This window comes from Cryobacterium sp. AP27 (assembly GCF_056680495.1).
The window spans coordinates 2625863-2683533 of record NZ_CM155285.1 but is presented as its reverse complement, the minus strand read 5'-3'; the positions used below and the strand labels follow the sequence as shown (position 1 = coordinate 2683533).

General features: G+C 67.7%; 52 protein-coding genes and 2 tRNA genes (2 of these 54 running past the window's edge). 38 read left to right on the top strand and 16 right to left on the bottom strand.

Features of this window, described 5'->3' with window-relative positions; genetic code table 11:
- The 3 genes in view from AC1MB9_RS12655 to AC1MB9_RS12645 are tightly spaced (each overlapping or abutting the next) and all read left to right on the top strand, a layout consistent with a single transcriptional unit that may run on beyond the window.
- Nucleotides 1-361, top strand: the 3' end of a protein-coding gene (locus AC1MB9_RS12655; protein WP_479962300.1) for an O-antigen ligase family protein. Its footprint begins 1085 nt before the window's first position; the window shows 361 of its 1446 coding nt (coding positions 1086-1446); its start codon lies beyond the left edge, outside the window; its stop codon occupies nt 359-361.
- A complete protein-coding gene (locus AC1MB9_RS12650; RefSeq protein WP_479962299.1) occupies nt 358-1512 on the top strand; it encodes an acyltransferase family protein in 1155 nt (384 codons plus the stop codon). The genes AC1MB9_RS12655 and AC1MB9_RS12650 overlap by 4 nt, the downstream gene beginning before the upstream one ends.
- A complete protein-coding gene (locus AC1MB9_RS12645) occupies nt 1505-2809 on the top strand; it encodes a right-handed parallel beta-helix repeat-containing protein (RefSeq protein ID WP_479962298.1) in 1305 nt (434 codons plus the stop codon). Before AC1MB9_RS12650 ends, AC1MB9_RS12645 begins: the two co-directional genes overlap by 8 nt.
- Here the strand turns inward: AC1MB9_RS12645 and AC1MB9_RS12640 are convergent.
- From AC1MB9_RS12640 to AC1MB9_RS12630, 3 genes are read right to left on the bottom strand one after another with little or no spacing between them, the layout of a single operon-like run.
- A complete protein-coding gene (locus AC1MB9_RS12640; RefSeq protein WP_479962297.1) occupies nt 2806-4263 on the bottom strand; it encodes an O-antigen ligase family protein in 1458 nt (485 codons plus the stop codon). The two genes, AC1MB9_RS12645 and AC1MB9_RS12640, sit on opposite strands and share 4 nt — an antisense overlap.
- Nucleotides 4256-6769, bottom strand: coding sequence for an ABC transporter permease (locus AC1MB9_RS12635; RefSeq protein ID WP_479962296.1), 2514 nt, complete (start codon nt 6767-6769; stop codon nt 4256-4258). Before AC1MB9_RS12635 ends, AC1MB9_RS12640 begins: the two co-directional genes overlap by 8 nt.
- Nucleotides 6766-7548, bottom strand: a complete 783-nt coding sequence (locus tag AC1MB9_RS12630; RefSeq protein WP_479962295.1) for an ABC transporter ATP-binding protein — start codon at nt 7546-7548, stop codon at nt 6766-6768. Before AC1MB9_RS12630 ends, AC1MB9_RS12635 begins: the two co-directional genes overlap by 4 nt.
- Before the next feature lie 278 nt (nt 7549-7826).
- Here AC1MB9_RS12630 and AC1MB9_RS12625 point away from each other — a divergent pair, with 278 nt between their 5' ends.
- The 11 genes from AC1MB9_RS12625 to AC1MB9_RS12575 all read left to right on the top strand — a co-directional run bounded on the left by AC1MB9_RS12625 (nt 7827) and on the right by AC1MB9_RS12575 (nt 22358).
- Nucleotides 7827-9251, top strand: a complete 1425-nt coding sequence (locus AC1MB9_RS12625; RefSeq protein WP_479962294.1) for a tyrosine-protein kinase domain-containing protein — start codon at nt 7827-7829, stop codon at nt 9249-9251.
- Nucleotides 9248-9892 carry an arsenate reductase/protein-tyrosine-phosphatase family protein gene (locus tag AC1MB9_RS12620; RefSeq protein ID WP_479962293.1) on the top strand — a complete coding sequence of 215 codons (645 nt, stop codon included), beginning with the start codon at nt 9248-9250 and terminating at the stop codon, nt 9890-9892. The genes AC1MB9_RS12625 and AC1MB9_RS12620 overlap by 4 nt, the downstream gene beginning before the upstream one ends.
- A 163-nt stretch (nt 9893-10055) precedes the next feature.
- A complete protein-coding gene (locus tag AC1MB9_RS12615) occupies nt 10056-11069 on the top strand; it encodes a LacI family DNA-binding transcriptional regulator (RefSeq protein WP_479962292.1) in 1014 nt (337 codons plus the stop codon).
- A gap of 107 nt (nt 11070-11176) precedes the next feature.
- On the top strand, nt 11177-12472 hold the full coding sequence (locus AC1MB9_RS12610; RefSeq protein WP_479962291.1) for an ABC transporter substrate-binding protein: 1296 nt from the start codon (nt 11177-11179) through the stop codon (nt 12470-12472).
- Between the two features lie 69 nt (nt 12473-12541).
- Nucleotides 12542-13519, top strand: a complete 978-nt coding sequence (locus AC1MB9_RS12605; RefSeq protein WP_479962290.1) for a carbohydrate ABC transporter permease — start codon at nt 12542-12544, stop codon at nt 13517-13519.
- Nucleotides 13519-14433, top strand: coding sequence for a carbohydrate ABC transporter permease (locus AC1MB9_RS12600; protein ID WP_479962289.1), 915 nt, complete (start codon nt 13519-13521; stop codon nt 14431-14433). Before AC1MB9_RS12605 ends, AC1MB9_RS12600 begins: the two co-directional genes overlap by 1 nt.
- A gap of 2 nt (nt 14434-14435) precedes the next feature.
- The gene (gene yicI / locus AC1MB9_RS12595) at nt 14436-16772 is read left to right on the top strand and encodes an alpha-xylosidase (protein ID WP_479962288.1); all 2337 of its coding nucleotides are present in this window, start codon (nt 14436-14438) and stop codon (nt 16770-16772) included.
- Nucleotides 16769-18211 (top strand): GH1 family beta-glucosidase, encoded by a 1443-nt coding sequence (locus tag AC1MB9_RS12590; RefSeq protein ID WP_479962287.1) that lies wholly within the window; start codon nt 16769-16771, stop codon nt 18209-18211. The genes yicI and AC1MB9_RS12590 overlap by 4 nt, the downstream gene beginning before the upstream one ends.
- Nucleotides 18212-18276: 65 nt before the next feature.
- Nucleotides 18277-19590, top strand: coding sequence for a UDP-glucose dehydrogenase family protein (locus AC1MB9_RS12585; protein WP_479962286.1), 1314 nt, complete (start codon nt 18277-18279; stop codon nt 19588-19590).
- Between the two features lie 94 nt (nt 19591-19684).
- Entirely contained in the window at nt 19685-21484 is a 1800-nt protein-coding gene (locus AC1MB9_RS12580; RefSeq protein WP_479962285.1) for a DUF4012 domain-containing protein, read from the top strand.
- A gap of 103 nt (nt 21485-21587) precedes the next feature.
- The gene (locus tag AC1MB9_RS12575; protein ID WP_479962284.1) at nt 21588-22358 is read left to right on the top strand and encodes an HAD-IIB family hydrolase; all 771 of its coding nucleotides are present in this window, start codon (nt 21588-21590) and stop codon (nt 22356-22358) included.
- 192 nt (nt 22359-22550) lie between these two features.
- On the opposite strand, the gene AC1MB9_RS12570 is transcribed toward AC1MB9_RS12575, so the two are convergent.
- From AC1MB9_RS12570 to AC1MB9_RS12550, 5 genes are all read right to left on the bottom strand, one after another.
- On the bottom strand, nt 22551-23042 hold the full coding sequence (locus AC1MB9_RS12570; RefSeq protein WP_479962283.1) for a VanZ family protein: 492 nt from the start codon (nt 23040-23042) through the stop codon (nt 22551-22553).
- A 154-nt stretch (nt 23043-23196) separates the two neighbouring features.
- Nucleotides 23197-24696: a DHA2 family efflux MFS transporter permease subunit gene (locus AC1MB9_RS12565; protein ID WP_479962282.1), complete on the bottom strand. Its 1500-nt coding sequence runs from the start codon at nt 24694-24696 to the stop codon at nt 23197-23199.
- An 87-nt stretch (nt 24697-24783) separates the two neighbouring features.
- A tRNA-Pro gene (locus tag AC1MB9_RS12560) sits at nt 24784-24857 on the bottom strand.
- 88 nt (nt 24858-24945) lie between these two features.
- Nucleotides 24946-25905, bottom strand: a complete 960-nt coding sequence (locus tag AC1MB9_RS12555; protein WP_479964642.1) for a metallophosphoesterase — start codon at nt 25903-25905, stop codon at nt 24946-24948.
- 98 nt (nt 25906-26003) lie between these two features.
- Nucleotides 26004-28586: a transglycosylase domain-containing protein gene (locus AC1MB9_RS12550; RefSeq protein WP_479962281.1), complete on the bottom strand. Its 2583-nt coding sequence runs from the start codon at nt 28584-28586 to the stop codon at nt 26004-26006.
- Between the two features lie 50 nt (nt 28587-28636).
- Here AC1MB9_RS12550 and sp36 point away from each other — a divergent pair, with 50 nt between their 5' ends.
- Together sp36 and AC1MB9_RS12540 are read left to right on the top strand one after the other, a co-directional pair.
- Nucleotides 28637-28810 carry a Sp36 family protein gene (sp36, locus tag AC1MB9_RS12545; protein ID WP_479962280.1) on the top strand — a complete coding sequence of 58 codons (174 nt, stop codon included), beginning with the start codon at nt 28637-28639 and terminating at the stop codon, nt 28808-28810.
- A gap of 3 nt (nt 28811-28813) precedes the next feature.
- Nucleotides 28814-29284, top strand: coding sequence for a RidA family protein (locus AC1MB9_RS12540; RefSeq protein WP_479962279.1), 471 nt, complete (start codon nt 28814-28816; stop codon nt 29282-29284).
- Nucleotides 29285-29348: 64 nt separating this feature from the next.
- Here AC1MB9_RS12540 and acs read toward each other — a convergent pair whose 3' ends face one another.
- Nucleotides 29349-31325: an acetate--CoA ligase gene (gene acs, locus AC1MB9_RS12535; protein WP_479962278.1), complete on the bottom strand. Its 1977-nt coding sequence runs from the start codon at nt 31323-31325 to the stop codon at nt 29349-29351.
- Nucleotides 31326-31878: 553 nt separating this feature from the next.
- Here acs and AC1MB9_RS12530 point away from each other — a divergent pair.
- The 5 genes from AC1MB9_RS12530 (at nt 31879) to AC1MB9_RS12510 (ending at nt 35136) form a co-directional block, all read left to right on the top strand.
- Entirely contained in the window at nt 31879-32967 is a 1089-nt protein-coding gene (locus AC1MB9_RS12530) for a TadA family conjugal transfer-associated ATPase (RefSeq protein WP_479962277.1), read from the top strand.
- 62 nt (nt 32968-33029) lie between these two features.
- Entirely contained in the window at nt 33030-34016 is a 987-nt protein-coding gene (locus AC1MB9_RS12525) for a type II secretion system F family protein (protein ID WP_479962276.1), read from the top strand.
- A gap of 244 nt (nt 34017-34260) precedes the next feature.
- Complete coding sequence (locus AC1MB9_RS12520) at nt 34261-34452, top strand: DUF4244 domain-containing protein (protein WP_479964641.1); 192 nt, start codon at nt 34261-34263, stop codon at nt 34450-34452.
- Nucleotides 34433-34795, top strand: coding sequence for a TadE family type IV pilus minor pilin (locus AC1MB9_RS12515; protein WP_479962275.1), 363 nt, complete (start codon nt 34433-34435; stop codon nt 34793-34795). Before AC1MB9_RS12520 ends, AC1MB9_RS12515 begins: the two co-directional genes overlap by 20 nt.
- Nucleotides 34771-35136, top strand: coding sequence for an Rv3654c family TadE-like protein (locus AC1MB9_RS12510; RefSeq protein WP_479962274.1), 366 nt, complete (start codon nt 34771-34773; stop codon nt 35134-35136). Before AC1MB9_RS12515 ends, AC1MB9_RS12510 begins: the two co-directional genes overlap by 25 nt.
- 8 nt (nt 35137-35144) lie before the next feature.
- Here the strand turns inward: AC1MB9_RS12510 and AC1MB9_RS12505 are convergent, their stop codons facing one another.
- Complete coding sequence (locus AC1MB9_RS12505) at nt 35145-35384, bottom strand: hypothetical protein (protein WP_479962273.1); 240 nt, start codon at nt 35382-35384, stop codon at nt 35145-35147.
- 176 nt (nt 35385-35560) lie between these two features.
- Here AC1MB9_RS12505 and topA point away from each other — a divergent pair, with 176 nt between their 5' ends.
- From topA to AC1MB9_RS12480, 5 genes are all read left to right on the top strand, one after another.
- Complete coding sequence (gene topA / locus AC1MB9_RS12500; protein ID WP_479962272.1) at nt 35561-38599, top strand: type I DNA topoisomerase; 3039 nt, start codon at nt 35561-35563, stop codon at nt 38597-38599.
- Nucleotides 38596-39213: a dTMP kinase gene (tmk, locus tag AC1MB9_RS12495; RefSeq protein ID WP_479962271.1), complete on the top strand. Its 618-nt coding sequence runs from the start codon at nt 38596-38598 to the stop codon at nt 39211-39213. The genes topA and tmk overlap by 4 nt, the downstream gene beginning before the upstream one ends.
- Nucleotides 39214-39346: 133 nt before the next feature.
- Nucleotides 39347-40486, top strand: coding sequence for a DNA polymerase III subunit delta' (locus AC1MB9_RS12490; protein ID WP_479962270.1), 1140 nt, complete (start codon nt 39347-39349; stop codon nt 40484-40486).
- Nucleotides 40487-40513: 27 nt separating this feature from the next.
- Complete coding sequence (locus AC1MB9_RS12485; protein ID WP_479962269.1) at nt 40514-42049, top strand: alpha/beta hydrolase; 1536 nt, start codon at nt 40514-40516, stop codon at nt 42047-42049.
- 102 nt (nt 42050-42151) lie between these two features.
- A tRNA-Thr gene (locus AC1MB9_RS12480) sits at nt 42152-42227 on the top strand.
- A 141-nt stretch (nt 42228-42368) separates the two neighbouring features.
- Here AC1MB9_RS12480 and AC1MB9_RS12475 read toward each other — a convergent pair.
- Nucleotides 42369-43325, bottom strand: a complete 957-nt coding sequence (locus tag AC1MB9_RS12475; RefSeq protein WP_479962268.1) for an ROK family protein — start codon at nt 43323-43325, stop codon at nt 42369-42371.
- 141 nt (nt 43326-43466) lie between these two features.
- Here AC1MB9_RS12475 and AC1MB9_RS12470 point away from each other — a divergent pair, with 141 nt between their 5' ends.
- Nucleotides 43467-43700: a hypothetical protein gene (locus tag AC1MB9_RS12470; protein ID WP_479962267.1), complete on the top strand. Its 234-nt coding sequence runs from the start codon at nt 43467-43469 to the stop codon at nt 43698-43700.
- 58 nt (nt 43701-43758) lie between these two features.
- Here the strand turns inward: AC1MB9_RS12470 and AC1MB9_RS12465 are convergent, their stop codons facing one another.
- Complete coding sequence (locus tag AC1MB9_RS12465; RefSeq protein WP_479962266.1) at nt 43759-45027, bottom strand: MFS transporter; 1269 nt, start codon at nt 45025-45027, stop codon at nt 43759-43761.
- A gap of 325 nt (nt 45028-45352) precedes the next feature.
- Between AC1MB9_RS12465 and AC1MB9_RS12460 the strand changes: the two genes are divergently transcribed.
- Nucleotides 45353-45592: a hypothetical protein gene (locus AC1MB9_RS12460; protein WP_479962265.1), complete on the top strand. Its 240-nt coding sequence runs from the start codon at nt 45353-45355 to the stop codon at nt 45590-45592.
- A 141-nt stretch (nt 45593-45733) separates the two neighbouring features.
- Here AC1MB9_RS12460 and AC1MB9_RS12455 read toward each other — a convergent pair whose 3' ends face one another.
- Nucleotides 45734-46225, bottom strand: a complete 492-nt coding sequence (locus AC1MB9_RS12455) for a MarR family winged helix-turn-helix transcriptional regulator (RefSeq protein WP_479962264.1) — start codon at nt 46223-46225, stop codon at nt 45734-45736.
- Between the two features lie 44 nt (nt 46226-46269).
- Here AC1MB9_RS12455 and AC1MB9_RS12450 point away from each other — a divergent pair, with 44 nt between their 5' ends.
- Nucleotides 46270-47166: an EamA family transporter gene (locus AC1MB9_RS12450; protein ID WP_479962263.1), complete on the top strand. Its 897-nt coding sequence runs from the start codon at nt 46270-46272 to the stop codon at nt 47164-47166.
- A gap of 83 nt (nt 47167-47249) precedes the next feature.
- On the opposite strand, the gene AC1MB9_RS12445 is transcribed toward AC1MB9_RS12450, so the two are convergent.
- Nucleotides 47250-48098 carry a class I SAM-dependent methyltransferase gene (locus tag AC1MB9_RS12445; RefSeq protein ID WP_479962262.1) on the bottom strand — a complete coding sequence of 283 codons (849 nt, stop codon included), beginning with the start codon at nt 48096-48098 and terminating at the stop codon, nt 47250-47252.
- 45 nt (nt 48099-48143) lie between these two features.
- The gene (locus AC1MB9_RS12440; RefSeq protein WP_479962261.1) at nt 48144-48893 is read right to left on the bottom strand and encodes an SDR family NAD(P)-dependent oxidoreductase; all 750 of its coding nucleotides are present in this window, start codon (nt 48891-48893) and stop codon (nt 48144-48146) included.
- Nucleotides 48894-49051: 158 nt separating this feature from the next.
- On the opposite strand from AC1MB9_RS12440, the gene AC1MB9_RS12435 reads away from it, so the two are divergent.
- From AC1MB9_RS12435 to AC1MB9_RS12395, 9 genes are all read left to right on the top strand, one after another.
- Entirely contained in the window at nt 49052-50449 is a 1398-nt protein-coding gene (locus AC1MB9_RS12435; RefSeq protein WP_479962260.1) for a DHA2 family efflux MFS transporter permease subunit, read from the top strand.
- 23 nt (nt 50450-50472) lie between these two features.
- Nucleotides 50473-51456 carry a Gfo/Idh/MocA family protein gene (locus tag AC1MB9_RS12430; RefSeq protein WP_479962259.1) on the top strand — a complete coding sequence of 328 codons (984 nt, stop codon included), beginning with the start codon at nt 50473-50475 and terminating at the stop codon, nt 51454-51456.
- 25 nt (nt 51457-51481) lie between these two features.
- Nucleotides 51482-52966, top strand: coding sequence for a D-alanyl-D-alanine carboxypeptidase/D-alanyl-D-alanine-endopeptidase (locus tag AC1MB9_RS12425; RefSeq protein WP_479962258.1), 1485 nt, complete (start codon nt 51482-51484; stop codon nt 52964-52966).
- 26 nt (nt 52967-52992) lie between these two features.
- Entirely contained in the window at nt 52993-53595 is a 603-nt protein-coding gene (locus AC1MB9_RS12420; RefSeq protein WP_479962257.1) for an isochorismatase family protein, read from the top strand.
- Nucleotides 53592-54329 carry an alpha/beta fold hydrolase gene (locus AC1MB9_RS12415; protein ID WP_479962256.1) on the top strand — a complete coding sequence of 246 codons (738 nt, stop codon included), beginning with the start codon at nt 53592-53594 and terminating at the stop codon, nt 54327-54329. Before AC1MB9_RS12420 ends, AC1MB9_RS12415 begins: the two co-directional genes overlap by 4 nt.
- A gap of 124 nt (nt 54330-54453) precedes the next feature.
- The gene (locus AC1MB9_RS12410) at nt 54454-55290 is read left to right on the top strand and encodes a DUF4397 domain-containing protein (RefSeq protein ID WP_479962255.1); all 837 of its coding nucleotides are present in this window, start codon (nt 54454-54456) and stop codon (nt 55288-55290) included.
- Between the two features lie 4 nt (nt 55291-55294).
- A complete protein-coding gene (locus AC1MB9_RS12405; RefSeq protein ID WP_479962254.1) occupies nt 55295-55957 on the top strand; it encodes a class F sortase in 663 nt (220 codons plus the stop codon).
- A 109-nt stretch (nt 55958-56066) separates the two neighbouring features.
- Nucleotides 56067-56684 (top strand): RNA polymerase sigma factor, encoded by a 618-nt coding sequence (locus AC1MB9_RS12400; protein WP_479962253.1) that lies wholly within the window; start codon nt 56067-56069, stop codon nt 56682-56684.
- A complete protein-coding gene (locus tag AC1MB9_RS12395) occupies nt 56671-57498 on the top strand; it encodes an anti-sigma factor (RefSeq protein ID WP_479962252.1) in 828 nt (275 codons plus the stop codon). The genes AC1MB9_RS12400 and AC1MB9_RS12395 overlap by 14 nt, the downstream gene beginning before the upstream one ends.
- A 49-nt stretch (nt 57499-57547) precedes the next feature.
- Here AC1MB9_RS12395 and hpaD read toward each other — a convergent pair whose 3' ends face one another.
- Nucleotides 57548-57671 carry the final stretch of a 3,4-dihydroxyphenylacetate 2,3-dioxygenase gene (hpaD, locus tag AC1MB9_RS12390; RefSeq protein WP_479962251.1) on the bottom strand. 944 nt of this gene lie beyond the right edge of the window, so the window shows 124 of its 1068 coding nt (coding positions 945-1068); its start codon lies beyond the right edge, outside the window — the gene reads right to left on this strand; its stop codon occupies nt 57548-57550.

Sequence of the window (57671 nt, the reverse complement as noted above, 5' to 3'; positions counted from 1 at the left end):
CCCGCACAATTATTTCGTGGGCATCTATGCCCGCATGGGCGCGATCGGCCTGAGCCTCGCGGCCCTGTTCATCGCTCAACTCATGTACCTCATCCTGCGCCATCGGCAACGCATTGGCGAGGACCCCCTGTTCTCGCTGTCGGCCCTCACCGTCGTGGCCATTCTCCCCGTGGCCACGCTGGGGGTGGTGCTCGAGGCACCATTCGGGGCCGTGCCGTTCTTCTGGGCGTCCGGCATTCTCATGACGCTCGCGCCCTCCCGCCACGGAGAAGGCACCGACAGGGTCACCAAAACGGACATCGCCCCGGCGCCCGTCGCCAGCGCCCATACCCGGCCAACCGAAGGGATCACGCCCCAGTGACAAATCAGCTGCAACACGACACGACCGCGACGGCCGGCGCCACGAGCAACGCGACACCGCCGGTCCGGTTCGACTGGGTGGACGTCGCCAAGGGCTTTTGCATGGTGCTCGTGGTGCTGCTGCACGTCGCAGGCTGGTACGAAGTGGAGGTGAACGAGGGCGAGCCGACGCTTTGGTGGGGTGTCAGCGAGACCTTTGCGCCGCTGCGCATGCCGCTGTTCTTCTTCATCTCGGGGTTCCTCGCAGGACCGTCCCTCAGCCGCACGCTGGCCGGTACGCGCCGCAAGACTCTAGGACTGCTCTTCGTGTGCACGATTTGGACTCTCCTCTTCGTGTCGCGGCTGTTCATCCCCGCTGCCCGAGGGGGTGCAGACGCACCGAGCGGCTGGGACGTGCTGCTGAGCGTGCTGCTGCCCACATCGTTCTGGTACCTCTGGGCGTTGCCGGTCTTCTTCCTGCTCGCCTGGCTGTGCGCGCGAGCGCTTGGACGGTTCCGCGCCTGGGCGCTCGTGCCGTTCGCGGTGCTCGCCGTCGTCGCCCCGCTGATCGACCCGGCCACGGCGCACCTGCTCGAGGCGCCGCTGGGACGTGCGGAGCTGGGGTCGGTCGCCGCGAATCTGGTGTGGTTCTACGCTGGCGTCTGCGGGGGACCGCTGTGGATGCGCATCATGGCGAGCGCACGCTGGTGGAAGTTCGCGGTCGCAGCCGCTGTCTACGCCGGCCTGTTCACGCTCGCGAGCATGACCGCCACCCTCAGTGACCTCAAGTTCTTCCTCGCACCCGCAGCCCTGTACGCTGCGACCTTGATCGTGGCCCTGCTCGACATGAACCGCCTGGTCATGCGGGCACTGCGGCGTATCGGTCAGCTGACCCTGCCGGTCTACATTTTCCACATCTTCGCCATCTCGGTGCTGAGCGCCGTGGTGAAGCTCAGCGGAATCACCGACACGATTCATTCGGGCCTCTGGTCGGTGATACTGCCGCCCGTTCTTGCCGGCGCTATCCTGATGGCCTCGCGCCTGCTCGGCCAGCTGATCCTGAGGTCCCCGGCTCGCTGGTTGCTCTCGGCTCCCGACCGGCTCGTCGTCGCACGGCCGACGGAGGCGCCTCGTTCCCCCGCCGGCGCGGCTCGTCGCGGATCCCGTGACTGATTCGGGGGGATGCGACCGGCGGGTTTTCCTGCGACTGGTCGGGCTCGGCGCCGCGGCCGCTGGCGTCGGAGCGCTCGCCTGGTATTCGACGCCCACCTTCACCCCCGAGTACTACGCCGGGTGGGGCGAGCCGACCACCGTGCACGTTGAGCGGGCCATCGAGGCGGCCGTCGCGGCGGACGGAAACGTGCGGCTCTCGGCCCGGAGCTATGCGGGCAACTTGACCCTCGCGGACGACGCGGTTGTGTACGGAGCCGGCGCGGGGGCAAGCATCATCGGGGGAGCGCTCACGATCGGCTCCCGAGTACGCCTCAACGGCATCACTGTGCGGCCCGACGGTGCCCATTCCACGTTCCGCGACGGTGCCCGCGGAAGCGTGATCGACGGCGTGGTGTTCCACGGGGGCAGCAGCTGGGGCAACCTGTACATCAATGACCGGTCTGCCCGGGATCATCGGTTCACTGGCTGCACCTTCGCGCACAACAGGCGCGGCGGCAATGGGGTGCGCATCGTCGACAAGGGCACGTCGAGGAAACATGTGGAGAACATCCGCTTCGAGTCGTGTCACTTTCGCGATAATCACCGCATGAATTTCGAGTGCATTCAGCGGGCGGATGCCGGCAACCCCGTGGAGCGGGGTTATCGGCGGATCGACCTCATCGACTGTGTCTTCGAGGCCGGCGGCGGAATCAACGTCTCCTACGACTCGGGGTTGCTGCACGGCTCGGAAGTTGAGCGAAGCTCCGGCTACTCGACCGTGCGCGGCTGCACCATCACGGGCGGCGGCTATGGCCTGGAGCTGGCCGGGGCGGTTCATATGCTCGTGCAGGGCACGACGATCCGGCACTCGACGGGAATGCTCTTGAGCACCTCTCAGGTGGGCCCGAACCCGGCCAATTCCCGGTTCCGAGACAACACCTTCGTCTCATACATTCGGGGAGCAAACGTGGTGTTCTCGGGCACCGGCAATACGATCAGCGACAATACCGTGCACACGCCCGGACAGGTGCGGTTTGCGACCTGCGGGGAGACCCTGGTCAGCGGCAACACCTTCACCTGTGTGGACGACGGCCCGACCGCGATCAGTATCGAGAAGAGTTTCGGCCTTGATTTCGTCGAGAACACGATCGTGGGCGGGGCGCGGCGCAGTGTGCTCCAACTCGACCGGGCGTCGGTGGACAACTCCTTCACCGGCAATCGTTTCAGGCGGCTCGCCGTCGCCTTCGACCTGCGAAACAGCACCGAACTCGTCAGGTCGGCGAACAGTTTCGGCCCGTCCGGCCGCGGACCGCGCTAGCAGACCCGGCCCGCCGCAGCCGGCTCCGGCGGCTGAGTTCGACCGCGCTCTGTGCCCGGGGACGCGGCTTCGGGCACCGAGCTGTCCCGAATCGGCGCAAACTCCGCCGCAGTCGGCACGGGGGCGGGCGGGCGCGGGTGGTGTTTGGTCACGACGGCCACCACGACCAGCAGCACCCAGCCGTACTCGATGAGCAGTCGACTCTCGGCGAGTCCCTGGGCGAGCAGCGCCGTGGTCAGTACCAGCGGCACCATGGAGTACGGGGCCATGGTCACCGGCAGCGCACCAGGGAGAGGGCGGGTGATCGCCAGCCGCCATGAGCGCCCGAGTGTCGAGAGGGTGAGGGCTGTGAAGATCAGCACCCCCACCAGCCCGGTCTGGAACCACACGTCGAGCCAGGCATTGTGCGCCTGTAAGTAAACCACGCCGCCGTGCTCAAAAATGTCTTTGAAGGGTTCCACCCAGGGCGCCCAGTAGCCCACCCATCCCCAGCCGAGCAGCGGCCGCTCCAGCGCGAGATCGACAACGCTCGCCCAGATATTGGTGCGACCGGTGAGGTTTGCGCTCCGGCCGAGGGCGCCGAGGATCTGCGGAGTGTAGGACAGCAGCGCGAACACCACGCCGGCGCCGGATGCCGCGGCCACCAGATAGACCACCCGCCGCCCCCATCGTCCCGAGTACCGGGCCCACAGGGCGAACACGAATACCGTGAGCACCGCGGCGCAGGCCACGATGACGGTGGCGGAGCGCGTGAGCGCGAGGGTCAGCGCCGCCACCAGGAGCCAACTGCCACTCCATAGTCCGGCGCCCCACGCCCCCCGACGGATGCTCGCCACGATCTGAGCGAGGAAGACGATCACCGCCAGCAGGGCGAGGAATCCCAGCAGGTTGTGGCTGGCCACAATGCCCTCAATCGGCCCCCCGTCGAGGAGCAGCCCGCGCGACCAGTAGAACTCGAGGGGCTGCTTGTCGCCGGGGTAGTCGACCCAGAACGGCAGCATCGCGTGCCCGAGAAGCGTGGTGACCGCGAGTTCGAAGGTGAGGGACAGCGCGAGTACCCAGCGCAAGGCGGTCGAGAGGGCGCGCACCAGTTCCGCCCAGCTCAGGGTCAGCGAGAGGAATATTGCCCCGATCGTCGACGTCCACAACATGGCCAGGCCGATCGCGCTGGCTCCCTGATAGTACGACCAGGCGATGGAGGCGGTCGTGATGAGCAGAAACGCCCCAAGCGTCTTCGGGATTCTGCGCCAGGGCCACCGCGGGCGCACAACGGCCAACACGATCAGGCAGAGCAACAACGCCACGAGCACAATCGCGCCGAAGCCCCACCAGGTGAGCAGGTTGCGCCAGAACTGTCCGGCGAGCACGGTGAACAGAACGAAGGTGGCCAGCAGCCGCACCGCGAGTGGGCTGGACGCGACACCGCGATCGGCGCGGCCTCCCCGGTTAACCATGGCTGAGCCCCGCGATCGGCGAGGCGCGGGCGGCACGATGAGCGGGCAAAACGGAGGCGGCGAGCCCGGCCAACACGGCCCCCGCCACGACCAGACCCAGCTGGGGCCACGGCACGTGTGCGCTCAGAGACAGCTTGTTGGCGTCGAGGGCCACCGCCGACACCCCGGCCCACGCGTAGACGATGCCGAGACCGGTGCCGCACGCCGCGGCGACGACCGTGATGAGCACGGCCTCGGTGGCGAGCATGCTGCGCAGCTGCCCGCGGCTGAGGCCGAGGGCGCGCAGCAGCCCGGACTCCCGGCGGCGCTCCAGCACCGACAAGGCCATGGTGTTCCCCACCCCGACCACCGCGATGACCACCGCCATGGCCAGCAGGGCGAGCACGATGATGAGCATGACGTCGAGGATCTGCTCAAAGTAGGTGCGTTCGGCGGCGCCGCCGCCGACCCGCAGGTCGTCGCCGAGAGAGAGGATCTTCGTGCTGATCTGCTGCACCTGCTCACCCGTGAACTCACCGTCGAGACGCAACTGAAGCTGGCGTGCGACCGGCTCGGTCACGACGCTTCGCAGACCCTCGTGCGTGAACGTGGCTCTGTTGCCTGGGGCATCCGTCGTCACGCGCGCACGCAGCGTCGCGGTCGCATTTACACCGATGACGTTGACCCCGGTGACGGTGACGGAATCGCCTGTGCCGATACCTCCGGCCTCTGCCGGGTTCAGCAGGACTTCGCCCGGCGAGGGAACGGTGACGGCCGAACGGGCGACCGCCTGGGCCTCGACCGGGTCGATTCCGGTGGCGTGCAGAACGAGGGCTTCGCCGCTGTCGCTCGTGATGGCGACCTTGCCGGCGGTGACCAGGGTCGCGCGTTTCACGCCGTCGAGTGCCGCGATGGCATCGGTCTGGTCCGGTGTCATGCCCGCCCGTTCGACCGATTGCGCGGTGAGGTCGACGGGCCGTTTCTCGTCCATGCGGTCGGTGACAGAGGTACGCACCGAGGAGACGCCGACGACCATCATGGTCACCAGGGTGACACCGACCAGCAGAGCGGATGCCGTGGCGGCGGTGCGGCGCGGGTTGCGGGTTGCGTTCAATGCCGCCAGCCGCGCCGGTACGGATGCCCAGCCGATGCTCATTCCGGCCGCCCGGACCAGCCAGGGGATGACCAGTCCGGCGCCGAGAAGCGCGCCGAGGAAGCTCACGATCGCGGCGGGCACGGCCACGATGAGCCCGAATGTGGTGGCGCCGAGGTAGAGCCCGGCGCCGCCGCCGAGCAGGAGCACGGCGGCGAGCAAGGAGCGCAGGGCGCCCTGGCGGGCGCCGGCGGGGGCATCCGTTGCCCGCAGGGCCGCAACCGGGCGCACACGGGTGGCTTTCTGGGCGGGGGCCACGGCGGAGAACACGGTCAGCAGAATGCCGACTCCGAACCCGATCGCAAGCAGTGGCGGATCGACCACGAGGGTGCCCAGATGCAGGGCCGAGGAGTCGGTGCGGCTGAGAAGGGCCAGCAGCTGGGCGCCGCCGAGGCCCGCGAACACACCCACGGCGGAGGCGATCGTGCCGACCAGGGCGGCCTCGCCGAGGATGAGCCGGCGCACCTGGGCGGTGCTCGCGCCGATGCAGCGCAGCAGGGCGAGGTCCCTCGTTCGTTGCGAGACGAGCACGTGGAATGTATTGGCAATCACCAGCCCCGCCACGACCAGCACGATGACCGCGAAGGCCATCAGGATACTCGTCACAACGGAGGAGTTGCCGGAGAGCTGGCCTGTTTCGTCGTCGACCGCCTCGGCGCCGGTTTGAGCAACGACGCCGGGTGTGTCGGCGACGCGCTCGGAGACGGAGGCGGCGAGGGTGCTCGCGTCGATGCCGTCGCCCGCGACGAGGATGCCGGTGGGCACCGCGAAGAAGGAGGGGTTCTCGAGAAGCTCGGGCAACAGCAGCAGGCTCGGCATTCCCAGGCTCGCCCCCTCCGCGCTCGAGGAGGTGAGTCCGACGATCGTGACCTCGGTGGGGCTCACGCCGGCGTTGACGGCGTTGATGGAGACGGTATCGCCGAGGGCGACCCCCTTGTTGCGGGCGGAATCCTGGTCGAGGGTGGCTTCGGTCGTGGCCGCGGGCCAGGCTCCCTCGGCGAGGTCTTGCCAGCGCACGTCATTCGCCAAGAGGCTGCTGGCCTGGGCCATGGATCGTTGGCCGTCGAAGCGCAGGTCGAGGTAGGCCTGCCTTTCCAGGTCGGCGTCAGCGACATGAGGGATCTCCCGAATCTGGGGGAGAAGTGCGCCGAGGGACTCCCGGGGGTCGGCACCGGCCACGAGGGCAACGGTGGGAGTCACCCGCACGTCGGCGTTGGCCATGTTCGCCGTGAGGGTTAGCTCGGTCGTGGCTGTGAACGTAGCGGACAGGGTCAGGGTGGCTACAACGAACCCGACAGAGAGAACGACAGCGAGGCCCGTGGCGATCAGGCGGGTGAGAGTGCTCCGAAAGCCGGCGAGCAGGACCCGGATCACCGGGCCGCCGGCGCGGGTGCGTGTGGGAACATGCCGGGCGTGCGCTCGTCGTCACCGTGCAGGGCCGCGAGTACTGAGTCGACGCTCGGGTCGTGCAGTTCGCCAGCGAGGCGACCGTCCCCGAGTAGCACGACGCGGTCGGCGTATGCTGCTGCGATCGGGTCGTGGGTGACCATGATTACGGACTGGCCGAGGTCGGTCACGCTTGAGCGCAGCAAGCCGAGCACTTCAGCTCCTGCCGCAGAATCCAGGTTGCCGGTGGGCTCGTCGGCGAAGATCACGGACGGGCGGCCGAGCAGCGCGCGCGCAACGGCAACGCGCTGTTGTTGTCCGCCGGAGAGCTGGTGGGGACGGTGCGAGAGCCGGGCAGTGAGCCCGAGCGACTGCACGACCTGGTCGAACCAAGCCTGGTCGACGCGGCGTCGCGCCAGGTTCAGGGGCAGCATGATGTTCTGGCTAGCCGTCAGGGTTGGCAGCAGGTTGTAGGACTGGAAGACGAAGCCGATGCGGTCCCGGCGCACCCGGGTGAGGGCTGTGTCGCGCATCCGGGTGATCTTCGTCGAGTCGATCCAGACGTCGCCGCTGGTGGCCGTGTCGAGCCCCGCCATGCACTGCATCAGGGTCGACTTGCCGGAGCCGGACGGGCCCATCACCGCGGCGAATTCGCCGTGGGCAAAGGAGACGGAAACTCCGGCGAGGGCCTTCACCGCCGATTCGCCGCGGCCATAGGTCTTGTAAACGTTCTCGGCTCGCGCCGCGAACGTGCGGGATTCAGTCATGTTCTTGATCTTCGGCCAATCGCATTCGGCTATCACTGATGTCGGCGTGTGGTCAGATCGCCCCTGTCTCAGGCGCTCGCTGTCGGGTACCGCGAGACACGTGCTCACACTTGTTATGTCCGGGAAGGTGGGCTACCCCCTCCGTCTGAGGCAGCCTAGCTGGCGGGCCTGAGCGGTTGCTCCCCGCACACTGGCCGCCCGGCGTGACTTCAGAAGTATGCGAAAATCACTCCGGGGTTTGTTTTGAGCCTGCCGTGCTTTCCAGGAAGGGCCGCCGAGTGGAACTCCGTGATTACATTCGCATTCTGCGCAAGAGCTGGGTGCTGATTGTGCTGTTCGCCCTTCTCCTCGTGGGCGCAGCAGCTACCCTTTCGATTCTGCAGACGCCGGAGTACAGCGCCACGGCCACGGTTTTCGTGTCGACGCAGTCCGCCGGAAGCACCTCCGAGCTGGCTCAGAGCAGCAGCTTCACCGTGCAACGCGTGAAGACATACTCCAACCTTGTTCTCACCCCTATCGTGCTTCTTCCGGTGATCGGGTCGCTCGACCTTCAGGTCACGGCGGACGAACTCACCGAAAAGGTGACAGCGTCAGCTCCCCTGGACACGTCACTCATCGATATCACGGTGACGGACACCAACCCGGTGCGTGCAGCAGAGACCGCGAACGCCATTTTGGAGAGCCTCACGATCGTCGTGACCGAGATCGAGACGCCGGCCGGCGCCGATGCTGTGTCGCCGGTAAAGCTCACCCGCGCGCAGCAGGCCACTGTGCCCGCCGTTCCGGTGAGTCCCAACGTTCCGCTGAATATTGCGCTTGGCGCTCTCGTGGGGCTGGCGCTCGGCGTCGGGTTCGCCGTGCTGCGCGAAACCCTCGAAACCCGCATTCGCAACGAACGCGACGTGGAGCAGGTCACTGACATTCCGATTCTCGGGGGTATCGTGTTCGACCCCGAGGCGGTGGAACGACCGCTGGTTGTGCACGTCGACCCGCGCAGCCCGCGCGCCGAGTCGTTTCGAACCCTGCGCACCAACCTGCAGTTTCTTGATGTGGAGCGGCTGGACCGCGCCTTCGTGGTGACATCATCGGTCGAGGCCGAGGGTAAGAGCACCACCGGCGCCAACCTCGCCATCGCGCTGGCCGACTCCGGATCGCGCGTGCTCCTCGTCGACGCGGACCTGCGTCGTCCGAGAATCGCGGAGTACATGGGTGTCGAGGGCGCCGTCGGGCTCACGGACGTGCTCATCGGCAAGGCCGACGTGGAGGAGGTCTGTCAGCCGTGGGGAGACGCTCACCTGTTCGTGCTGCCCGCCGGGCAGATTCCGCCCAACCCGAGCGAACTGCTGGGTTCGGCGCGCATGACCCACATCATTGAAGAGTTTAACCGCGCATTCGACGTGGTGATCTTCGACGCGCCTCCGCTGCTGCCCGTGACCGACGCCGCGGTGCTGGCCGAGAACGTGGGGGGCGCCCTCGTTGTCGTGGCCGCCGGACGCACGCACAAGAACCAGCTGAAGGGGGCGCTCGCGGCGCTCACCAACGTGGGCGCCTCCGCGTCGGGGCTCGTGGTCACGATGCTGCCGACGAAGGGGCCCGATGCCCATGGCTACGGAAGCTACGGCTATGGCTATGCTTCCGACCTTGAAACTGAGGTTGAGGCCAAGCGCACGAGCGGGCGGCGTCGTTCGAAGGTGACGGCGTGAGCGCGGGCGAGGCCCTTGGGCGCAGGGCCGCACGAAAAGCTCCGTCTCAGGAGCCCTCAGTCGCAGATCCGCTCACGATTCTGGTGGTGTGCACGGGCAACATCTGTCGGTCTCCGCTTGCCGAACAGCTCCTGAAGGCCCGATTTGCGGCAGCCGAGGTGGAGGCGCGCATTTTCAGTGCGGGAACACGCGCACTCGTCGGCCATGACATGACTCCGCAGGCCGCGGCCCTGGCCGTGGAGTACGGCGGCGACGGCGCCGGTCACAGCGCGCAGCTGCTCACCGCAGAGCTGATCGCCCAGGCGGATCTCGTGGTCACCGCCACGCGCGCACACCGCAGCGCCGTCGTGTCCATGTACCCGAAAAGCACACGCTACGCGTTCACGTTGAATCAGCTGGCCCGCTTGTCGGCCGGCGCGTCGGCCGAGCCCGCCCTAAACCACCCCGCGACCATCACGTCGTATGTTGAGGCGATTGCGGCCTCCCGCGGGTTGACGCCGCCTCCCGTGGATGCCGGCGACGACGACATCGAAGACCCCTACCGGCAGTCCGATGCGGTCTATGCCCGCGCGGCCGCGTCAATTGACGCCGCCGTCACCACCATCACGACGGGGATCGCCGCCTTCACCGCAAAACGGTAGCCGACTCCCTAAATCTTCCACTCGTCGGGACCTGAGGCCTCGAGACCAGATTGCAACGATTTGGCCATTTTGTTCTCTTTGACCACAAATCACTTGCGCGCGCTGGGGATTGTGTTTTATGCTCCCTCTAGGCGATCGAAACGTTTAAACAATGGAGTTGCTCATGGCAAACATTCACGATGTGGCACTGGCCGCCGGAGTGTCCATCAGCACGGTCTCCTATGCGCTGAGCGGCAAGCGGTCGATCGCCGCGTCCACCAAGCGCCGCGTGGATGACGCGGTGCGAGCCCTGGAATATCGCCCCAATGCCGGCGCGCGCATGCTCAAGGGCGCACGCACCAATATTCTGGCGCTGAGCGCTCCCATGCACGCGGGCACGCACGCCCCCGCCCACATGACCTTTGCCCTCGCCGTGGTCACGGCGGCGCGTACCTATGACTACGACGTGCTCCTGCTCACGCAAGACGAAGCCACGAGCGGTCTGCGACGTGTCGTGCGCAGTTCACTCGTCGACGGAATCGTTCTGCTCGACGTGTCGCAAGACGACCCGCGCACGGCGCTCGTGCGCGAACTCGGTCTGCCCACCACGGTCATCGGAATTCCGCGGGATGCGAGCGGACTGACCTGTGTCGACCTCGACTTCGAGCACGCGGCACGCCTCGCCCTACGGCGACTCACCGATATGGGGCACCGGAGAATCGGCCTGCTCGGGCAGGCGCCCGCCGTGTACGACCGCGGATCCAACTTTCCGCTGCGGTTTCGGGACGCATTCCTGGCCGATGCGGTCGAGGCCGGCGCGACGACCTTCTTCACGCCCACCGCGGAAGACTCGGCCAGCGTGCGCAGCGCCGTCGACAGCATGAGCGCCGCACTGCCGGGCATGACGGCGTTGGTGTTGCACTGCAACGAGCCCGTGCAATCGATGGTGCTGGAGCTCTTGAGCCAGCGCGGCGTCTCGGTGCCCCACGACCTCTCGATCATTTCGGCGTGCTCAAGTTTTTCAACCGACCATCTCAGCCCACCGCTCGACGTGATCCCGCTGCCCGCCGACCTGTCCTGCACCCGAGCCATCGAGCTCACCATGGCGCAGCTGGCCGGCTTCGTGGAACCGCATATTGAACTCATCGAACCCACCTACACCGACCTGGGATCGACCAGGCCCGTCACACACAGCTAACCGGCACGGGAGGAGGACCACATTTACGGAACTATCGAAACGTTTCGACAATCTCGCATTCGACCCGCATTCTTGCACCAGAAGCACCCTACAAGGAAGTAGAAACAGTGAAAAAGACAACCCGCAGCCTCTCCGGCATCGCCCTGATCGGAGTCAGCGCGCTGCTGCTCTCCGGCTGTTCCGCCGGCGCTGACAGCGCCGCTGCCAACACGCTCAAGCTCTGGCACTTCGAAAGTGAAACCAGCGCCATGGGCATCGCCTGGGACCAGGCCATCAAGACCTTCGAAGAAGAGACCGGCGCAACGGTCGAATTCGAAGAGAAGAGCTTCGAGCAGATTCGCTCGACGGCCAGCCAGGTACTCAACTCCAACGAGGCACCCGACATCCTCGAGTACAACAAGGGAAACGCCACGGCCGGCCTGCTCGCCAGCCAGGGGCTGCTCACCGACCTCGACGACGCCGTAGACCAGTACGGCTGGGATGACGCCCTCGCCCCCTCCCTGCAAACCACGGCCCGATATGACGAGAACGGCATCATGGGCTCCGGCCCCTGGTACGGCGTTCCCAACTACGGCGAATTCGTCGAGGTGTACTACAACAAAGACATGTTCGCGGCCAACGGCCTCGAGGTTCCCACGACCGTGGCCGAGCTCGAAACGGTCATGAAGGCCTTCACCGACAGGGGCATCACCCCACTTGCCGAATCAGCCGCGGAATATCCGCTCGGCCAGCTCTGGTACCAGCTCGCACTCACCAAGGCGGACCGCAGCTTCATCGACGACTACCAGCTGTACGCCGGCGACGTTGATTGGTCCGGACCGGAGCTCACCTACGCGACCGAAACGATCAAGGACTGGACCGACGCCGGCTACATCAGCACGGATTCCACCGGCCTGAAGGCAGAGGATGCCGGAACCGCCTTCATCAACGGCACCTACCCGATCTTCTACTCCGGTTCGTGGTGGCACAACCGCTTCACCACCGAGGCGACCGGCTTCGACTGGGGCACCTTTCTCTTTCCCGAGACGGACTTCGCACCCGGCTCCGCCGGCAACATGTGGGTCGTTCCCGAGAAGGCCGCCAACAAAGACCTCGCCTACGAGTTCATCGACATCACCATGCGGCCCGAGATCCAGGCCCTCATCGGCAACAACGGCGGAATCCCCGTGGCCGCCAACGCCGACGACATCACCGACCCGAAGAGCCAGGAACTGATCAAGAACTTCACCACCCTGACCGAACGAGACGGCATCGCGTTCTACCCCGACTGGCCCACGGCAACGTTCTACGACCAGCTCAACGCCGGCCTGCAGGAACTCATCAACGACACGAAGTCACCCGCCGACGTGCTCGAGCAGCTCGGCGGACAGTACCAGTCCGGCGTCGACGACATCGTCGGTTAACACCGGCAGAACCGGTCGGGGGCCGCACGGCCCCCGACCCGCCCACGCCACACACACGAAGGACATCGCATGACGACAGCATCCGATACAGATGCTCCCGTTGACGCTCCCCGGGCTTCGAAGACACCAGCCCGGCAGAGCCTCATTCCCGGGAGCAGCCCCAATAGATTCTGGATCTACCTGATCCCCGGCATGGCGCTTCTGACCCTGATCATCGTCGTGCCGCTCATCTGGAACATCTACCTCACCTTCACGGATTACCGCGGCATCCGCCCACCGGAATGGGTGGGCCTGGAGAACTGGGTGAAACTCGCCGGCGACACGGTCTTCTGGACCTCGTTCGGCAACTCGATCGCCATGATCCTCGCCATGGTGGTGGTTCCCACCCTGCTCGGCCTGGTGCTCGCGGCCATGCTCTTCGACCTCATCGGCAAGAAATTCGGGGGCAAGTTCGCGAGCTTCCTGCGCGCCACCTATTACCTGCCGCAGATCCTCCCCGCTGTGATCGCCGCGATCGTGATCGGCTGGATCCTGCGCCCCCAGAACGGCGCACTCAACGAGGTGCTCAACGGCATCGGCCTCGGAGGGCTCGCGCAGAACTGGCTCGGCAACCCCGACACCGCGTTGCCCAGCATCATGGTGATCATGATCTGGGTGCAGCTCGGGTACCCGATCGTCATCTTCATGGCGGCGCTGCAACGCGTCGACCCCGAGCTCTACGAGGCCGCCGAACTCGACGGCGCCAACTGGCTGCAGCGGTTCACGGCCATCACCGTCAGCATCATCCGGCCGGAGATCTTCGTGGTCACTCTCACCTGCACCATCGCCGCCCTCAAGGTGTTCGGGCCCATTTACACCCTCACCGGCGGCGGCCCGGGCACCTCCACCATGGTTCCCGCGTACTACGCCTACAGCGAGTTCTTCCAATCCCAGCAGGTCGGCTACGGCGCCACCATCGCCACGGCGCTCACCATCGTGATCGCCGTGGTCTCGATCGTCTTCCTCCTCGCCCAGACCCGACTCGAACGCAAAGAAGAGGCCATCTGATGTCGACCGATACCGTCCTCGCGCCGCAACCGGCCGCGACCCCGGCGGCCCCCGCACGGCCTGCCCGTCGCAGAAAGGGCGGCAGCACCACCCGCAAAACCGCGGGCGACTGGGCCGTGCTCGGCGTCGCCATCCTGATCGGACTGCTGATCGCGGTGCCGTTCTTCCTCATCCTCATCAACTCCTTCAAATCCCCGGCCGACTACAACAACTCCGGGCCGCTCTCACTGCCCACCGAGCTCTACTTCGACGGAATGGTCAACTTCTGGGAGCGCGTCAATTTTCCCGAGAAGCTGTGGAACAGCTTCTTCATCTCCAGCGTCGTGGCGGTGCTCGCGGTGGGCGTGTCCCTGCTGAACGCCTACGCGCTGGGCATCGGCCGCGTGCGCGGCCGCACCTGGATCGTGCTGCTCATTTTGCTGGCCAACATGCTCCCGCAGGAGGTGCTGCTGTACCCGCTGTACTTCATGTTCAAACTCGTGGGCCTCTACGACAATCAGTGGGCCGTGATTATCATCTTCGTTGTCATCCAGAGCGCCTTCGGAACGTACCTGCTCGCATCCGTTCTCGGCACCTTCCCGAAGGAGATCCTCGAGGCGGCCTCGCTCGACGGCGCCAGCCGATGGAGCATCCTCTGGCGGGTGGTGTACCCGATCACCAAACCGACCCTGAGCGTGCTGCTGATCTTCTTCTTCATCTGGACCTGGAATGAGTTCCTCATCCCGCTCACCTTCCTCGTGAGCAACGCGGCGCAGACCGTGCCGGTGTCGATCGCGGTGTTGCAGGGCGACCGACTCATGGACGTCACCACGACGAGCGCCTCCGCCCTGCTCGGACTGCTGCCCACGCTCATCTTCTTCCTCATCTTCCAACGCACCCTCACCCGGGGCATCACCGCAGGAGCAGTCAAGTAACAATGAAATTCACCGATGGTTTCTGGCACACCCGACCCGGCGTCACCGCCCAGTACGCCCAAGAGGCCTACGACATAGAAGAGTTCGGACGCAGCCTGCGCGTGAGCGCACCCACCAAGGTCATCGAGAGTCGCGGTGACGTACTCAACCGCTCGCTGCTCACCGTCACACTCTCCTCACCGCTCGAGGGCGTCATCCGCGTACGGGTGGAACAACACCGTGGCGCAGCGACCGGTCCCGGCTTCGACCTCGTGGGTGCCCACACGGATGTCGGTACCACCGCCGTCGACGCCACGGGCGGCACGCTCGTCTCGGGTGGCCTCACCGGGCGTATCGCGCAGGGGGCGCCGTGGAACCTCACCTTCGAAGCCGACGGGCGTACGCTCACCGAAAGCGGCCACAAGTCCATCGGCCAGATGCGCCTCGCGCCCGGCGCCCCGATCACCGCCGAGCCGGCCGGAGTGGCCGGAGTCACCGCCACCGGCCTTGCGCCGGCATCCGCCTACATGCACGCCCAGCTGTCTCTCGGGGTCGGCGAGCTGGTCTACGGGCTCGGCGAGCGTTTCGGACCGCTCGTGAAGAACGGCCAGACGGTGGACATCTGGAATGCCGACGGTGGCACGTCGAGCGAACAGTCGTACAAGAATGTGCCCTTCTATCTCACCAACCGCGGGTACGGCGTGCTGGTGAACCACCCCGAGCACGTGTCGTACGAAGTGGGTACCGAAGCGGTGGAGCGGGTGCAGTTCTCCGTCGCCGGCAACGCCATCGAATACCTGGTGATCGCCGGGCCCACGCCAAAGGACGTGCTCGAGCGGTACACGGCCCTCACCGGCCGACCGGCGCGGGTGCCGGCCTGGTCGTACGGCCTGTGGCTGTCGACCTCGTTCACCACCCAGTATGACGAAGCCACGGTCACGAGCTTCATCGACGGCATGGCCCAGCGAGACCTGCCGCTGTCCGTCTTTCACTTCGACTGCTTCTGGATGCGCGAGTTCAACTGGACCGACTTCGAATGGGACCCGCGCGTGTTCCCCGACCCCGAGGGCATGCTCGCCCGGCTGCACGAGAAAAACCTGCATGTGAGCGCCTGGATCAACCCCTACATCGCGCAGCGCGCCGGAATCTTCGACGAGGCCCGGGCCGCCGGGTACCTGGTGAAGAAGGCCAACGGTGACGTGTGGCAGTGGGACATGTGGCAGGCCGGCATGGCGCTCGTGGACTTCACCAACCCGGATGCCGTCACCTGGTTCCAGGGCAAGCTGCGGCGCCTCTTCGGCCAGGGCGTCGACGCCATCAAAACCGATTTCGGCGAGCGCATCCCCACGGATGTCGTGTGGCACGACGGCAGCGCACCCGATGTCATGCACAACCTCTACAGCCAGCTCTACAATCAGGCCGTGTTCGAGGTGCTGCAGGAACACCGGGGCGAAGGCGACGCGGTGCTGTTTGCGCGCTCGGCCACCGTGGGCGGACAGATGCAGCCCGTGCACTGGGGCGGAGACAACTCGTCGAGCTTCGAATCGATGGCGGAGACCCTGCGCGGCGGACTGTCGCTCGCGTTCAGCGGTTTCGGCTACTGGAGCCATGACATCGGGGGCTTCGAGGGCATGCCCGACGCCGCGGTCTTCAAACGCTGGCTCGCCTTCGGGCTGATGTCGAGCCACTCCCGCCTGCACGGCTCCACCAGTTACCGGGTGCCGTGGCTGTTCGACGACGGCACCGAGGAGGCCGGCCAGAGTGCGGTCGACGTGACGCGGCGCTTCACCACGCTGAAGCTCGCGTTGATGCCCTATCTCTACGGGGTGGGGCTGGAGGCGCATCGCTCGGGCACGCCGTTCATGCGGCCCATGCAGCTCGAATTTCCGGGGGACCCGGGCGTGGACTACCTGGACCGGCAGTACCTGCTCGGTCCTGACCTGCTCGTGGCGCCGGTGTTCAGCGCCCAGGGCGACGTGCAGTACTACCTGCCCGCCGGAACCTGGACGAACTACCTCACGGGCGAGGTCGCCCAAGGGCCGGTGTGGCGCCGGGAAACCCACGCCTTCGACAGTCTGCCCCTCTGGGTGCGGGGCGGGGCGGTGCTCGTGACCGGTTCGCGGGCCGACCGGCCCGACTACGACTACACGGATGACGCGCTCGTCACCGTGTACCCCGGGGGAGCGGGCACCACGCGCACCGTTTCGGTGGCCAACCCGCTCGACGGCACACAGATCGACCTCACCGTCGCGGAGGTCGACGGCGAGATCGTGGTGACCAGCAGCTCGGATGCACCCTTCCGCGCCCGCCGCGCCGGCGGCACCATTGTGGCCTCCCACGAACGAAAGGCAACCCTGTGACACTCAACACGGACTACCGCGATTCCGGCCTCGAGTTTCCGAAGGACTTTCTTTTCGGTTCCGCGACCGCCAGCTACCAGGTGGAAGGCGCCGTCGACGAGGGCGGCCGCGGGCCGTCGATCTGGGACACCTTCAGCCACACCGAAGGCAAAATCTGGAACGAAGACACGGGCGACGTGGCCGCCGACCATTTTCACCGGATCGAGGACGACCTCGATCTGATGGTGCAGCTCGGCCTGCAGGCGTACCGCTTCTCCATCGCCTGGTCACGCATTCAGCCGACCGGCTGCGGCCCCGCGAACGAGAACGGGCTGGACTTCTACCGGCGCCTGATCGACGGGCTGATCAGCCGCGGCATCCGCCCCATCGCCACGATGTACCACTGGGACCTGCCGCAGGCGCTCGAAGACGAAGGCGGCTGGACAAACCGGGCCACCGCGTACGCCTTCGCGGACTACGCCCGCATCCTCGGCGCGGCTTTCGGTGACCGGGTCGACACCTGGACCACCCTCAACGAGCCCTGGTGTTCGGCGTACCTCGGCTACGGCTCAGGAGCGCACGCCCCCGGTCGCACCAACGGCGCCGACGCGCTCGCGGCGGTGCACCACCTCAACCTCGCCCACGGGCTGGCGATCCAGGCGCTCCGACCGCTCGTGACCAACGACCCTGACTTCTCGATCACCCTCAATCTGCACGTTCTGCGGGGTGAGGGCGAGACCGGGCCCGAGGCGGTCCGGCAGATCGATGCGCTCGCCAACCGGGTGTTCCTGGGCCCGCTGCTCACCGGCGCATACCCGGCCGACGTGCTGGAAGACACGAAGCAGATCACCGACTGGGCGTTCGTGTTGCCCGGCGACACCGAAATCATTCACCAGCCGCTCGACGTGCTCGGCGTGAACTACTACTCCACAACGCTCGTGCGGCTGTGGGACGGGGTCTCCGCGCGGCAGAACGCCGACGGCCACAAGGACGTCGGAGGGTCTCCGTGGCCCGGCGCCAATCGGGTGGAGTTTCTGCCTCAGCCCGGGCCGTACACGGAAATGGGCTGGAACATCGAGCCGGCCGGCCTCGAAGACCTGCTGGTCTCGCTGCACGAGGAGTTTCCGGCTCAGCCGCTCATGGTCACCGAGAACGGTGCCGCATTCGTCGATGAGGTCGTGCAGACACCCGACGGACCCCGAGTGGAAGACCCGCAGCGGGTCGACTACCTGCGCCGGCACTTCACGGCCGCCCATCGTGCCATGGCCCGCGGCGTCGACCTGCGCGGCTACCAGGTGTGGTCACTGATGGACAACTTCGAGTGGGGATACGGCTATTCCAAGCGCTTCGGCATCGTGCACGTGGACTACGACACTCTCGTGCGCACCCCCAAAGACAGCGCCCGCTGGTACAGCGAACTCATCGCCACGCGACGTATTCCCGAGCCGGAACGCGCCTGATCCGACCTCGTGTGGCGGAACGGGTACACTCAGCGCCGATAGGGTCGAAGCATGAGGATTCAAGCATGAAGATATCGGTCATCGGTTGCGGCTATTTGGGCGCCGTGCACGCGTCCGCGATGGCGGATCTGGGGCACGACGTGATTGGGATCGACGTGGACGCGCAGAAGATCGCGCATCTTTCGGAGGGGCGTCCGCCGTTCTTCGAACCGGGGTTGCCGGAGGTGCTCACGTCGGCGATGGCGTCGGGTCGGTTGCGCTTCAGTTCCGACATTGCCGATGCCGCCGGCGCGCGGGTGCACTTTGTCGCGGTGGGCACGCCGCAGAAGGCCGGCAGTTATGCTGCCGATCTCACGTATGTGGATTCGGCGATCGACGCGCTTCTCCCGCACCTGAACGCCGGCGACCTCGTCGTGGGCAAGAGCACAGTTCCGGTGGGCACCGCGGCCCGTCTCGCGGGCATCGTGGAGGCCTCCGGCAGCGGGGCGAGTCTCGCTTGGAACCCGGAATTTCTGCGAGAAGGTTTTGCGGTGCAAGACACCATCAGCCCAGACCGCCTCGTGTACGGTGTGCCCGACGGTGAGGCCGGAGCGCACGCGACGGCCCTGTTGAGTGAGGTGTACGCCGCGGCGCTCGAGGCGGAGACCCCGCTGGTCGTCACCGACTACGCGACCGCCGAGCTGGTGAAGGTCGCCGCGAATGCGTTCCTGGCCACGAAGATCAGCTTCATCAACGCTATGGCCGAGATTGCCGAGGTGACCGGTGCTGACGTCACTCAGTTGGCGGATGCCATCGGTTACGACAACCGCATCGGCCGCCGTTTTCTCGGTGCCGGCGTGGGTTTCGGCGGCGGGTGCCTGCCGAAGGACATTCGTGCGTTCACCGCGCGTGCCGAGGAACTTGGCCGCGGTGAGTCGGTCGCCTTCCTGAAGGAGGTTGACGGGATCAACCTCCGTCGTCGTCAGCGCGTCGTGGATCTGACCGTGAGCGCGCTGGGCCCGGCCATCTACAAAGCCAAGGTCGCGGTGCTCGGCCTGAGCTTCAAGCCGCACTCCGACGATGTGCGCGACTCACCGGCCCTCGACGTGGCCGTGCAGCTGCGCGGCCTGGGTGCGGAGGTCGTCGCGACGGACCCGCAGGCCATAGACAATGCCCGCGCGCGGCATCCGCAGCTCACCTATTCGGAATCCCTGGAGGACACCCTGCGGGGCGCCGATGCCGTGGTGCTCGTGACCGAGTGGCCCGAGTTTCGGCACCTCGACCCGGTCTGGGTGGGCTCGCTCGTGCGCACCAAGACCATCGTCGACGGCCGCAATTCCCTCGACCCGGCAGCCTGGCGCGCCGCCGGCTGGACGTACCAGGGACTCGGGCGGCCTTAGAAAACGCTGGGGCACGAGGCGCACACCGAAGATGCCCCTCTAACTGAGTGCACGCCGTGGCGAATCGCGGCGTCTGCTCTGGTTTACTACTGGCATGGAGCCCTCCGACGTGCCGCAACCTCTCGAGGCGGGCCCCACCGTGTCGAGAGTCGCGGTCGTGCGCGTCGCGGTCGCGCTGCTGATCCTGCTGCATCTGGGGGCCGCCTGGGTGGGCGTGAGGGCGGTCATGGCCAAGAACGAACTGCAGAGCGCGATTCCGCTTGCCGCCACGATCCGCACGCAGATCGCCTCCGCAGACGGTCAGGCCGCGGGCAACACTTTCGCCAGGCTCGCCCCGCACGCCGAGCGGGCCCGGAGCCTGACCGGCGATCCGATCTGGCGGGCGTACGAGATGATTCCCCTGCTCGGTGACAACCTCACGGCCGTGCGCAAGGTTTCATCCATTGTCGACAACCTGGTTCAGGATGCCGCGGAGCCGCTCACCCAGATCATGGGCGAGGTGCACGTGGCCGACTTCAAGCCCGTCGACGGCGTGCTCGACCTGACGCCGCTCACCGTCGTTCAGCCGCAGATCAGCGCCGCCAATGTGGCCCTGACGAAAGCGCAACGCAACGTGCGGGCCATCGACGCGTCGCGCACAATCCCTCCCGTCAAGGATGCCCTCGCCCGGCTCACGAGCGTGGTGGGCGAAGCGACCACCAGCATCGACACCCTGGACGGCGCCGTTCGTCTGCTGTCCGACATGCTGGGCCGCAGCGGCCCGCGCGACTATCTGCTGCTCGTGCAGCACCCCGGCGAGCTGCGTTCGACGGGTGGCGTTTCGGGGGCGATGGCGATCCTGCACACCGAGAACGGGAAGATCACCCTGGCGCAGCAGGCGTCGAGCGAGGAGTTCAAGTCCACGGCCGAATCCGTGCTGCCGCTGCCGGCCGACACCACGGCCATCTACGGTGAAACCACCGGCCGGTTCGTGCAGAACGCCAAGCTCACCCCGCACTTCGCGCTCACCGGCGCACTGGCGCAGGAGATGTGGCCGCTCAAGTTCGGTCTCTCCGTCGACGGGGTGCTCACCGTTGACCCGGTCACGCTCGGCTACCTGCTGGAGGCCACCGGGCCGGTCATGCTGTCCACGGGCGAGGTGCTCAACGCGGACAACGTGCTGCAGATGCTCACACGGGACGTGTATGAGCGCTATGCGGACAAGAACGATCAGGACGCGTTCTTCTCGGCGGCCGCGGAATCCGTCTTCGAACACGTCCTGGCGGGGCGGGCCGACTCGGTGAAGCTCATCGCGGGATTCGGCCGGGCGGGTACCGAGGGGCGCGTGCTCGTGTGGAGCACGCACGCGCCGGAACGGAAGGTGTTGGCCGGCACGACGCTCGCCGGGGAACTGCCGCAGAGTGACGCGCAGACCTCGCGGTTCGGCGTGTATCTCAACGATGCAACCGGCGGAAAAATGGACACCTACCTCAACGTGAAGGTGGTCCTCGCACAGGGAACGTGCAGCGCAACGGGTCGCCCCAGCTATCGGGTCGGCCTGACGCTCACCAACGCCGCCCCCCTCGACGCGGGAACGACGCTGTCGCCTCGGGTCACCGGTGACGGCCGGCTCGGGGTGACTCCGGGAAGCGTGGAGACGCTCGTGTCGGTCTACGGCGTGCCCGGCATGAACGACCTCGGGCTGACGCGTGACGCTGCGACCGTCGACCACACCGAGGCGATGGATGCCGGGTATCCGGTGAGTGCGGTGAGCGTGAATTTGGCGCCGGGTGAGAGCACCGAGCTGCGCTTCGACTACCTGGGCCAGGTGGCCGCCACCAGGGAGGTGTTGGCGGTCGGCACCCCCGTCATCACCTCTCAAACGCCGGGGAACCTGGCGTTCGACTGCGAGTGACCGTGCGGTGGCCGGCGTCTGCCGGGCTAGGCTTGCACGAGCCCTGCGGCGCCGAGGGGTGCCTCGAGTCATGACGTGGGCCGAACTGTGAGGAACAACACCGATGACTGCACTGCCCCGCCTCGTGGCCTTCGACCTCGACGACACCCTCGCCGCATCAAAGTCCCCGCTCGACGCGCGCATGGCCGCGCTGCTCGTACGCCTGCTCGACGTGGCCGTGGTGTGCGTCATCTCAGGGGGAAACTTCTCGCAGTTCAGGATGCAGCTCGTCGACAACCTCGAGAACGTTTCCGACGAGGCGTTGACCGGTCTGCACCTGCTCCCCACGTGCGGCACGCAGTACTACCGCCACGCCGACGGCGCCTGGACGCAGGTGTACGCGGAGAACCTCAGCGACGACGAGAAGTCCCGGGCGCTCTCCGCCGTAGAAACCAGCGCGCGCGAGCTCGGCTACTGGGAATCCGACACTTGGGGCCCCATCCTCGAGGACCGCGGCTCACAGATCACCTTTTCGGCGCTCGGACAGGGCGCCCCGGTGGAGAGCAAGGTGCGATGGGATCCCACCGGTGAGAAGAAGAACGCCCTGCGGGAAAAGGTGCAGGGCCTGTTGCCCGACCTCGAAGTACGGTCGGGAGGGTCGACATCCGTTGATATCACCCGTCGCGGCATCGACAAGGCCTACGGCATGAAGCGTCTTGCGGAACTGACCGGTGTGCCGCTCTCGGACATGCTCTTCATCGGTGACCGCCTCGATGAGAACGGCAACGACTATCCCGTGAAGGTGCTCGGCGTCGAGTGCGTGGCTGTTGCCGGATGGGAAGACACGGCGGCCTACCTCGAAACGCTCATTCCCCGGCTCGCCGCCCAGCCCTAGACGTCAGGTCTGGCGCCAGGGAATCAGAGCACGGAGCTGGCGTGCCATTCGGCGCGGTGCTCGCTGCAGCAGAACCGCAGGGCCCCATACCGCGCGGCCGGCTCGAGAGTGTCGACGCCGCAGAGCGCGCACTTGCGTCGGTTCCGCAGTTGCCGGAATGAACGACGCAATGAAATGAGCACAACCCCCACTCTAGGTGCTGTAAAGCCGTCGCGCGGTGGAGGAGTTTGTGCCGGCTGACGGCCACGCGTGAGTGATGCCGATGACCACGAGAGCCAGCGCGGCGCCGCACCCGGCCCCGAACGTATTCGCGATGATGTCGTTCACCGTGGCAAATCGGGCGGGCAGAAAAACCAGCTGCCCGACCTCGATACAGAAGCTGGCGGCGAATCCGGCAAAAATCGCGAACCACCAGTGCCGCGCCCCGACCAGGATGACGCCGAGCAGGCCGACCGGCACAAAGAGAGCGATATTGGCCGCGAACTCGACGAAATCGTAGGTCAGCCAGCCGGGAGCCCCATGGCGCTGCAGGGCGGCGAGGAACGACACCAGGGGGCCGTGCACGCCCCGATCGACCGGAGAGGGCCAGAATGCGATCAGCGCGAGCGCCAGAAGATAGGCAAGGCCCAACACGGCGGCGAGGCGGCGCAGGGCCGCATGGCGACCCAGACGTACGTCGTTCACGCTCATACCACTACACGCTTGGGCGGTGGGTACATGGCAAATAGGCACACCCGGCCGCTCACCATTGATTTGACCATGATGGACAATTCTGAGCGCCCCGGTGCGCCCGGCTGACCCGCCTGAGCATCAGCCGGGAAAGCGGCCGGTGTTCGCCCTAGGACGAGGCGGCGACGCGCTTCGGCAGAGCGAAGACCAGCACCAGGGCAATCACGCTGAACCCGGCGCTGACGGCCATGGCGCTCGTGGCACTGGCCGTGAACGCGGTGGCGAGCGCATCCGGCCCTGGCCCCTTCACCGTGAGGGTGCCGAACAAGACGCTTCCGATCACGGCGATACCGATCGCGCTGCCCACGCGTTGCATCACGCCGACGACCGCGCTCGCGGCGCCGGCCTCCGTACGATCCACGGTCGCCACGATGAACTGCACGTTCGGTGCGATGAAGCATCCGCTGCCGAGCCCCGCGATGAGCAGCGGTGCCAGCAGGTGCCAGTTGGTGAGGTCGCCCACCGGAGTCAGCAGCAGAACGAGCCAGATCCAGATGAGACCCACGGTGACAAACGCCACACCGAGCACGAGCACGGTACGACCGAGAAGCTCCGAGAGCCGATGGCTCTGGGACGCCCCGATGATGCTGCCGATGGCGAACGGAATGGACACAATCCCCGATTCGAGGGCGGTGTGGCCGAGGCCCGCCTGCCACAGGATCGAGATGGTGAAGAAGATGCTGGTGAACGCCGCGAAGTACACGAGCGCGAGAATGACGCCACCGGTGAACGCCGGGTGGCTGAACAACCGCGGCGGCACGATCGGGTTGAGCCCGCGACGCGCGTAGGCGACTTCCCAGACGGCGAACAGCACGATGAGTACCATGGCGCCGGCGAGAGAGACGAAGGTCCACCACGGCCAGCCCTGGTCTTCGCCTTCGATCAGCGGCACCAGCAGCGCCACGAGCCCGGCGGAAACGAGCAGCAGGCCCACCCAGTCGAGGGCGACGCGGGCCGGTGCGACGGCACCGGGTGCGCCGCCGCCGGCAACAGACGCCTCGGCCCGCGAGGGCAACAGACGGGCGGCGGCGACCAGGGCGACAATACCGATCGGCAGGTTCACCCAGAACACGAGCCGCCAGCCGTTTTCGTCGCCGAAGGCCTGGATGATGAGCCCGCCCACGATCGGTCCGAGGGCCGTGGAGACGCCGATGACGGAGCCCAGAATAGCGAAGGCCTTGCCGCGAGCCTGCGGGGGGAACATCAGCTGGATGACCGCGGTCACGGCGGGAACGAAGATTCCGCCGGCGAGGCCCTGAACGACGCGCGCGACGATCAACTGCAGGTCATTCTGCGCGAGCCCGCACGCGAGGCTGGCCAGGGTGAACAGGGCGAGCCCGGTGAAGAACACCCACTTGTGCCCGATCCGGTCGCCCACGCGACCGGCCGGGATGAGCGCGAGGCCGAAGGCGAGGGCGTACCCGGAGATGATCCAGGACAGCGTCGCCTCAGAGGCATCGAGGCTCGTGCGGATGGTGGGCAGCGCCACGTTGACAATGGTCGTGTCGAGCAGCGCCATGAACATGCCGGCGAGAAGCACGATGAGCGCCTGCCACGCACGGCGGGAGACGACGACGGCGGGGCGGAGCTGAGGAGCAGTCTTCGACATGGTGTCGGTCCATTCGCGTGGGGAGGAAAGTCGCTAAGGGAAACAATAAAACCCCCACTCCGAAGAGTGGGGGTTTTATTACTACAGTCGGGGTAACAGGATTTGAACCTGCGACCTCGTCGTCCCGAACGACGCGCGCTACCAAGCTGCGCCATACCCCGATGGCCCGTGGGCCTCACTCAGTATAGGTCCTGTTGGGCCGGTCTGGCGAACCGACAGAACAGCGGGCGTTTCGCCCGCGGCAGTGCGTCAGGCTGCGGTGAGGGTGAGCAGCGTCGCCTCCGGGCGGCACGCGAAACGCACCGGAGCGTAGATCGACGTGCCCAGGCCGGCCGATACGTTCAGGAACGCGGTGCGCAGCCCGAGGTTCCACAGGCTGAGGCCCTTCACCTGGCTGCGGGGAATGTCGCAGTTGGTCACGAGCGCGCCGAAACCGGGAACGCACACCTGTCCGCCGTGCGTGTGTCCGGCGAGAATGAGCTGCGCGCCGTGGTTCACGAGGGAGTTGAGCACCCGCTGGTACGGCGCATGCGTCACCCCGATCGTCACCGTGGGTCGCGGCTCAGGAGCCGTGCCGGGGTCGGGCCAGCGCTCGTCCGAGAGCGGATCGTTGGCCCGCAGGTCGTCGATCGCGCGCGTGATCAGGTCGAGGCGGTCGCGCCCGATGTGCGGGTCATCCACACCGAAGAACTCCACATGCGTGCCGTTCACGTCGAGCGCCTCGGCCGCATTGTTGATGTCGGCCCAGCCGAGGTTCGTGAACACGGTGCGCAGCCGGTCGGTGTCGAGGGTCTCGTGCGAGCCGCCCGCACGGCGCTTGGACGGCCCGGCGAAATACCGGAACGGGTTCTTGAGCTGCGGGCCGACGTAGTCGTTGGAGCCGTTCACGAACACGCCGGGCACGTCCTGGAAGGGAGCGAGGGCGAATTCGACACCGTCGATGCCGTCGGCGTGGCCGAGGTTGTCGCCCGTGTTCACAACCAGATCGGGTTTCACACGGGCGAGGCTGCGAACCCACTCCTGCTTGTCTTTCTGCCACGGGGCCATGTGCAGGTCGGAGATGTGCAGCACGCGAATGGGGGCAGCGCCCGGTGCGAGCACCGGAACGGTCACCTCACGCAGAGTGAAGCGGCGGCGCTCCACGAGAGCGCCCCAGGCGAAGGCCGCGAGGCCGGTCGCCGCGACGAGAACGGAGGCGGCGGCCACGATGCGCCCGCCGCCTCCCGCGCGGGGCAGGGGAGTGCGTGCCACGTGCACGGCGTCCTGCAGCTTCAGAAGATCGAGGATGTCTGCCGAACTCACCCGGCTCATCCCTTGGGCCCCTGACCCGGGGAGTCCCCGGCCGCGGCCGGTTTCTCCGTGCCAACCACGATCGTCACCTCGGAGCCGGGTTTGGCGCCGGATCCGGCCTCCGGTGACATCGAGATGACCTTGTCCTTCTGGCCGGGTTCCGTCGCGGCCTGCTCGGTTTTGGTGACCTTGAACTTGAGGGGATCGGCGGTGAGTATGGCCTTGGCTTCCGCCTCGCTCTTACCCACCACATCCGGGATCACCACACCGCTGCCGTTGCTCGAGGACACCGTCACCGTCGACCCGCGATCGGCCGTGGTCCCACCGGCCGGGTTGGTGCTCGCCACGGTTCCCTCGGGCATCTCCGAATCCACAGGTCCACCGTCGGTGAACTCAAAGCCGGCGGACGTCAAGGCGGACTTGGCCTCTGCCATGGACTTGCCGCGGAGGTCGGGTACCTTCACCTGCACGGCCTGCAGCACGGCGTTGGAGGCTTCCTTGAATGCGTCCCCGCCGTACTTCGCGTTCGCGACCGACATGACGTCGGGCCACATGCGGTGGCGCGCGTCGGACGCTCGACCACTCGGGAAGTACGCGCTGCGCTGGCTCTTGTAGGGGCCGCTCACATTCACGACGCCGACAACCGTGGCAACCTCGCTGCTCGCGCCGCTCATCCAGGTGTCTTTCGCGTCGTCAGTGGTGCCTGTCTTGCCGATTACGGGAACCCGCGGCGACGTGTTCGCATAGGACTGCCGGGCGGTTCCGCTCGTCATGACGCGCGACATGGCGTACGTCATGCCGGCGGCGACCTCCGGTTCAACCGATTGCGTGCAGGTGGACTCCGGCACGGGCATCTCGGTTCCGTCGGCCGCCACCATCGACTCGATGGCGATCGGCGTGCACGTCGAACCGTTGTTGGCGATGCCGGCAAACGCGGTCGCCATGGTGAGCGGTGCGATCTCGTTGGTGCCGAGAACCGCGCCGGCGCCCTTGAACAGATCGCCGCCGTCGGCGCGGTGCACGCCGAAGGACTCAGCCGTGTTCTTGATACCGCAGAGGTCGAGCTCCTTGGCCATTCCGATGAATCCGGTGTTGATGGAACCGATCGTGGACTGGAGGGCGCTGTAGTTGCGGCCGGATTCGTTCGCGTCGTTGCGAGGGTTGAATCCGGGGAAGGTCTGTGGGCCGTCACAGCTGTCCTGGAATGTTCCCCAGTTGGATTTTCTGGAGCTGTCCACACGTTCGTTCAGGGTGTGGCCTTCCTTCAGCCATTCGGCGAGAGTGAAGACCTTGTACGTTGATCCGGGTTGGAAGCCGAGCGAGCCGCCCTGTGTGCGGTCCGTGTTGTAGTTGATGGCCTCGTAGTTGGCCCCGGTCTGGTTGGGATCCTGCGTGTAGTCCTTGTTCTGGGCCATCGCCAGAACCTTGCCGGTTCCCACTCCGACGCTGGACACGACAGCGCCCACGTCCCAGTTGGCTACGATCTTTGGCACGTTCGCGTCGAGGGTTGCGACGGCCGCATTCTGCAGATCGAGATCCAGCGTCGTGAAGACGTTGTAGCCGCCGCGACGGAAGTTCGTGAGACGAGTGTCGGCATCGGCACCGAAGGTGGGGTCGCTCTTGAGGATGGAGGTGACGTAGTTGCAGAAGTAGGCGTTGGCGCCGGCGGTCTGGCATCCGGTGGCCGAGGTGGTGATGGTCGGCTCGATCGGGGCGGCGATGGCCGCGTCGTAGTCTTCCTGGCTGATTTTCTTGTACTGCAGCATCTCGCCGAGGATGTAGTCGCGACGCACCTTGTTGTCGGCGTAGCCGTTGGCCGCACCGTTGGTTTCACTGTCCGGTCGGTCGAGCTGGTACTTTACCGGGTTGTTCACGATCGCCACCAGGCTCGCGGCCTGGGGGAGGGTGAGGTTCGCCGCGGTGGTGTTGAAGTAGTAGTTCGCGGCGGCTTCGATGCCGTACACGGTGCCACCGAAGCCGGTGATGTTCAGGTACTGACGCAGGATGTCTTCCTTGGCGTAGTTCTTGTCCACGCCGATGGCGAGCCGCATCTCCTTGAGCTTGCGGTCGATGGAGATCTCGGTGGCGTCCTTGTAGCAGGCCGTAAGTTTGTCGGCGTCGTTCATCGCCTCGCATTTTTGGATGAGCACGTTTTTGACGTACTGCTGCGTAATAGACGATCCACCGCGGGTGGCACCGCCGGCGAGTGTGGACACGGCGCCGCTCACGGTGCCCTGCAGGTCGATGCCGCCGTGTTCGAAGAATCGGGGGTCCTCACCGGTGACGGCGGCATCCTTCACGAACTGGCTGATCGCGTCGGAGGAAACCTCGACGCGGTTCTGCTCATAGAAGGAGGCGAGCAGCACGGGTGTTCCGTCGGACTGCTTCGCGTAGATGTTGCTCTTCTGGGCGAGCTGATCAATGGACAGGTAGTCCGGCATGTTCTCGAACACGTTGATGGTGTTGGTGGCCGTCATCCCCGAGAGGGCAAGGGCAGGTGTGACGGCGACGGTCACGAGGACCCCGGCGACAGCGCTCATACCGATGAAGGCCAGGAGCCCCGAGAGGGCTCCGCTCACCGTGCGTTTTTTGGCAGACATAGACTTGAGCGTAAGCGACAAATCTGGAAATCCGCCTCAATAGGAGTCACATGCCCACCTGGGAGTACCTCACAACGCCGTTGATGATTCACAACACCGCCGCAATCCTGAACAACTGGGGCTCTGACGGGTGGGAACTCGTTCAGGTTGTCACCGGTCCGGAAGGAGGCCTCGTGGCCTACATGAAGCGTCCGATCGCGGCCGCAACCGTGGAAGGGGCCTAGGCAATGTCACAGGTTGAGGCTCGCCTGGTCGAACTCGGCATCGAACTGCCGCCCATCGTGGCCCCGGTCGCCGCGTACGTGCCGGCCATGGTCGCCGGTTCGCTGGTGTACACCGCCGGCCAGCTGCCCATGATCGCCGGGGCGCTCCCCGCCGCCGGCAAAGTGGGCGACGGTCCCGGACTCGTTCCGGCTGACGACGCCAAGGCCTACGCGCGCCAGTGCGCCCTGAACGGCCTCGCGGCCATCAAGGGCGCCATCGGTTCCCTCGACCGCATCACGCAGGTCGTCAAGGTCACCGGCTTCGTCGCATCCGACCCGGCCTTCACCGGTCAGCCCGGCGTCATCAACGGTGCTTCGGAGGTGCTCGCCGAGGTCTTCGGAGACCGGGGCCAGCACGCTCGCTCCGCCGTGGGCGTGGCCGTGCTGCCGCTCGACGCCCCCGTTGAGGTTGAATTCATCGTGGCCTTCGCCTAAAACGGCCCCGCACACACGTATGGCCGCTTCCCTCGGGAAGCGGCCATACGTGTGTTGACGGGTGCTACTTCATCTTCTGCGTGATGATCTGCATCACCGAGGTGTCGGCGAGAGTGGAGGTGTCTCCCACCTCGCGGCCCTCGGCCACGTCGCGCAGCAGGCGACGCATGATCTTGCCTGACCGGGTCTTCGGCAGCTCGTCCACGATGAACACCTCCCGCGGGCGGGCGATCGCACCGATCTGCTGGGACACGTGCGCCCGCAACACGGCACTGATGTCCTCATGCGACGCGGTCTCCGCCTGGCTGAACTTGATCACCACGAACGCCACAACGGCCTGCCCGGTGACCGCGTCCGAGGCGCCGACGACGGCTGCCTCCGCGGTCAGCGGGTGCGCCACGAGCGACGATTCGATCTCCGCGGTGGAGAGCCGGTGTCCCGAAATGTTCATCACGTCGTCCACCCGCCCGAGCAGCCAGATGTCCCCATCGTCGTCGAGTCGTGCCCCGTCGCCGGCGAAGTACAGCGGGCCGTGCTTCGCGCCGGTCGTGCCCTCGAACTTGTCCCAGTAGGTTTCCTTGAAGCGCTCCGGGTCGCCCCAGATGCCGCGCAGCATGGCGGGCCAGGGTTGCGTCACCACGAGGAGGCCGCCGTTGCCGTGGCCCACGTGCGTGCCGTCGTCATCGAGGACGTCGATCGCGATGCCGGGGATCGCGACCTGCGCGGCACCGGGTTTCGTTTCGGTGACGCCGGGAAGGGCGGACACCATGATGGCGCCGGTCTCGGTCTGCCACCAGGTGTCGACCACCGGGGTGATGTTTGCGCCGATGACCTCGCGGTACCACATCCACGCCTCGGGGTTAATGGGCTCGCCCACCGAACCGAGCACGCGCAGGCTGGTGAGATCGAACTTCTGCGGAATCTGCCGGCCGAGTTTCATGAAGGTGCGAATGGCCGTGGGCGCCGTGTACAGGATGCTCACCTTGTACTTCTCGATGATCTCCCACCAGCGGCCGGGGTGCGGCGAATCCGGGGTGCCTTCGAACAGCACCTGGGTGGCGCCGTTCGCGAGGGGGGCGTACACGACGTAGGTGTGGCCGGTGATCCAGCCGACGTCGGCGGTGCACCAGTAGACATCCGTTTCGGGCTTCAGGTCGAACACGTTCTTGTGTGTGAAGGCACCCTGGGTGAGGTAGCCGCCACTGGTGTGCAGGATGCCCTTGGGCGCCCCGGTCGTGCCGGAGGTATAGAGGATGAACAGCGGGTTTTCGGCGGGAAATGCTTCGGCCACGTGCTCGGCGTCAACGGAGGCGAGTTCGTCGTGCCACCACAGGTCGCGGTCGTTCCATTCCACGTCCTGGCCGGTGCGCTTGACCACCAGCACGTTCTCGACCGAGGAATCCCCGGACTGCAACGCGGCGTCGACGGCCGGCTTGAGGGCGGAGACCCGGCCCTTGCGGTAGCCGCCGTCGGCGGTGATCACGAGCACGGCGTGGGCGTCGTCGACGCGTGAGCGGAGGCTCTCGGCGCTGAAGCCGCCGAAGATGACCGAGTGCACGGCGCCGAGGCGGGCGACGGCGAGCATCGAGATGACGGCCTCGGGGATCATCGGCAGGTAGATGGCGACCCGGTCGCCGGTCTTGACGCCGAGTTTGATCAGAACATTGGTGGCGCGCTTCACCTCGGCGGTGAGCTCCGCGTAGGTGATGTCGCGGGAATCCCCTGGTTCTCCCTCGAAGTGCAGCGCGACCCGGTCGCCGTTGCCGGCGTCGACGTGACGGTCAAGGCAGTTGTAGGCGACGTTGAGTTCTCCGTCGTCGAACCACTTCGCGAACGGCGGGTTCGTCCAGTCGAGAGTCTTGGTGAACGGCTTGTGCCAGTGCAGCAGCTCGCGCGACTGATCGGCCCAGAAGCCGAGTCGGTCCGCCTGGGCATCGGCATAGAGCTCGGGACTCGCCGCGGACTGCGCAGAAAACTCGGGCGTGGGCGCGAATCGCTGTTTACCGGATTCGCTGTGGAGGTGATCAATCTGAACGCTCATAATTCTGGTGTCGCTCCTTTGCGATGCGTGAATGCAGGCGTGGGCTCGCCACCCCTGAACCATACCGCTATGGATGGGACACTAAATGAACGCCCAGCGCCAGGGCGAAAATATGTGGCGCGCGACCCGAAAGCCCCCTGACTAGGGGGTACCGGTTTAGGGGGCCTGTTTGGACTTGCACTTCTGCCCACGCCAAGTACACTGATATCCGTCAGAGCGAAAGTTCTGGCCAGCGATGCGCATGGTTCCCCCCAATCTGCGTGTTGCTAGGCGGCGTCTGTTCCCCCCAATAGGCGCCGCCCCCTCGTTTTAACGCCGTTGGGCATCCCCGAGGTTCTTTCGCGATGACGACGGCTCGTCTGCCCCGCTGGTCGAGGCGCGACGAAGGAGCGATCGAGGCCGCGTAAGCCGACTCTCAAACCGGGCTCACCGGCCAGACCAACGGCCCGGTGCACCCTGAACTGGATGCCTCCACAGGCGGGCCTGCCGCCGGGAGTGCACTAGTGAAGCCTTCGCCGGGCGTGGGCCTGGCCCCGCCGATATTGTCGGCCGCATGACTGAGCCATTCGTCGCCGTCCCCTCCTATAACGTGCCGGATTCGGCGCCTGCCGCAGCCCCGCCCGTGCCGGCAGCCCCGCCACGGCCCGGGACGGCTGCCCGTCCGGACCTGCCGGGGCGGGCGGATGCCGGGCGTGCAGATGCTGTGCGCGCCGAGGCGCTCGGCCCGCTCGCGCGGTACGCCGTCGACCCGCTCGTCACCGACCTGTTCGTCAACGGGGAATCCGGGCTGTGGGCGGATACCGGCACGGGCCTCGAGCGTCAGTCGAGCTGGGGATGCTCGGAGGCGGAGGCGCGGCACCTGGCGGTTCGCCTGATCGCGCTCGGCGGGCGCCACCTGGACGAGGCGAGTCCCTGCGTGGATGTGCGGCTGGCCGAAGGCATCCGCGTGCATGCCGTACTTCCCCCGGCCTCCAGTTCCGGCACGTTGATCTCAGTGCGGCTGCCTCGTCGCGAGCGGTTGAGCCTCGCCGCGCTGCGGGCGGCAGGAATGCTGGGCAGGGAACCGGCGGCAGCCGCAGTGCTCGAGCGGTTGCGCCTGGCCGTGACGGACAGGGAGAACCTGCTCGTGACCGGCGCCGCCGGAACCGGCAAGACCACCCTGCTCTCGGCGCTGCTCGGTGAGGCGCCGCACGGGGAACGCATTGTGGTGATCGAAGACGTGGCCGAGCTGCGTGTGGCGCACCCGCACGTGGTGGGCCTTGAGGCCCGGCAAGCCAATCTGGAGGGCGCCGGACGGATCGGGCTGGACGCTCTCGTGCGGGAGGCGCTGCGCATGCGGCCCGACCGGCTGGTGCTCGGGGAGTGTCGCGGAGCCGAGGTGCGGGATCTGCTGACCGCGCTCAACACAGGGCATGATGGCGGAGCGGGAACCCTGCACGCCAATTCGCTGGAAGACGTCGCCGCGCGGCTGGAGGCGCTGGGCGCGCTCGCCGGGATGAGCGCGGAGGCGGTTGCGCGGCAAACCGTCAGCGCCATCGGTCTCGTGTTGCACCTGGAGCGTTACGGCACGCGGCGGCTGCTCACCCGGATGGGCCGATTCGATCTGGATGACCGTGATCGACTCGTGGTGGTGCCGGCGTGACCGTGCGTGACGCGGGCCCGCACTGCGACGCGCGTCGCCGGTGGGGGCGGAGAAGGGCGGACGTGGCGCCGCTTGAAGACGTGGCGGTGGTGACCCAGCGCATCGCCGTGCTGCTCTCCGCGGGAGTGTCTCCCGCGTCGGCCTGGACCTACCTGCTGCCCGAAACCACGCCGGAGTCATCGGCTGCCGACGGCCGGGCCCAGCCCGAGCCCCAGCAGGAGCCGGCGACCGTCGCCATCATTCGCGCGGCCGCCGCGGCGGCATCCCGCGGCGAGAGCGTGGCTGATGCGGTCGCCGTCGGCGCCCGGTTACTGGGCGGTCAGGTCGGCGACGCGTGGCTGGGACTCGCCGCGGCGTGGGCGGTTGCCACCGCGGCCGGGGCGCCGCTCGCCCGGTGCCTGCGCGACCAGGCCGCGAGCTTTCGTGAACTCGGACAGTTGCACCGCGACCTGCAGGTGGCTTTGTCGGGACCCCGCGCCACGGCGCGTCTCGTGATGGGTCTGCCCGTCGGGGCAATCGCGGTCGGCGCCCTGATGGGGTTCAACGCCCTGCAGGTGCTCTTTCTCACCGTGCCGGGATGGCTGTGCCTCCTCTCCGGAGCCGCGCTGATGCAGGTCGCCGCACGCTGGAACCGGCGTCTGGTGCGCGCGGCCACCCGCGCCGATGCGACGCCCGGCCTTGACCTCGACCTCATGGCCATCGCCATGACGGGTGGCGCCTCCGTCGATCGGGCGCGCGCACTGGTGCGGGAGGTCACCGAGCGGTTCGGCCTGCGCTCCGCGTCGGCCGCGCACGGGGCGCCGGACGATGAGCCGATGAGTCGGGTATTGCGGTTGTCGCAACGTGCGGGGGTGCCGGCCGCCGAGCTCCTGCGCAGCGAGGCAGACCAGGCCCGCCGCAACGCGCGCAGCGCGGGCCAGCGCCGCGCGGAGGCGCTCGCCGTGACCCTGATGCTGCCCCTCGGGGTGTGCGTGCTGCCCGCATTCATGCTCGTGGGTGTGGTGCCGCTGGTCTTGTCCATTCTCTCCACCACCCTCGGCTCGTTCTGAACCGAATCGGGCGTGGCCGCACCGGCGCTCTCCTCCACAGGTGCGCCCGAACCCGAGACCTGAACGGATTGATCTCGTCTCCCCGCCGGCCGCCGATCGCGCGGCACAGTGGGTGCACTCGCGCCGCGGGTGAACGCGAATCACGACGCAGAAGGAGACAACCGTGCTCGACCAGCAACCACCGGACAACCCAGGCCCCGCGACAACCCGAGCGAGGAGCCGCGCCGGCGGAGCGACCGCGTGGCTGTCCCGACGTTTGAGCCGACGTTTGAACCGCCGGTGGTTCGACGACGACCGCGGCGCCGCCACCGCCGAATATGTCGTCGCAACGATGGCCGCGGTCGGGTTCGCGGGCCTGCTCATTGTGATCCTGCGCGGCGCCGAGGTGCGGTCCATTCTCACGGATCTCGTGCGCAATGCGCTCACGGTGGGCTGACCGCGTCGCCGGGGAGGCGGGAACCGTCACCGCGGAACTGGCAACCGTCTTGCCCGCGGTGGTGCTCGTGCTCGGCTGTTGCCTCGGCGCCGTGCAGGTCGTCGGGCAGCAGGTGCGCCTCACCGACGCCGCGGCCGACGCCGCCCGCGCGCTGTCCCGCGGAGACACCCCGGATCAGGTCGCGGCGCTCGTGGGGAGCGAGATGCGGGGTGTACGCCTCTCCCGGCAGACGCGCGGGCAGTTCGTGTGCGCGCGGCTCAGCGCCGACAGCAGCTTCGCGGCCTTCGCGCTCGCCGGACTGCGCCTCGAATCGGAGTCGTGCGCCCTCGTCGGCGGGCTGTGATGCGCGGGCATGCCGGTGAAGACGGCGCAGGGTCGGTGCTCGCGGTCGGCATCCTCGGTGCGGCGTTCACGCTCACCGTCGTGCTCCTGCCCCTGTTGACGGCCCTCGCCGTGAACCAATCGGTGCAGAACGCGGCGGATGCCTCGGCGCTCGCCGCCGCCGACACCGTCTCCGGCCTGGTCGCCGGGTATCCGTGTCAGACGGCGGCCGAGGCGGCGCGGCTCAACGGCGCATCCATCTCCGGATGCGCCGTCGATGGCCTCATCGCCACGGTCGGCGTGCGGCGGCGCTTCCTCGTGTTCGACCTGGCCGCCGAGGCCAGGGCCGGACCGCCGCCGTGACGCGCGAATTACCCGAACACGGCCTCAATGAACCGGTATCCCACGGCGGTCGGCCGCACGGGCGACGTGGATTCGTCGAACTCGAGGCCGGGCCCGCGGGAATACACGTAGCGCTTGCCCGCCTCGCCCGCCGGAATCTCGATTCGCGCCCGCGGATCCCCGGAGTCGAGGAACTCGGTCGTGATGGTCTTGCCTTCGAGTGGGCCATCCGTTAACTTCGCGGTGTAGGTGCCCTGCGTTGTTCCCATGGCACCATTGTCCTCGCCGGGGGAGAAGTCGCAAGGGCTGAATGCAAACCAACCACCGGGGTGTACGCCCGCGAACGCCCCGGTCTGGGCACCCCCTAATTAGGCGGGTACTCCATTCGGGTGTGTATGGTGTGCTGTGGTCGACCTATCGGCCACTACGTATAAAGAGGAGTCTGGTGCCAGGCACGAAGAAGCTGGTCATTGTCGAATCGCCGACAAAAATGAAGTCGATCGCGGCGTATCTGGGCGACGGATACGAAGTTCTATCCTCGGTCGGACACATTCGGGACCTCATTGAGCCGAAAAACCTGCCCGTCGAACTCAAAAAGGGCGCACTCGGCCGGTTCTCGGTGGATGTGGAAAACGGTTTCGAGCCGTACTACGTAGTGTCCGACGCCAAGAAGAAGACGGTCAGCGAACTCAAACGTGCACTGAAGAACGCCGATGAACTCCTGCTCGCAACTGATGAGGACCGCGAAGGGGAGGCCATCGCCTGGCACCTCCTGCAGGTGCTGCAGCCCAAGGTTCCCGTGAAGCGCATGGTCTTTCACGAGATCACGAAAGACGCCATCCTCGCGGCGACAGACAACACCCGCGACCTCGACACCGCCCTCGTCGACGCGCAGGAAACCCGGCGCATCCTCGACCGCATCTACGGTTACGAGTTGTCCCCCGTTCTGTGGCGCAAGGTCGGCCCCGGCCTGTCCGCAGGTCGCGTGCAGTCCGCCGCCACCCGCCTCGTCGTCGACCGGGAACGCGAACGCCTCGCCTTCGTGTCCGCCGGCTACTGGGACCTGCTCGCCCGCCTCGCCGCATCCACCGCAGACACCGAGCAGGGCTTCGACGCCAAGCTCGTGCGCCTGAACGGTGAGCGCATCGCCACCGGCGGCGACTTCGACGACTCCGGCCGGCTCAAGCCCACCGTGAAGGCCGCCACGCTCGACGAAGCCTCTGCCCACGCCCTCACCACGGCGCTTCAGGAGCCGAACGTCAACATCGAAGTGACCAAGGTCGCCTCCAAGCCGTACCGCCGCAGCCCCGCCGCGCCGTTCACCACGTCGACGCTGCAGCAGGAAGCCGCCCGCAAGCTGCGCTTCACCGCACGCCAGACCATGAGCGTCGCCCAGTCGCTGTACGAAAACGGGTACATCACCTATATGCGTACGGACTCGCCGTCGCTCGGACAGCAGGCGCTCTCGGCCGCCCGCACCCAGGCCGCCGCGCTCTACGGTGCGGAAACCGTTCCCGACGCGCCCCGCACGTACAAGGGCAAGAGCAAGAACGCGCAGGAGGCCCACGAGGCCATCCGCCCGTCCGGCGACACGTTCCGCACACCGGCCTCGCTCGAGTCCAGCCTGCGCGGCAACGACTTCAAGCTCTACGATCTGATCTGGAAGCGCACCGTCGCCTCGCAGATGAAGGACGCAACCGGGTCCACCGCGTCGGTGACGATCGCTGCCGGCCCGACCGGTACGGCCACGCACCCCGCGGCATCCGGCGCCCTCGCCGAATTCACGGCCAGCGGAACCGTCATCACGTTCCGCGGGTTCATGCTCGCCTACGAGGAGTCGAAGGACGAGGAGCGCAACGCGCCCACCGACGCGACCGAATCCAAGCTGCCTCCGCTCGAAGAGGGTCAAACGCTTGCACTGCTGGATCTGGAGGCGAAGGGCCACGAAACCACGCCGGCCGCCCGGTACACCGAGGCGAGCCTGGTGAAGAAGCTCGAGGAGCTCGGCATCGGCCGCCCCTCCACGTTCGCGTCGATCATCTCCACCATCACCGACCGCGGCTACGTGACACCGCGCGGACAGTCGCTCGTGCCCAACTGGATCGCCTTCTCGGTGGTGCGGCTGCTCGAGGAATTCTTCAGCGACCTGGTGGAATACGACTTCACCGCGGAAATGGAAGACGACCTCGACCGGATCGCCGGCGGAGAGGCCAACCGCACCGACTGGTTGAACAGCTTCTACTTCGGCTCCGACAAGCACCGCGGCCTGCGCAACGTGATCGACAACCTCGGTGAGATCGACGCCCGCACCATCAACTCGATCGCCATCGACGAGGAGATCACGCTCCGCATCGGCAAGTACGGGCCCTACCTCGAGGTCATCGACCCCGATGCCGCCCCGGATGCCCCGCCGCGCCGCGTGAACATTCCCCCGGAACTCGCACCCGACGAGCTCACCCCGGCGAAGGCGCGCGAACTGATCAACGCCCCCGTCATCACCGACCGTGTCATCGGTATCAACCCCGAGAACGGCAAGGAGATCGTGGCAAAAGACGGCCGTTTCGGGCCGTACGTCACCGAGCTCGACCCCGCGCCGGTCGTGGACCCGGCCGTGGCAGCGGCGGCCGCCGCCGCGCTGGCGGCGCCGGTTGTCACGGAAACCATCGACCCCGCCACGGGTGAAGTGAAGCCGGTCAAGCCCAAGCGCAAGCCCGCCGCCAAGAAGGTGGCTGCCGCCGACAAGCCGCGCACGGCATCCATTTTCAAGTCGATGGACCTCGCCACCGTGGACCTCGAAACGGCCCTGCGCCTGCTGGCGCTGCCGCGCGTGGTCGGAATCGACCCGGAGACGTCGTCGGAGATCACGGCGCAGAACGGCAAGTTCGGCCCGTACCTGAAGAAGGGTGTCGACACGCGCTCGCTGACGAGCGAGGACCAGATCTTCGACATCGACCTCGCCGGCGCCGTGGAACTGTATGCCCTGCCCAAGTACGGCGCTCGTCGCGCCTCGAGCGCGCTGAAGGAATTCGAAGCGCCCGACCCGGAGAGTGGCAAGGCGATCAAGGTCAAGGACGGTCGTTTCGGGGCCTACGTCACCGACGGGGTCACCAACGCCACCATCCCGAAGTCCGAAAGTGTCGACGAGATCGACTTCGACCGTGCGGTCGAGTTGCTCTCCGACAAGCGCGCCAAGGGACCGGCCGCGCCGCGCACGAAGAAGCCCGCCGCGAAGAAGCCCGCCGCGAAAAAGCCGGCCGTGAAGAAGGCGCCCACCGCCGCGGCGAAGGCCGCGACGGCGAAGAAGGCCGCCGCGACCCGGGCGGCCACCGCCGCGAAGAAGGCCGCGGATGCCGGCATCGCCCCGGCACCGGCCAAGAAGGCACCGGCCAAGAAGGCGCCCACCGCGGCGGCGAAGGCCGCGACGGCGAAGAAGGCCGCCGCGACCCGGGCCGCCAACGCAGCCAAGAAGGCAGCGGGGGAGTGACGGGACTGTTCATCACGCTGGAGGGCGGCGACGGCGCGGGAAAGACCACGCAGGCCCAGCTGCTCACCGACTGGCTCGAGGGCGAGGGGCGCACCGTGGTGCGCTCCCGCGAGCCGGGCGGAACCGAGGTGGGCGTGGAGATCCGCGAGATCGTGCTGCACCATCGCGGCGAAGTCGCACCGCGGGCCGAGGCGCTGCTGTACGCGGCCGACCGCGCCCAGCACGTGGCCACCAAACTGCGCCCGGCGCTCGCTCGGGGCGAGGTGATTGTGCAGGATCGCTACATCGACTCCTCCGTGGCGTACCAGGGAGCCGGGCGAGTGCTCGGCGCCGACGAGGTACGCGACCTGTCGCTGTGGGCGGCCGAGGGGCTGCTCCCCGACCTCACGATTCTGCTCGACCTGAACGAAACGAATGCCCGCGGTCGTCTCGACGCCGCCAACAAACGCTTCGACCGGCTCGAGGCGGAAAAGGGCGAATTCCACGCCCGCGTGCGCGCCGCGTTTTTGGACCTCGCCGCCAACGAGCCGGAACGGTTTCTTGTGCTGGATGCCGCGGCATCCGCCGACACCATCGCCGCGCAGGTTCGTGCGCGAGTCGCCACGCTGCTCTAACCGCGGAGTACCGTCAGCGCCCCCGAAATCCGGCGTCGCCACGGTAACCGGCGTAGCGGCCACCGACATGGGGCGCGGCCAGGTGTGCGTCGGCCGGAGCGCCGGGGTCGGCGGCGGAAGGTAGCCTAGTTTCATGGCAGTGTGGGAAAATCTGACGGGACAAGCAGACGCTATCGCGATCTTTCGCGCGGCGGCGGAAGCGGACTCGTCGTCGTCGATGACGCACGCGTGGCTCATCACGGGACCGCCCGGCTCCGGCCGGTCCAACCTCGCCTACGCCTTCGCGGCCGCGCTGCTCTGCCCCGGCACCACCGAGGGCGACCGCGACGCCATCCGGCAGGTGGAGGCCCGAACGCATCCCGACCTGAGCGTGTTGACGACCGACGGGGTCATCATCAAGATGGCCACCGTGAAAGAGGCCGTCGCCCGCTCGCAATACTCACCCTCCGTGGGGCGCTACCGCGTGATCGTGGTCGAAGACGCCGATCGCATGGTGGAGCGCACCAGCAACGTGCTGCTCAAGGCGCTCGAAGAACCGCCAGAGCGCACCGTGTGGATCCTCTGCGCGCCGAGTGAGGCCGACCTGTTGCCCACGATCCGTTCCCGGGTGCGCACGGTGCGCCTGCGGGTTCCGAGCGTGGACGATGTCGCCGAGCTGCTGGTGAAACGCGACGGCGTCGACCCGGTCGTCGCCGAGCTCTCGGCCCGCCAGTCGCAAAGCCACATCGGCATGGCCCGCCGGCTCGCGACGAACCCCGAGGCCCGGATGCGCCGCGAGGAGACGCTGCGCACGGCCCTCGGAATCCGTTCGGTGTCGATGGCGGTGAACGCGGCCGCGCGTCTGCTGGCCATCGCCGGGGACGACGCGAAGGCGATCACCATCGAACGTGACGCCGCCGAACGTGAGGGGGTGCTGCGCTCCCTGGGCGTGGAACCCGGCCAGTCCGTTCCCACCGGGCTGCGCAGCCAGATCAAGGCGCTCGAAGACGATCAGAAACGCCGGGCCACCCGAAGCCTCCGTGACGGCATCGACCGCATTCTCGTGGACCTCACGTCGTTGTACCGGGATGTGATGATGGTGCAGCTTGGCCGCGAGCAGGCCGTGATCAACCTCGAGCTCGGTGCCGAGCTGCGCAGCGCCGGCGCGTCCAGCGCTCCCGCAGCAACCGTTGCCACGATGGATGCGATCTCCCTGGCGCGCACGCGCATCCAATCCAATGTGGCACCGGCCCTCGCCCTCGAGGCCATGCTCGTCTCAGCCATTAGGCGCTAGTCACCGTTGCTCGACAGAAGGAATCCGATGACACACCATCCCCGCCTGATCACCGCCCTGGCCGGCGCTGTGGTGCTCACCCTCGGGCTGAGCGGGTGCGTCTCCGCCTTCACCCCCAAGGCCGCTCCCACGACGTCTACTCCCACGGGGGAGGCCGTGGATGCCGCGCTTGACCCGTTCTACAGCCAGGTGCTCCAGTGGGGCGACTGCGACGAAGACATGCAGTGCGCCACAGCCACAGCGCCACTGGACTACGGCGACCCCGCGGCGGGTGAAATCAGCCTCGCGCTCGTGCGCCAGCCGGCGACGGGGGGCGACCGGATCGGGTCACTGCTCGTCAATCCCGGGGGGCCGGGCGCGTCCGGCTACGACATTGTGAAGGACTCCGTGGATTTCGTGACGGACGACGTGCTGCAGTCCAGTTTCGACATCGTCGGCTTCGACCCGCGCGGTGTCGGCCGATCGTCGGCCGTCACCTGCTACCAGCCCGCGGAAATGGACGAGTACCTCTACGGCCTCACGACCGCGGAGCGAGGATCGGATGCCTGGATCGCCGAGCTTGAGGCCTCCTCGATCGCGTTCGGCGAGGCCTGTGCGCAGAACACCGGACCCCTGCTCGCGCACGTCGACACCGAGAGTGCCGCCCGCGACCTCGACCTGCTGCGCGCCGTTCTCGGGGACACGAAGCTCCACTACCTCGGGTACTCCTACGGCACGTACCTGGGCGCCACATTCGCCGAGCTGTTTCCGGACAAGGTCGGGCGCCTGGCCCTCGACGGGGCGCTCGACCCGTCCACCACCAACTTTCAGGTGACCCAGTTGCAGGCCAAGGGTTTTGAGAGTGCGCTGCGCGCCTACCTGGAGTCGTGCCTGCAGGGGGAGGACTGCCCGTTTCGCGGCACCGTGGACGACGCGATGACGACGGTGGGCGCGCTCCTCGCATCGGTTGACGTCAGTCCGATCGCCAACGGTGACGGTCGTCAGCTCGGCTCGAATGCTTTGCTCACCGCCATCATCACCCCGCTGTACCAGCAGGCGGCCTGGCCGCTGCTCAGTCAGATGTTCGAGGGCGTGATGACGAACGACGTCACCGCAGCGTTCGGGCTGGCCGACCAGTACAACGGACGCCAGTCGGACGGCAGCTACCTCGACAATTCCAGTGAGGCGTTCTCCGCGATCAACTGCGTGGACTACGCCTACGACGACGACCCGGCGTCCATGCGCGCGCAGGCCACGGAGATCGAGGCGGCGGCTCCGATCATCGGCCGGTATATGAGTTTCGGCGACATCGGCTGCGCCAACTGGCCACACGCGTTCGACGGGGATCGGGGAGAGATCCACGCCGCCGGAGCCGCGCCCATTCTCGTCATCGGAACGACGAACGACCCGGCCACGCCCTACGCCTGGGCGGAAAGCCTGTCCGCGCAGCTCGACAGTGGCCACCTCGTGACCTACCGGGGCGAAGGGCACACGGCCTACAACAAGGGAAGCGACTGCGTGAACGGCGCCGTCGACGACTACCTCGTCAACGGCACGGTGCCGAGCGAGGACCCCATGTGTTGATCGTGGGCGGCGCGTCGGAGCCCGACGTGTACGACATGACTGCTCGAACAGGCTAAGCTTGGTTCTTGTGTCACCGACCGCCCTACGGGGTGATCTGGTATCGCCGCCTTAGCTCAGTTGGTAGAGCATCTCACTCGTAATGAGAAGGTCGTCAGTTCGATTCTGACAGGCGGCTCCACTAAAACGGTTATGATCTGCCGGCGTCTGCAGTGTAGGAAGTCCACTGATTCCGCTGTCCGACATGCCCGTCCGACTCCGGCATGATCACATGCGACCACCCGTGCAGAGGTCGACGGAGTACCCGTGGGTCGCGGCAGTGTCAGCTGCTGATGAGGGCGGCTCGGGCGAGTACGGCCGCTCCCACAACGCCCGCATCGTCTTCCAACTCGGAGACGACGAATTTCAGGTCGGGATTGGGCTGCAGCATCCATGGCTGCGCGGCCGTGTGGAGCCGATCGGCGAGGTCCTGGCCGAGCTTCTCGGCCAGTCCGCCGCCGACGACGACCCGGTCGAGGTCAAGGAGGTTGTTCGCGGAGCCGAGCGCAATGCCGAGGGTCTCGATGGCCGTGTCGAACAGTTTCTGCGCCAGTTCGTCGCCGTCATCGAGTGCGCGGGCCCAGACCTTGGACGTCAGCGTGCTCTTGCCTTCGTCGTCTCGGATGGCGAAGAGTGAGGTCTTCCACCCCGCGTCGACCATGGACGTGGCGACGCCGCGCATCGAGCGGCGTCCGGCGTAGGCCTCCGCGCAGCCGCGCCGACCGCAGGTGCACAGCGCCCCGCCGGCGAGCACGACGACGTGGCCGATCTCGCCGGCGGCTCCCCTCGAACCGACGTAGGGTCGGCCGTCGAGGATCAGACCGCCCCCAATCCCCGTGCCCATCCAGAGGCCGAGCACGCTTCTGCCGCCTCGTGCCGCGCCGGCCGTCCATTCCCCGAGCAACCCGACGTTGGCGTCGTTCCCCAGCGTCACCGGTACGCCGAGCTGCTCGGAGAGCGGCCCTTTCAGGTCGACGCCTTCGGTCCAACCGACGAGGTTGGGAACGGTGAGCGCTCGTCCCTCGTGCACGACCCCCGGGATCCCGACGCCGACGGCAACGGGGGAGTCGTCGAGGGAACGCACCAGGTCGGTGATGACCTGCAGGACCTCCTCGGGTCCGCCTTCGGGCGTGGCGGCCTTCGCCCGCTGCAGCACGGTATGACGTTCATCCACGGAGCCGACTTCGATGTTTGTGCCGCCCACATCGACCCCGACGATAACAGCGCCTGTTTCACTCATAGGTCATCCTCACACGTCGCAGCCCTCGTCCACAGCATCCCCTGCAGAATCCGAAATTTCCGAGTGGCTCAACAAACACCGCATCCGCCGAGCTGAACGTCCGACCGGGCGAGGAGGGCCTTCCGGGGCGGCCACGTTGCCGTGATCGCTGATGCCGCCGCTGCCGCCCGATTGGAGATCATCACGACCGATCACGGCCACCTCGCCGAGGGCGGGCACGGGCAACGAACATGTGGTGCGTTCCTCATTCTTCGCCGTGGCGCGCTGTGCCGGGGACGATCCGGACTGGTCGGGGACGGCGCCCGCCTGCCCGCTGTGATGCGCCCGGAACACATCGCGGACTACCTCCTCGCGCACATTGCCGAGCGAGCGTGACGCTCACCGCCCGGTCAAGCTCCCCGGGGTGAAGCGCGCCGGCGTTCTGCCCGCCCGGTCAGGCGACAGGTAGCCCGGTCCGGCGGTGGTCGGCGCCGCGCATCCGGACGGCGACGATAAGCCCGGACGCCGCGGTCAGCGCGGCGACCACGGCGACGGCGGCGGGGATCCCGAAGGCATCCGCCAGAAGTCCGGAGAGAAGCGCTCCCACGGCGAACCCGCCGTCGCGCCACAGGCGGTAGATGCCGACCGAGCGGGCCCGCCATGTGGGGTGGGCGACGTCGCCGATCGCGGCGAGCAGCGTCGGGTAGACCATGGCGGTTCCGGCGCCGAGCAGCACGGCGGCGGCCAGCCAGACACCGAAATCATGCCCGATGGCGACCATGCCCAGGGCGACGGCCTGCACGAGCATGCCGCCGACGATCAACCATTTGCGGCCGATCCGGTCGGAGAGGCCGCCGGTGACCAGTTGTCCCGCGCCCCAGACCGCCGGGTAGACGGCGGCGAGGATGCCGATGCGTTCGATGCCGAGGCCGGCTGTGGCAAACAGGATCGGGAACAGGCCCCAGGCCAGGCCGTCGTTGAGGTTGTTGACCAGGCCCGCCTGGCTGACCGAGGACAGGGATTTGTCGCGAAAGCTGGTGAGGGTGAACACCTGCCGGTTGCTGAGGGCGGCGCCTGCGCCGGCGTGCGCGGAGACGTGGCTGACGGCCTCTGCCCGGGCATGGTGGTGCGTCTCGCGCACGAAAAGCACGGAGAGCCCCAGGCCCAGGGCGATGAAGGCGGCGCCGAGCAGGAACGGGCCTGGTCGAAGCCCGTAGTTGGCCGCGATATAGCCGGTCGCCAGCGCCGTGCCCGCGACGCCCAGATAACCGGCGGCCTCGTTGAACCCCATCGCCAATCCGCGGCGCTGCGGGCCGACGAGGTCCATTTTCATCATCACGGTGGTGGACCAGGTCAGACCCTGGCTGATCCCGAGCACGATGTTGGCCGCCACGATCCACTCCCACGACGGCGCGAAGATCAGCAGCAACGGCACGGGGATGGCGATCAACCAGCCGGCGATCAGCACGGGTTTGCGACCGTACCGGTCGGAGAGGGTGCCCGCGAAATAGTTGGTTCCGGCCTTGGCCAGGCCGAACGCGACGATGTAGGTCAGGGCGCTCGTGTACAGATCCAGGTGGAAGACCTGGTCCGCCAGCAGGGGCAGCACCGTGCGTTCCTGACCGAGCGTGCCGCCCACGAGGGCGTTGACGGCCACGAGAAGCATGAACTGGGCGATGTTCTGCCGCAGTCCCAGGGTGATGGCTGCGCTCGCGGCCTTCATCGTCTGGCTCCGGCCAAACTCGCGTCGCCGGACGCAACACGATGCAGCGTTGCCATGTGGGTGCTCCTCGACTTGTGTGACCCCGGCGTTGCCGAGGGAAAGCGTGCTGTTCCATAAAACCATGGATTGTCAGGCGGTCCTGCCGGTGTCCGCCGCTGCCGCAGCCGGGAAGCCGGGAAGCCGGGAAGCCGGGAAGCCGGGAAGCCGGGAAGCCGGGGAGCCGGTGGCCGAAAGCGGCAGACAACTGAACATTCTCATTCTCGCGTGGCCGGGCCAGAATTCAGGCAGGATACTCGGGTGTGCACCGCAAGCCGAAGGCGGAGCGATGCGCGTGACCGCGGACCAGGCGACCGTGAAGCGCGGCACGGTGTCGTTCTTCGTGACTAACGACGGCAGCGTGAACCACGAAATGGTTGTTCTCGCCCTCCCGGACTCCCAGATTGCCGGCACTCGCCAAATCGGTGGGGACGCCGAAGTCGACGAGACGGGAAGCCTCGGCGAAGCGTCAGACACCTGCGGCGAGGGCTCCGGCCAGGGGATCCTGCCCGCACTTCGGGCTGGGTGACCGTCACTCTGTCGCCCGGCCGCTACGAATTGATCTAGCAACCTCGCCGGCCACTACGCCGCGGGATGTACACGCAGCTGACGGTCTCCTAGGCCCATGGCAGGATGCCGGCCTGAGGCATCCGTTGGTAGGCCGAGGCGGTCAGGGTTGGCGAGCCGCCGCGGAGACCCGCTGCAGCAGGGACGCGAGCTGGGCCTGCTCAGTGGCGCTGAGTTCCTCGACGATGGCGTGCTCGGTGAGCAGATGATCGGGCAGGGCCGCCTCGATGAGGTCAAGCCCGGCAGCCGTGAGGGTCACGAGCGTGCCGCGGCCGTCGTGCGGGTTCGCGCCGCGCGCGATCAGGCCCCGGTGCTCGAGCTTGTTCAGGCGCTGGGCCACGGCGCTCGTGGTGATCATGGAGTTCCGGGCGAGCTCTGCCGGAGCAAGCTGGTGCGGGTGTCCGCCGCGCAGCAGGGTGGCCAGCACGTCGAAAGAGGAGGAATCCAGCGCATGCCGAGCGAATGTGGCCGCGAGCCGGGCGTCGACATCTCCGGACGCGCGCGTCAGCCGGCCGATGACGGCCATCGGGGAGGCATCAAGATCGGGCCGCTCCGCGCGCCACTGTCCCACGATGCGGTCTACCTGGTCGGTCATATGAGCACTCTATCAAACGCTAAGCACTTAGGTATAATCACTAAGTGCTTAGCAATCGATATCTTCTTCTTCTGGCCACCGCCGTCGCCCCGGTGCTGTGGGGCACCACCTACCTCACCACGACCCTGTTCCTGCCCCCGGATCGCCCCCTGCTCGCCGCGACCCTGCGCGCCCTGCCCGCCGGCCTGCTGCTGTTGCTGATCGTTCGAAAGCCGCCGCGGGGGAGTTGGTGGTGGAAGTCCTGGGTGCTCGGAGTGCTCAACATCGGGGCCTTCTTCGCCCTGCTGTTCATCGCCGCGTACCGGCTCCCGGGCGGCACGGCGGCGATCATCGGCGGCATCCAGCCCCTGGTCATCGCGCTGCTCGCGAGCCGGGTGCTGCACGAGCGGATGACGCCACGCGTGTTCGCGGCCGGAGTCGCCGGCCTGCTCGGGGTGAGTCTCATCGTGCTGCAGGCTCGGGCGGCCCTCGACGCGCTCGGCCTCCTTGCGGCCGTCGGCGGTGCCCTGTCCATGGCCGGCGGGCTGGTGCTCGCCAAGAAGTGGGGCCAGCCGGCGTCCCCGATAGCCACGACGGCCTGGCAGCTCATCGCCGGCGGGCTCACGCTGTTGATCCTGCTGCTCGCGTTCGAAGGTCTCCCCGCCGAACCGCTCACGATGACCAACCTCGGGGCATACGCCTACCTGTCCGTGCTCGGCACGGCGGTCGCCTACGTGCTCTGGTTTCGCGGTATCGCCCGGCTCCCGGCCAGCCGCATCGGATTCCTCGGCCTGCTCAGTCCCGTCGCCGCGATTCTGCTCGGCTGGGCCGTCGCCGGCGAGGTTCTCACGCCCGTGCAGCTTGTCGGGGTCGTCGTGGTGCTGGCATCCGTCGCCACCGGCGCGGTGCTGAAGGCGGCGGCCCCGCACCCACGCGCCGACGCCGTGCTGAAGAATGCGTGATGGCACTCGTCCGCGAGGGCGGCACTCGTTCAAACGAGTGCGACCCTCGCAGACGAGTGCCGTGGCGGTGCGGATGCCTGGGGTCAGTCACTCAGCGGGCGGTGACCCAGCGTGAAACGCACGTTCTGCTCGAGCGTGAAGCCCCCGCGCGGGTCGCGCGCCGCGTCAAGCCGTTCGGCGGCCAGTGCCAGCACCGCGGCCCGGTCCGGCTCCGGAACCGCCAGCCAGTGCGACCGCTGACCGTGCGACATCGACCAGCGTTGCCACTGCCGGGCATCGGCGAAGTGCACGGGCAGATCGAGGTGCGTGGTGCGGACGTCAGAGAAGCCCACGTCCGTCAGCAGGCCCTCGACACCGGCATCCGATGAGAACGGGCCACGAGTGCCGCTGGTGCGGGCGTCCAGCAGCTGCGGCGGCAGGTACGGCGTGAAGACGTCGTCGACGTCTTCCCAGGCGGCGTCACGCGGGCCGAACGTGGAGACGGCGAGGCGGCCGCCGGGTACGAGCAGGTCGCGCCAGGCGCGGAGAGCGGCAGCCGGTTCGGGCAGGAAGAACAACACGAGCGAGGCAACGGCCACGTCGAACGACGCCAGCGGAAGGCCGGGGTCGGAGGCGTCGGCCACCAGAAGCGTCACGGTGTCGAGGCCGCGTGCCTCCAGGTCGCGTTTCGTGGCTTCGACCATCTGCTCGGCCAGGTCGAGCGCGGTCACCCGGCCGCTCGACCCGACGGCCTCGGCGAGCGGCCACAGCGCGGCGCCGCGACCCGTGCCGAGGTCAAGGGCGCGTTCGCCCGCGCGCGGCTCGACCTCGGCGACGAGGCGTTCGGCGATCGGCGTGAACCACGGCACCCCGACGGCGTCATAGGTGTCGGACACCTGATCGAAGAGGGCCGCAACCCTGGCGCTCATCGCCGCCGCTTGTGCATGTTCCATGCGCTCAGTCTGGCCCGCTCGTGCGACTGCCGGAAGGGGGTGTTTTTAGCGCGCCGAGTAGCCCCCGTCGACGAGGTGATAGCTGCCCGTGATGAAACTCGCCCGGTCCGAGAGCAGGAAGGTGACGAGGTCGGCGACCTCCTCGGCCGTGCCGAGACGGCCGAGCGGGTGCATGCCCACAATGGCGTCGTGCATCTCCGGTGGAACCGCCGCGAGCATTGGGGTCTCGATATAGCCGGGCCCGACCGCATTCACCCGGATGCCGAGCGCGGCATATTCGAGTGCCGCCGCCTTCGTGAGCCCCACCACGCCATGCTTGGCCGCCACATATGCCGCGGCATTGAGCTCCCCGTTGGTGCCGAGGATTGACGAGATGTTCACGATGGATCCGCCGCCCGCATGCAGCAACGCCGGAATCTGGTAACGCAGGCCGTACGCCACACCGCTCAGGTTGACGTCGATCACTCGCTTCCAATCATCGATGTCCAGCTCCCCGACCGGGGCGCGGGTGGGCGCGATGCCGGCGTTGTTGACCGCCAGGTGCAGCGCGCCGTAACTGTCGACGGCGACCTGAACCGCCGCCTGGGACTGTGCCGGGTCTGACGTGTCCTGCCGCACGGCCACGGCGATCTGGCCGGCGGCCTCGATCTCGTCGACCACGCCCTGCGCCGCCTCAAGATGGATATCGCTGACGACAACGGATGCCCCGGCCGCCGCGAGCTGCCGCGCAATCGCCGCGCCGATGCCCGAGCCGCCGCCCGTCACGAGCGCGACCTTCGACTGAAAACCTGTCATGTGCTTGTCTCCCTCGATATTGTGACTTGTGCGCGCCAGTGTGCCACCGATCGGGCACTCGTGGCACTCGTTGGAAAAGGTGGCACTAGTTCAAACCAGTGCCGTCTTTCCCAACGAGTGCCGTGACAACGGGGCCCGCAACGGGGTTAAATCGACTCATGACCCTCCCTCCGCCGACTCGCGCGCAACGACTTGTGCTCACCGTCGCGGTGCTTGCATCCTTCATCGCCTTCCTCGACGGCACCGTCATCAACGTCGCCCTGCCCGCCATCACCCGCGAGCTCGGCGGCGGAATCAGCACGCAGCAGTGGGTCGTGGATGCGTACCTCATCACCCTCGGCGCCATCATCCTGCTCGCCGGGTCGCTCTCCGACGCATTCGGGCGCAAACGGGTGTTGTTCTGGGGCCTCGTCGGGTTTCTGGTCGCGTCGATCCTTTGCGCCGTGGCCCCCTCCGCCGCGTTCCTCATCGGTGCCCGCGGGCTGCAGGGCGTGGCCGGGGCGTTGCTCGTACCCAGCTCGCTCGCGATCATCCTGTCGACGTTCTCGGGGGCGGCGCAGGCGCGAGCGATCGGGGCGTGGACGGCGTGGACCAGCACCGCGTTCATCGCCGGCCCGTTGATCGGCGGGCTGCTCGTCGACCTCGCGTCCTGGCGGTGGGTGTTCGCCATCAACGCGCTGCCGATCGCGGTGACGCTCGTGCTCCTCGCCCGGCTGCCGGTCGACCGGCCGGCGGATGCCGGGGCGCGCGTGGATGTGCCGGGCGCCGTCCTCGGCGTGGTCGGGCTCGGCCTGCCGGTGTTCGCCCTGATCGAGCAGAGGAATTTCGGCTGGTCGAGCCCGGTGATCCTGCTGCCGGCGATCGTGGGCGCGGCGGCATTTGTGGGGTTCATCCTGCACGAGCGGCGCACGGCCCAGCCGATGATGCCGCTCGGTCTGTTCCGGGTGCGCAATTTCTCCGTCGGCAACGTCGCCACTGTCTTCTTCTACGGCGCGCTGTCGATCGGGTCGTTCGTGCTCGCGGTGTTTCTGCAGCAGGTGGGCGGATACAGCGCCACGCTCGCCGGGCTCGCCCTGCTGCCCGTGACCATTTTCAGCATCCTCCTGTCGACCCTGTTCGGAAGGCTCGCCGGGATACACGGTTCGCGCCTGTTCATGTGCGTCGGCCCGCTCGTGGCCGCCGCGGGCTTCTTCCTGATGCTGCGCATCACCGATGAGGTGACCTATTGGACCGAGGTGTTGCCCGGTGTGCTGGTGTTCGGTCTCGGTCTCACCATCACGGTGGCACCGCTCACCTCGGCCATCCTCGGCGCCATCGACCCCGCTCGGGCGGGCATCGCCTCGGCGGTGAACAACGCGGTGTCGCGGGTGGCCGGCCTGGTGGCGATCGCCGCGTTGAGCCTCGTCGTCGGCTCGACCCTCGACCTCGCGGGGCTGCACCGGGCGTTGATCGCGACCGGAGCGCTGCTGGTGGTGGCCGGCGTGGTGTCGGGGATCGGCATTGTGAACCGGGTCGCGCCCGCCACGGTCGAGGTCACCGGCCCCGCCTCCGAGTAGCGAGCAGGGCATAGGCTCGGACCATGACTGATGGAATTCGCTGGGGAATCCTGGCCACCGGCGGTATCGCACACGCCTTCACCTCCGACCTCGTGCTCACGGGGCACACCGTGCAAGCCGTGGGATCACGCTCGCAGGAGTCGGCGGATGACTTCGCCGCCGAGTTCGGCATCCCGAACGCTCACGCCAGCTACGAGGCCCTCGTGAATGACCCCGAGGTCGACGTGATCTACGTGAGCACCCCACATCCGTTCCACGCCGCCAACGCCGCACTCGTGCTGAACGCGGGAAAGCACGTGCTGGTGGAGAAACCGCTCACGCTCAACGCCCCCGAGGCCCGCGTGCTCGTGGACCTCGCCCAGGAGAAGAACCTGCTGGTGCAGGAGGCCATGTGGACCCGTTTTCTGCCGCACATGGTGCGCATCCGCGAGATTCTCGCCGCCGGAACTCTCGGCGACGTGCACGGCCTCATGGTCGACCACACCCAGGACCTCCCCGACGACCCGGCGCACCGGATCAACGCCCTGCAACTCGGCGGCGGCGCGCTGCTCGACCTCGGCGTCTACCCGATCTCGTTCGCGTCGGCCCTGTTCGGTGCGCCGGAGACCATCCTGGCGTCCGCCACGTTCAAGCCCACGGGAGCGGATGCCCAGGTCGCCACGATCTTTCGCTACGCAGGCGGGCAGATTGCCACGGCGTTCTCGGCGAGCGACACGAAGGGGCCGAACACGGCGAGCATCCTCGGCACCGAGGGCCGCATCGACATCGACTCGATCTGGTACGCGCCCACGACGTTCCGGGTGCGGAACAGCGCGAACGAGGTGATCGAGACCTTCGTGAGCGACGTGGTCGGTCGCGGCATGCAGTTCGAGGCGGACGAGGTCGAGCAGCTGATCCTGGCCGGCAAGACAACAGGCGAGATCTTCCCCGCCGAGGAATCGGTGAGCATCATGGAGACTCTCGACGCCGTGCGCGCGCAGATCGGGCTGAGCTACCCGGGTGAGTAACACCCTCGTCGGCTAACATACTCGGGTGGACAAAGCAGACCTCCCGGCCCCCGCGGTCGCGCGCACATCGACGCGAGGCCTCGGCGCCGTCTTCGCGCGGCACCCCCGCCTGTGGCTGGGTGCTGCGGGGGCGCTCGTGTTCGTGCTGCTGGGGACGGGTGCCGTGTTTGCCGGGGTCGCCGCCGGGCGCGCGGAGCCGAGCGCGGCATCCGCCACCCCGACCCCGACCCCGACCGCGACACCGACACCCACACCCACGGTTCCGCCGGCCCGTCCGGTGCCCACAGCGGATACCGCGGCGAGCCGGTTGCGCACCTGCTCGGTGGCCTCCCTCGCCGCCGACTCCCGGCTGGCGAACTTTCAGGGTCAGGTCGTCAACGCGGCCACCGGCGATGTGCTTTTCGACCGCGGCGGCTCCACCGCGTCGGCCACCGCGAGCGCGCTCAAGGTGATCACCAGCGCGGCGGCACTGAACGTGCTCGGGCCCGACTATCGGGCGTCGACGACCGTCGTGAAGGGCGCCGACGCCGGTCAGGTGGTGCTCGTGGGCGGGGGAGACCTCACCCTGTCGCGCCTGCCGACCGGATCCGAACCGTTCTACACCGGTGCCGCGCACCTCGACGATCTCGCCGCGCAGGTGCGTGCGGCGTGGGACGCCGACCCGGCCAACGCCGGCGTGCCGCTCACGAGCCTTGTGCTCGACACGTCCTACTTCTCCGGTCCCGGCTGGGATGACGGCTGGGCGCGCTCCGAGTTGAGTCTGGGCTACATGCCCGAAATCACCGCGCTGCAGGTGGACGGCGACCGTGACAATCCCACGCGCAGCACCTCGCCGCGCAGCGAAGACCCGATCGGCCGCGCCGGTTCGGCCTTCGCGGAGGCGCTCGGCGGGGGCGTGTCCGTCAGCCAGGGAACGGCGCTTCCGGGAGCCGCTCAGCTCGGGGCCGTTCAGTCGCAGCCGGTGTCCACCCTCATTCAGCAGGCGCTCATCGTCTCGGACAACACCATCGCCGAAATGCTCGCGCGACTGGTGGCGATCAAGAGTGGTGCCGGCAACAGCTTCGGTGCCCTGCAGCAGGGCATCGTGGGCGGCCTGTCCGCCTACGGCATCGACACGACCGGCATCGTGATCAAGGACGGTTCGGGCCTCAACCCGGCCAACGCCGTTCCGCCGCGGTACTTCACCGAACTGTTCGTCAAGATCAATGCCCGGGAAGGCAGCCTCGGCGTGATCTTCGACGGCCTGCCGGTGGCCGGCGGACCCCGCGGGTCGCTGTCGTACAGCGACAGATTCTCCGGCGCGAACGCCGTGGCCGACGGAGCCGTCTTCGCCAAAACGGGCTGGATCACCACCGGATACACGCTCGCCGGCATCATCCATTCCGCCGACGGAACCCCGCTGACCTTCGCCGTGTACGCGCTCGGCAACGTGCGCGACAATGCGAAGCAGGCGATCGACACAATTACGGCCGGGTTTTTCAGATGCGGCGATAATCTCTCTAACAACTAGTTTTCACCCCGACCGAAGGAGCCATCGTGACCCGCGCACTGTTGATCATTGACGTTCAGAACGATTTCGCCGAGGGCGGCGTTCTGGCGGTCCAGGGAGGGGCAGCCGTCGCCCAGGGCATCAGCGCCCTGCTCGCCGCGAAGCCGCGGGCCTACGCCTCGATCTTCGCGTCCCGGGACTGGCACGACGCCGAAAGTGACAACGGCGGCCACATCGCCGACGAGCCCGACTTCGTGCACACCTGGCCGGTGCACTGCGTCGCGGAGACGACCGGCGCGGAGTACCACCCCGCGCTCGCATTGCCGCACCGTACCGTGCATATCCTCAAGGGGCGGGGCGAACCGGGCTACTCCATCTTCTCGGGCGCAACGGATGCCGGCGAGCGCGTCGGCACGCTCCTCACCGAGCACGGGGTGACGGACATCGACGTGGTGGGCCTCGCCACCGACCACTGCGTGCGCGCCTCGGTGCTCGACGCGCTCGAACACGGCCAGCACGTGCGGGTGCTCACCGACCTCGTGGCCGGCGTGGACGCCGCCGCGAGCGAGGCCGCGCTAATGGAGATGGCGCATGTAGGCGCTGTGCTCGCCGACTCGAGCCTGGTTGCGCGCGACACCGTGACCGATTGAGCGCGCCGCAGGTGGTGCGTCGCCTCAACGGGGTGCGCATTGCCTATGACGTCGTCCCGGGCGAACGACCGGTGCTCCTGGTGCACGGCTTCGCGTCGTCGGGAACGGCAACGTGGGGCGCCACCGGGTGGGTGCGTTTCCTGACCGACGCCGGTCGCGGCGTCATCGTGCCGGACCTGCGCGGCCACGGCCGCAGCGACGCCCCGCAGGCGGCGGCCGACTACGCGCCACGGCAGATGGCGGCCGACCTGGTGCTCGTACTCGACGAGCTCGGACTCGACCAGGTCGACGTAATCGCCTATTCCCTCGGGTCCCGCGTCGCCGCGGCACTCACCCGGCTCGCACCGGAACGGGTGCGCCGCGTCGTTCTGGGCGGTGCCGGTCCGATCGAACACTTCGCCGCCTGGCCCGCGGACGACCTGCAACGCTTCGTCATGGAGGGCGCTATGCCCCGCGACCCGACCATTGCGGCGGTTCTCGGCCCGGCCCTCGCCGGCGGCGCCGACCGGCTCGCGCTCCTCGCGTGCGTGCAGGGGATGACCGGCTCCGAACTCGACGTGCCCGTCGGTATCCCCCGGCTTTACGTGGCCGGGACCGCGGACCCCATTCCCGAGGGGGTCGCCGAACTGGCCCGAAGCGTCGGTGCCGAGTACGTCGCCCTGCCCGGCCGCACGCATATCAATGCGCTCGGCGCCCCCGAGTTCAAGCAGGCCGCGCTGAACTTCCTGGCCTGACACAAAACGGATTTCACAAAAAGTATCGGCCGGGTGCATCCAAACGGGCAAGAGAACGGGAAGGACTATGTGTAAGCATCCCCTGCCCCGGTGACCGTCACCGGGCAACCCATAGGAGGTTCTCATGCACAAGGTACTCAGCGTAGGCATCGTGACGGGCGCGCTCATCGCCCTCGCCGCCGTCACGCCGGCCACGGCCGCCGAGGGAGACGCCCAGCTGTCGGTGTTCCACGGCGTTCCCGGACTGACCGTTGACGTGTACGTCAACGGCGATCTCACCCTCGACAACTTCGAGCCCGGCGCCCTCGCTGGACCGCTCGAACTCCCGGCCGGCACCTACTCGGTCGCCATTACGGCCTCGGACGCCGCGGATGCCAGCTCCCCGGCCATCGGCCCGGTCGACCTCCAACTCGCAGCCGGCATGAACTACACGGCCGTGGCCCACCTCGGTGCCGACGGCAACCCCACCGCCACACTGTTCACGAATGACGTATCCACCCTCGCCGCCGGTGAAGGACGACTCACCGTGCGCCACGTAGCCGCCGCGCCCGCTGTTGACGTGCTCGCCGGTGGTGCACCCGTCATCACCAACCTCTCCAACCCCGCCGAGTCGCTGCTGACCCTGCCGGCCGGAACCGTCTCCGCGTCCGTCGCGGCCACCGGAACCACAGCGCCGGTGATCGGCCCGGCAGACGTGAACGTGGCCGAAGGCGTCAATACCATCGTGTATGCCTGGGGCAGCCTCGCGGACAGTAACCTCGCGCTCGGCCTGCAGACCATCACCGGCCTGCACTCCGCTCCCGGCAGCATCCCGGCCGGCGAGGCAGGCCTAGCCGCCACCAACCAGCCGGTGGCTCCCACCGCGCTCTGGCTCGGCGGTTCGTCGCTCGTGCTGTTGTTCGGGCTGGTCCTCGCGGCCACCCTGCGCGCACGCCGCACCGCAGCTCAGAAAGTGAACTAGCCCCATGAGCACCGGGAGAGCCGACAGGAGGCGCACCGCCGTTCTCGCGTCGGCTCTCCTGGCGCTGGTGACCAGCGGATGCTCCACCGAGCCGCCGGCACCCACCCTGCCGGCGGCGGCAGCATCCGTTGTTCCAACCGTCTCACCCTCCGCTCCACCACCCACGCCCGCCATCGACGTGCCCACGGTCGATGCGAGCCTCGCCAACCAGCCGGGCGCGGCCGCGGCGCCCACGCGCGTGCGCATCCCGTCGCTCGCCATCGACATGGCCGTCGAATCCGCCGGGATCGACCCCGCCGGGTCGATGGCACTGGCGGCCAACCCCGACATTGCGTCGTGGTATCGCTTCGGCCCGGCGCCGGGTGCCGGCGGGGCCACGGTGATCGCCGCCCACGTGGACTCCCTGCAATACGGGCTCGGCCCGTTCGGGCGGCTGACCGATGCGCCCGCCGGCACCGAGATCACGGTGCTGGCCGCCGACGGCGTCGAGCACCGGTATCTGGTGGACGCTGTGCAGTCCACCGGCAAACCCGAGGTGCCGTGGCCCACAATCTTCGACCGCACCGGGTCGCCACGCCTCACCCTCGTGACCTGCGGGGGCGAATTCAACTACACAACGCGCCAGTACCAGTCGAACATCATCGTCACCGCGCTACCGGTGCCGTAGGCAGAGAGTCGCTATGCTGATGGGCACCACCCGCGCGGCGTCACCGGCCACCGACCGGAGAACCGTACACCCAGGGTCATATCTCGCGCATTGGAGCCATTTTCAGCCCGTGACACCGCTCGACGACACCTCCGGCCACGACGGCGTGGATAGCGCCAGCGCGACCGACGACGGTAACGCCCTTCTGGAGCTGGACCGGCGGCTCGTTCAGGGTTTCCGCGACGGTGACGAGCGCGCACTCGCCGAGGTGTACGCCCGCTGGTCAGCGCTCGTCTTCACGGTCGCCGTCAGGTCGCTCGGCGACCGGACCGAATCCGAGGACGTGGTGCAGAAGGTCTTCATCGCCGCTTGGCGAGGCCGGCACACGTTCGATCCCGACCGATCTCGCTTGCCCGCCTGGCTGGTGGGAATCACCCGGCACGCCGTCGCGGATGCCCACGAGGCACGCGCCCGGCGCCGCGCGGTGGAAGACGCGGCCGCCGCGCACGCGGCGCTCGTGCAGCCAGACGACTCGATCGCCGTGGTCGAGCAGGTGCTGATGAGTGAGGAACTCGAACGGCTGGAGGCGGTTCCTCGGCAAGTGATGAGGCTGGCCTTCTACGATGATTTAACGCACGTGCAGATCGCCGACAGTCTCGGGCTGCCGCTCGGCACCGTGAAGAGCCACATCCGCAGAAGCCTGAACCGTCTCAAAACCCGACTGGAGGTGAACTATGACGCATCTTGATCCCGACGACCTCGCCCTGATCGCCCTCGCGGAGCTCACGGCCACCCCGACGGAACGGGGCCACCTCGAGGCCTGCACCGAGTGCGCCAACACCCTCCTCGCCCTGCAGCACACCGTCGACGTGGGGCGCGCCGGCCCGGCCGTCGAGCTCGTCACCCCCGATCCTGCGGTGTGGGGGCGCATCCGCTCTGAACTGGGCCTGTCTGATGCGCTGGCTTCCGTTCCCACGCTCACGGATGCCGCGCACCACTCGCGCGAATCGGCACAGGTTCCCGACCTGTCGGCGCCGCCCGTGCAGGCTCCGGCGGTCGCTCCGCAACCGGCCGCGGAACCAGCCGCGCAGCCGGCCCCGGTCGTGGCGATTTCCCGCCCCCGTCGCCTGTGGATTCCGCTCGCCGCCGCCGCAGTGCTCGGCCTCGTGGCCGGGTACGGGGCCGGCAACTGGTTGCCCGACTCCGGTGACGGGCGGTCCGTTCTCGCCCGCGCGGAGCTCGAACCGCTCCCCGGCTGGAGCGGAACCGGGGAGGCGCTCGTCGAGGCGACATCCTCCGGCCAGCGCGACGTGCTTGTCACGCTGGGCCCCATCGACGCCGCATCACCGGAAGCACCCCTGCGCGAGGTGTGGCTGCTCAGCGCGGATGCGACGAGGCTGGTGAGCCTGGGTTTCCTCACCGGCACAACAGGGCGGTTCGTGATCCCCGCCGAAATCGACCTCGCGGCATACCCGCTCGTGGATGTGTCGGCCGAGCCCAACGACGGCAAGCCCGCGCACTCGACCGACTCGATCGTGCGCGGCGAACTCCACTCAAGCTGATGTGCAGACCCAGCCCCGCACCCGCCTGCGTGGCGGGTGCGGGGAGCTGTTACAGGGTGTTGCCGAGCTTGAAACCGGCGACGGTGTCGTCCTGACGGGTGTACGAGAAGCCGTCGGCGCCCACGGTGACGGCCATCTCGGACGGTTCGTCGCGCGCGACCACGGGCTGCGGG

Bases quoted from the DNA above. Each gene is read 5' to 3' on its own strand.
- AC1MB9_RS12615 (WP_479962292.1), top strand. From the start codon at position 10,056: ATGGCAAACATTCACGATGTGGCACTGGCCGCCGGAGTGTCCATCAGC.
- AC1MB9_RS12515 (WP_479962275.1), top strand. From the start codon at position 34,433: ATGCGCTCACGGTGGGCTGACCGCGTCGCCGGGGAGGCGGGAACCGTC.
- AC1MB9_RS12465 (WP_479962266.1), bottom strand. From the start codon at position 45,027: ATGAAGGCCGCGAGCGCAGCCATCACCCTGGGACTGCGGCAGAACATC.
- AC1MB9_RS12485 (WP_479962269.1), top strand. From the start codon at position 40,514: ATGACACACCATCCCCGCCTGATCACCGCCCTGGCCGGCGCTGTGGTG.
- AC1MB9_RS12395 (WP_479962252.1), top strand. From the start codon at position 56,671: ATGACGCATCTTGATCCCGACGACCTCGCCCTGATCGCCCTCGCGGAG.
- AC1MB9_RS12455 (WP_479962264.1), bottom strand. From the start codon at position 46,225: ATGACCGACCAGGTAGACCGCATCGTGGGACAGTGGCGCGCGGAGCGG.
- AC1MB9_RS12605 (WP_479962290.1), top strand. From the start codon at position 12,542: ATGACGACAGCATCCGATACAGATGCTCCCGTTGACGCTCCCCGGGCT.
- AC1MB9_RS12430 (WP_479962259.1), top strand. From the start codon at position 50,473: ATGACTGATGGAATTCGCTGGGGAATCCTGGCCACCGGCGGTATCGCA.
- AC1MB9_RS12600 (WP_479962289.1), top strand. From the start codon at position 13,519: ATGTCGACCGATACCGTCCTCGCGCCGCAACCGGCCGCGACCCCGGCG.
- AC1MB9_RS12575 (WP_479962284.1), top strand. From the start codon at position 21,588: ATGACTGCACTGCCCCGCCTCGTGGCCTTCGACCTCGACGACACCCTC.
- AC1MB9_RS12435 (WP_479962260.1), top strand. From the start codon at position 49,052: ATGACCCTCCCTCCGCCGACTCGCGCGCAACGACTTGTGCTCACCGTC.
- AC1MB9_RS12580 (WP_479962285.1), top strand. From the start codon at position 19,685: ATGGAGCCCTCCGACGTGCCGCAACCTCTCGAGGCGGGCCCCACCGTG.
- yicI (WP_479962288.1), top strand. From the start codon at position 14,436: ATGAAATTCACCGATGGTTTCTGGCACACCCGACCCGGCGTCACCGCC.
- AC1MB9_RS12440 (WP_479962261.1), bottom strand. From the start codon at position 48,893: ATGACAGGTTTTCAGTCGAAGGTCGCGCTCGTGACGGGCGGCGGCTCG.
- AC1MB9_RS12445 (WP_479962262.1), bottom strand. From the start codon at position 48,098: ATGGAACATGCACAAGCGGCGGCGATGAGCGCCAGGGTTGCGGCCCTC.
- AC1MB9_RS12410 (WP_479962255.1), top strand. From the start codon at position 54,454: ATGCACAAGGTACTCAGCGTAGGCATCGTGACGGGCGCGCTCATCGCC.
- AC1MB9_RS12630 (WP_479962295.1), bottom strand. From the start codon at position 7,548: ATGACTGAATCCCGCACGTTCGCGGCGCGAGCCGAGAACGTTTACAAG.
- AC1MB9_RS12405 (WP_479962254.1), top strand. From the start codon at position 55,295: ATGAGCACCGGGAGAGCCGACAGGAGGCGCACCGCCGTTCTCGCGTCG.
- acs (WP_479962278.1), bottom strand. From the start codon at position 31,325: ATGAGCGTTCAGATTGATCACCTCCACAGCGAATCCGGTAAACAGCGA.
- sp36 (WP_479962280.1), top strand. From the start codon at position 28,637: ATGCCCACCTGGGAGTACCTCACAACGCCGTTGATGATTCACAACACC.
- AC1MB9_RS12460 (WP_479962265.1), top strand. From the start codon at position 45,353: ATGCGCGTGACCGCGGACCAGGCGACCGTGAAGCGCGGCACGGTGTCG.
- AC1MB9_RS12505 (WP_479962273.1), bottom strand. From the start codon at position 35,384: ATGGGAACAACGCAGGGCACCTACACCGCGAAGTTAACGGATGGCCCA.
- AC1MB9_RS12565 (WP_479962282.1), bottom strand. From the start codon at position 24,696: ATGTCGAAGACTGCTCCTCAGCTCCGCCCCGCCGTCGTCGTCTCCCGC.
- AC1MB9_RS12550 (WP_479962281.1), bottom strand. From the start codon at position 28,586: ATGTCTGCCAAAAAACGCACGGTGAGCGGAGCCCTCTCGGGGCTCCTG.
- AC1MB9_RS12540 (WP_479962279.1), top strand. From the start codon at position 28,814: ATGTCACAGGTTGAGGCTCGCCTGGTCGAACTCGGCATCGAACTGCCG.
- AC1MB9_RS12640 (WP_479962297.1), bottom strand. From the start codon at position 4,263: ATGGTTAACCGGGGAGGCCGCGCCGATCGCGGTGTCGCGTCCAGCCCA.
- AC1MB9_RS12475 (WP_479962268.1), bottom strand. From the start codon at position 43,325: ATGAGTGAAACAGGCGCTGTTATCGTCGGGGTCGATGTGGGCGGCACA.
- AC1MB9_RS12530 (WP_479962277.1), top strand. From the start codon at position 31,879: ATGACTGAGCCATTCGTCGCCGTCCCCTCCTATAACGTGCCGGATTCG.
- AC1MB9_RS12585 (WP_479962286.1), top strand. From the start codon at position 18,277: ATGAAGATATCGGTCATCGGTTGCGGCTATTTGGGCGCCGTGCACGCG.
- AC1MB9_RS12490 (WP_479962270.1), top strand. From the start codon at position 39,347: ATGGCAGTGTGGGAAAATCTGACGGGACAAGCAGACGCTATCGCGATC.